59 protein-coding genes, 3 tRNA genes and 4 pseudogenes (3 of these 66 only partly in view) are annotated in these 52054 nt (G+C 66.8%); 31 read left to right on the forward strand and 35 right to left on the reverse strand.

What is annotated here, in order from left to right:
- On the reverse strand, positions 1-333 hold the start of the coding sequence (uvrB, locus tag QT17_RS09635; RefSeq protein WP_039459517.1) for an excinuclease ABC subunit UvrB. It extends 1668 nt beyond the left edge of the window; 333 of the gene's 2001 nt are visible here — the first part of the coding sequence; it begins with the start codon at positions 331-333; its stop codon lies off the left edge, out of view.
- Positions 334-397: 64 nt separating this feature from the next.
- Entirely contained in the window at positions 398-3256 is a 2859-nt protein-coding gene (locus tag QT17_RS09640; protein ID WP_039459521.1) for an S-layer homology domain-containing protein, read from the reverse strand.
- A 481-nt stretch (positions 3257-3737) separates the two neighbouring features.
- On the opposite strand from QT17_RS09640, the gene glmS reads away from it, so the two are divergent.
- A complete protein-coding gene (gene glmS / locus QT17_RS09645; protein WP_039459524.1) occupies positions 3738-5552 on the forward strand; it encodes a glutamine--fructose-6-phosphate transaminase (isomerizing) in 1815 nt (604 codons plus the stop codon).
- Position 5553: 1 nt separating this feature from the next.
- On the opposite strand, the pseudogene QT17_RS09650 reads toward glmS, so the two are convergent.
- Positions 5554-6534, reverse strand: a pseudogene (locus tag QT17_RS09650) (HD-GYP domain-containing protein); the annotation flags it as partial.
- 43 nt (positions 6535-6577) lie between these two features.
- Between QT17_RS09650 and QT17_RS14765 the strand changes: the two are divergent.
- Positions 6578-7132, forward strand: coding sequence for a transposase family protein (locus QT17_RS14765; protein ID WP_014629763.1), 555 nt, complete (start codon positions 6578-6580; stop codon positions 7130-7132).
- 20 nt (positions 7133-7152) lie between these two features.
- Complete coding sequence (locus QT17_RS14510; RefSeq protein WP_015716433.1) at positions 7153-7668, forward strand: hypothetical protein; 516 nt, start codon at positions 7153-7155, stop codon at positions 7666-7668.
- On the opposite strand, the gene QT17_RS09665 is transcribed toward QT17_RS14510, so the two are convergent.
- From QT17_RS09665 to QT17_RS09690, 6 genes are all read right to left on the reverse strand, one after another.
- Positions 7656-8288: a GAF domain-containing protein gene (locus QT17_RS09665; protein ID WP_369792387.1), complete on the reverse strand. Its 633-nt coding sequence runs from the start codon at positions 8286-8288 to the stop codon at positions 7656-7658. The two genes, QT17_RS14510 and QT17_RS09665, sit on opposite strands and share 13 nt — an antisense overlap.
- Positions 8285-9502, reverse strand: coding sequence for a DUF4127 family protein (locus QT17_RS09670; protein ID WP_039459527.1), 1218 nt, complete (start codon positions 9500-9502; stop codon positions 8285-8287). Before QT17_RS09670 ends, QT17_RS09665 begins: the two co-directional genes overlap by 4 nt.
- Positions 9503-9508: 6 nt before the next feature.
- The gene (trxB, locus tag QT17_RS09675; RefSeq protein ID WP_039459528.1) at positions 9509-10501 is read right to left on the reverse strand and encodes a thioredoxin-disulfide reductase; all 993 of its coding nucleotides are present in this window, start codon (positions 10499-10501) and stop codon (positions 9509-9511) included.
- A gap of 119 nt (positions 10502-10620) precedes the next feature.
- Positions 10621-10696, reverse strand: a tRNA-Glu gene (locus QT17_RS09680).
- A gap of 21 nt (positions 10697-10717) precedes the next feature.
- Positions 10718-10792: transfer RNA gene (locus tag QT17_RS09685), tRNA-Glu, on the reverse strand.
- 7 nt (positions 10793-10799) lie between these two features.
- Positions 10800-10873, reverse strand: a tRNA-Gln gene (locus tag QT17_RS09690).
- Positions 10874-10947: 74 nt separating this feature from the next.
- Between QT17_RS09690 and QT17_RS09695 the strand changes: the two genes are divergently transcribed.
- Positions 10948-11550, forward strand: coding sequence for a hypothetical protein (locus tag QT17_RS09695; RefSeq protein ID WP_039459530.1), 603 nt, complete (start codon positions 10948-10950; stop codon positions 11548-11550).
- Entirely contained in the window at positions 11547-12506 is a 960-nt protein-coding gene (locus QT17_RS14515; RefSeq protein WP_235283879.1) for a hypothetical protein, read from the forward strand. The genes QT17_RS09695 and QT17_RS14515 overlap by 4 nt, the downstream gene beginning before the upstream one ends.
- Before the next feature lie 236 nt (positions 12507-12742).
- On the opposite strand, the gene QT17_RS14520 is transcribed toward QT17_RS14515, so the two are convergent.
- Positions 12743-13045: a hypothetical protein gene (locus QT17_RS14520; RefSeq protein WP_235283881.1), complete on the reverse strand. Its 303-nt coding sequence runs from the start codon at positions 13043-13045 to the stop codon at positions 12743-12745.
- 40 nt (positions 13046-13085) lie between these two features.
- On the opposite strand from QT17_RS14520, the gene QT17_RS14525 reads away from it, so the two are divergent.
- Entirely contained in the window at positions 13086-13244 is a 159-nt protein-coding gene (locus tag QT17_RS14525; RefSeq protein ID WP_235283883.1) for a hypothetical protein, read from the forward strand.
- On the opposite strand, the gene fmt is transcribed toward QT17_RS14525, so the two are convergent.
- From fmt to zapE, 7 genes and pseudogenes are all read right to left on the reverse strand, one after another.
- Positions 13241-14155, reverse strand: a complete 915-nt coding sequence (fmt, locus tag QT17_RS09705) for a methionyl-tRNA formyltransferase (protein ID WP_039459533.1) — start codon at positions 14153-14155, stop codon at positions 13241-13243. The genes QT17_RS14525 and fmt overlap by 4 nt on opposite strands.
- The gene (gene def, locus QT17_RS09710; protein ID WP_039459535.1) at positions 14152-14727 is read right to left on the reverse strand and encodes a peptide deformylase; all 576 of its coding nucleotides are present in this window, start codon (positions 14725-14727) and stop codon (positions 14152-14154) included. The genes fmt and def overlap by 4 nt, the downstream gene beginning before the upstream one ends.
- A 5-nt stretch (positions 14728-14732) precedes the next feature.
- Positions 14733-15550: pseudogene (locus QT17_RS09715) on the reverse strand (YbbR-like domain-containing protein).
- Positions 15543-16255: pseudogene (gene cdaA / locus QT17_RS09720) on the reverse strand (diadenylate cyclase CdaA). The pseudogenes QT17_RS09715 and cdaA overlap by 8 nt, the downstream one beginning before the upstream one ends.
- 2 nt (positions 16256-16257) lie before the next feature.
- A complete protein-coding gene (locus QT17_RS09725) occupies positions 16258-17403 on the reverse strand; it encodes a phosphopentomutase (protein WP_039459536.1) in 1146 nt (381 codons plus the stop codon).
- The gene (locus QT17_RS09730) at positions 17403-17654 is read right to left on the reverse strand and encodes a hypothetical protein (RefSeq protein WP_039459538.1); all 252 of its coding nucleotides are present in this window, start codon (positions 17652-17654) and stop codon (positions 17403-17405) included. The genes QT17_RS09725 and QT17_RS09730 overlap by 1 nt, the downstream gene beginning before the upstream one ends.
- A 9-nt stretch (positions 17655-17663) precedes the next feature.
- Positions 17664-18635, reverse strand: coding sequence for a cell division protein ZapE (zapE, locus tag QT17_RS09735; protein WP_039459540.1), 972 nt, complete (start codon positions 18633-18635; stop codon positions 17664-17666).
- Between the two features lie 56 nt (positions 18636-18691).
- Between zapE and QT17_RS13400 the strand changes: the two genes are divergently transcribed.
- Entirely contained in the window at positions 18692-19009 is a 318-nt protein-coding gene (locus QT17_RS13400) for a glutaredoxin family protein (RefSeq protein WP_081995805.1), read from the forward strand.
- Here the strand turns inward: QT17_RS13400 and QT17_RS09745 are convergent.
- On the reverse strand, positions 18906-19433 hold the full coding sequence (locus tag QT17_RS09745; protein ID WP_039459542.1) for a DinB family protein: 528 nt from the start codon (positions 19431-19433) through the stop codon (positions 18906-18908). The two genes, QT17_RS13400 and QT17_RS09745, sit on opposite strands and share 104 nt — an antisense overlap.
- A gap of 29 nt (positions 19434-19462) precedes the next feature.
- Between QT17_RS09745 and QT17_RS09750 the strand changes: the two genes are divergently transcribed.
- The 3 genes from QT17_RS09750 to tgt are packed head-to-tail and all read left to right on the forward strand — an operon-like array spanning position 19463 to position 22657.
- Entirely contained in the window at positions 19463-20245 is a 783-nt protein-coding gene (locus QT17_RS09750) for an enoyl-ACP reductase (protein ID WP_039459545.1), read from the forward strand.
- A 34-nt stretch (positions 20246-20279) separates the two neighbouring features.
- The gene (ispG, locus tag QT17_RS09755; protein WP_039459547.1) at positions 20280-21503 is read left to right on the forward strand and encodes a flavodoxin-dependent (E)-4-hydroxy-3-methylbut-2-enyl-diphosphate synthase; all 1224 of its coding nucleotides are present in this window, start codon (positions 20280-20282) and stop codon (positions 21501-21503) included.
- The gene (gene tgt / locus QT17_RS09760) at positions 21500-22657 is read left to right on the forward strand and encodes a tRNA guanosine(34) transglycosylase Tgt (RefSeq protein ID WP_039459550.1); all 1158 of its coding nucleotides are present in this window, start codon (positions 21500-21502) and stop codon (positions 22655-22657) included. Before ispG ends, tgt begins: the two co-directional genes overlap by 4 nt.
- Positions 22658-22727: 70 nt before the next feature.
- Here the strand turns inward: tgt and QT17_RS09765 are convergent, their stop codons facing one another.
- The 3 genes from QT17_RS09765 to rpmB are packed head-to-tail and all read right to left on the reverse strand — an operon-like array spanning position 22728 to position 24878.
- On the reverse strand, positions 22728-23825 hold the full coding sequence (locus QT17_RS09765) for an AI-2E family transporter (RefSeq protein WP_039459553.1): 1098 nt from the start codon (positions 23823-23825) through the stop codon (positions 22728-22730).
- 4 nt (positions 23826-23829) lie between these two features.
- Entirely contained in the window at positions 23830-24525 is a 696-nt protein-coding gene (locus QT17_RS09770; protein WP_039459555.1) for a M23 family metallopeptidase, read from the reverse strand.
- 56 nt (positions 24526-24581) lie between these two features.
- Positions 24582-24878 (reverse strand): 50S ribosomal protein L28, encoded by a 297-nt coding sequence (rpmB, locus tag QT17_RS09775; RefSeq protein ID WP_039459558.1) that lies wholly within the window; start codon positions 24876-24878, stop codon positions 24582-24584.
- A 73-nt stretch (positions 24879-24951) separates the two neighbouring features.
- On the opposite strand from rpmB, the gene lspA reads away from it, so the two are divergent.
- Positions 24952-25404: a signal peptidase II gene (lspA, locus tag QT17_RS09780; RefSeq protein ID WP_039459562.1), complete on the forward strand. Its 453-nt coding sequence runs from the start codon at positions 24952-24954 to the stop codon at positions 25402-25404.
- Here lspA and aspC read toward each other — a convergent pair.
- Positions 25401-26558 (reverse strand): aspartate/prephenate aminotransferase, encoded by a 1158-nt coding sequence (aspC, locus tag QT17_RS09785; protein WP_039459564.1) that lies wholly within the window; start codon positions 26556-26558, stop codon positions 25401-25403. The genes lspA and aspC overlap by 4 nt on opposite strands.
- A 16-nt stretch (positions 26559-26574) precedes the next feature.
- On the opposite strand from aspC, the gene QT17_RS09790 reads away from it, so the two are divergent.
- Positions 26575-26778: a hypothetical protein gene (locus tag QT17_RS09790; RefSeq protein WP_235283888.1), complete on the forward strand. Its 204-nt coding sequence runs from the start codon at positions 26575-26577 to the stop codon at positions 26776-26778.
- Positions 26779-26876: 98 nt separating this feature from the next.
- Here the strand turns inward: QT17_RS09790 and QT17_RS09795 are convergent, their stop codons facing one another.
- The gene (locus QT17_RS09795; protein ID WP_039459566.1) at positions 26877-27797 is read right to left on the reverse strand and encodes a diacylglycerol kinase family protein; all 921 of its coding nucleotides are present in this window, start codon (positions 27795-27797) and stop codon (positions 26877-26879) included.
- A 33-nt stretch (positions 27798-27830) separates the two neighbouring features.
- On the opposite strand from QT17_RS09795, the gene QT17_RS09800 reads away from it, so the two are divergent.
- Entirely contained in the window at positions 27831-29108 is a 1278-nt protein-coding gene (locus tag QT17_RS09800) for a hypothetical protein (protein ID WP_152607373.1), read from the forward strand.
- 134 nt (positions 29109-29242) lie between these two features.
- Here QT17_RS09800 and QT17_RS09805 read toward each other — a convergent pair whose 3' ends face one another.
- A complete protein-coding gene (locus QT17_RS09805; RefSeq protein WP_039459569.1) occupies positions 29243-30463 on the reverse strand; it encodes an IS256-like element ISTth4 family transposase in 1221 nt (406 codons plus the stop codon).
- Positions 30464-31228: 765 nt separating this feature from the next.
- On the opposite strand from QT17_RS09805, the gene QT17_RS09810 reads away from it, so the two are divergent.
- The 7 genes from QT17_RS09810 to QT17_RS09845 all read left to right on the forward strand — a co-directional run bounded on the left by QT17_RS09810 (position 31229) and on the right by QT17_RS09845 (position 37371).
- On the forward strand, positions 31229-31453 hold the full coding sequence (locus QT17_RS09810) for a hypothetical protein (RefSeq protein ID WP_039459577.1): 225 nt from the start codon (positions 31229-31231) through the stop codon (positions 31451-31453).
- Between the two features lie 4 nt (positions 31454-31457).
- The gene (locus QT17_RS13680; RefSeq protein ID WP_152607374.1) at positions 31458-32927 is read left to right on the forward strand and encodes a hypothetical protein; all 1470 of its coding nucleotides are present in this window, start codon (positions 31458-31460) and stop codon (positions 32925-32927) included.
- 305 nt (positions 32928-33232) lie between these two features.
- Positions 33233-33661, forward strand: coding sequence for a hypothetical protein (locus QT17_RS09825; RefSeq protein ID WP_039459592.1), 429 nt, complete (start codon positions 33233-33235; stop codon positions 33659-33661).
- Positions 33658-34620: a zonular occludens toxin domain-containing protein gene (locus tag QT17_RS09830; RefSeq protein ID WP_081995807.1), complete on the forward strand. Its 963-nt coding sequence runs from the start codon at positions 33658-33660 to the stop codon at positions 34618-34620. Before QT17_RS09825 ends, QT17_RS09830 begins: the two co-directional genes overlap by 4 nt.
- Positions 34621-34907: 287 nt before the next feature.
- Complete coding sequence (locus QT17_RS09835) at positions 34908-35834, forward strand: IS110 family transposase (RefSeq protein WP_235283908.1); 927 nt, start codon at positions 34908-34910, stop codon at positions 35832-35834.
- 10 nt (positions 35835-35844) lie between these two features.
- Positions 35845-36483: a histidine phosphatase family protein gene (locus QT17_RS09840; RefSeq protein ID WP_039459594.1), complete on the forward strand. Its 639-nt coding sequence runs from the start codon at positions 35845-35847 to the stop codon at positions 36481-36483.
- Between the two features lie 33 nt (positions 36484-36516).
- Positions 36517-37371: a GNAT family N-acetyltransferase gene (locus QT17_RS09845; RefSeq protein ID WP_039459595.1), complete on the forward strand. Its 855-nt coding sequence runs from the start codon at positions 36517-36519 to the stop codon at positions 37369-37371.
- On the opposite strand, the gene QT17_RS09850 is transcribed toward QT17_RS09845, so the two are convergent.
- Positions 37341-38225 carry a histone deacetylase gene (locus QT17_RS09850; protein WP_039459714.1) on the reverse strand — a complete coding sequence of 295 codons (885 nt, stop codon included), beginning with the start codon at positions 38223-38225 and terminating at the stop codon, positions 37341-37343. The genes QT17_RS09845 and QT17_RS09850 overlap by 31 nt on opposite strands.
- A gap of 28 nt (positions 38226-38253) precedes the next feature.
- Here QT17_RS09850 and QT17_RS09855 point away from each other — a divergent pair, with 28 nt between their 5' ends.
- Positions 38254-38883 carry a metallophosphoesterase gene (locus QT17_RS09855; RefSeq protein ID WP_081995810.1) on the forward strand — a complete coding sequence of 210 codons (630 nt, stop codon included), beginning with the start codon at positions 38254-38256 and terminating at the stop codon, positions 38881-38883.
- On the opposite strand, the gene QT17_RS09860 is transcribed toward QT17_RS09855, so the two are convergent.
- Positions 38880-39389, reverse strand: coding sequence for a ubiquitin-like small modifier protein 1 (locus QT17_RS09860; RefSeq protein WP_039459599.1), 510 nt, complete (start codon positions 39387-39389; stop codon positions 38880-38882). The two genes, QT17_RS09855 and QT17_RS09860, sit on opposite strands and share 4 nt — an antisense overlap.
- A 55-nt stretch (positions 39390-39444) precedes the next feature.
- Positions 39445-41271 (reverse strand): aldehyde ferredoxin oxidoreductase family protein, encoded by a 1827-nt coding sequence (locus QT17_RS09865; RefSeq protein ID WP_039459601.1) that lies wholly within the window; start codon positions 41269-41271, stop codon positions 39445-39447.
- Between the two features lie 130 nt (positions 41272-41401).
- Between QT17_RS09865 and QT17_RS09870 the strand changes: the two genes are divergently transcribed.
- Positions 41402-42310, forward strand: coding sequence for a carbohydrate kinase (locus QT17_RS09870; protein ID WP_039459603.1), 909 nt, complete (start codon positions 41402-41404; stop codon positions 42308-42310).
- Here QT17_RS09870 and QT17_RS09875 read toward each other — a convergent pair.
- On the reverse strand, positions 42299-43258 hold the full coding sequence (locus QT17_RS09875) for a quinone oxidoreductase (RefSeq protein WP_039459604.1): 960 nt from the start codon (positions 43256-43258) through the stop codon (positions 42299-42301). The two genes, QT17_RS09870 and QT17_RS09875, sit on opposite strands and share 12 nt — an antisense overlap.
- A gap of 75 nt (positions 43259-43333) precedes the next feature.
- On the opposite strand from QT17_RS09875, the gene QT17_RS14890 reads away from it, so the two are divergent.
- The 3 genes from QT17_RS14890 to QT17_RS09890 are packed head-to-tail and all read left to right on the forward strand — an operon-like array spanning position 43334 to position 44579.
- A complete protein-coding gene (locus QT17_RS14890; protein WP_152607375.1) occupies positions 43334-43759 on the forward strand; it encodes a hypothetical protein in 426 nt (141 codons plus the stop codon).
- On the forward strand, positions 43756-44307 hold the full coding sequence (locus QT17_RS09885) for a hypothetical protein (RefSeq protein ID WP_039459607.1): 552 nt from the start codon (positions 43756-43758) through the stop codon (positions 44305-44307). The genes QT17_RS14890 and QT17_RS09885 overlap by 4 nt, the downstream gene beginning before the upstream one ends.
- Entirely contained in the window at positions 44289-44579 is a 291-nt protein-coding gene (locus QT17_RS09890) for a transcriptional regulator (RefSeq protein ID WP_152607376.1), read from the forward strand. The genes QT17_RS09885 and QT17_RS09890 overlap by 19 nt, the downstream gene beginning before the upstream one ends.
- Here QT17_RS09890 and QT17_RS09895 read toward each other — a convergent pair.
- Complete coding sequence (locus tag QT17_RS09895) at positions 44576-45625, reverse strand: NADH:flavin oxidoreductase/NADH oxidase (protein WP_039459609.1); 1050 nt, start codon at positions 45623-45625, stop codon at positions 44576-44578. The genes QT17_RS09890 and QT17_RS09895 overlap by 4 nt on opposite strands.
- Before the next feature lie 37 nt (positions 45626-45662).
- Here QT17_RS09895 and QT17_RS09900 point away from each other — a divergent pair, with 37 nt between their 5' ends.
- Positions 45663-46328 carry a hypothetical protein gene (locus tag QT17_RS09900; RefSeq protein WP_039459611.1) on the forward strand — a complete coding sequence of 222 codons (666 nt, stop codon included), beginning with the start codon at positions 45663-45665 and terminating at the stop codon, positions 46326-46328.
- Here QT17_RS09900 and QT17_RS09905 read toward each other — a convergent pair.
- Positions 46325-46792, reverse strand: coding sequence for an NUDIX hydrolase (locus QT17_RS09905; protein ID WP_039459614.1), 468 nt, complete (start codon positions 46790-46792; stop codon positions 46325-46327). The genes QT17_RS09900 and QT17_RS09905 overlap by 4 nt on opposite strands.
- On the reverse strand, positions 46792-47856 hold the full coding sequence (gene prfA / locus QT17_RS09910) for a peptide chain release factor 1 (RefSeq protein ID WP_039459617.1): 1065 nt from the start codon (positions 47854-47856) through the stop codon (positions 46792-46794). Before prfA ends, QT17_RS09905 begins: the two co-directional genes overlap by 1 nt.
- Positions 47857-47921: 65 nt before the next feature.
- On the opposite strand from prfA, the gene QT17_RS09915 reads away from it, so the two are divergent.
- Entirely contained in the window at positions 47922-48716 is a 795-nt protein-coding gene (locus QT17_RS09915; RefSeq protein WP_039459618.1) for a ZIP family metal transporter, read from the forward strand.
- Here the strand turns inward: QT17_RS09915 and QT17_RS09920 are convergent.
- Genes QT17_RS09920 through QT17_RS09930 form a run of 3 tightly spaced genes read right to left on the reverse strand, consistent with a single transcriptional unit; the run spans position 48713 to position 50043 of the window.
- Positions 48713-49039, reverse strand: coding sequence for a hypothetical protein (locus QT17_RS09920; protein WP_039459621.1), 327 nt, complete (start codon positions 49037-49039; stop codon positions 48713-48715). The two genes, QT17_RS09915 and QT17_RS09920, sit on opposite strands and share 4 nt — an antisense overlap.
- A gap of 9 nt (positions 49040-49048) precedes the next feature.
- Positions 49049-49627, reverse strand: coding sequence for an SCO family protein (locus QT17_RS09925; RefSeq protein WP_039459623.1), 579 nt, complete (start codon positions 49625-49627; stop codon positions 49049-49051).
- Positions 49624-50043, reverse strand: coding sequence for a copper chaperone PCu(A)C (locus QT17_RS09930; protein ID WP_039459719.1), 420 nt, complete (start codon positions 50041-50043; stop codon positions 49624-49626). The genes QT17_RS09925 and QT17_RS09930 overlap by 4 nt, the downstream gene beginning before the upstream one ends.
- 60 nt (positions 50044-50103) lie before the next feature.
- On the opposite strand from QT17_RS09930, the gene QT17_RS09935 reads away from it, so the two are divergent.
- The 4 genes and pseudogenes from QT17_RS09935 to QT17_RS09950 all read left to right on the forward strand — a co-directional run.
- Positions 50104-50550, forward strand: a complete 447-nt coding sequence (locus tag QT17_RS09935) for a hypothetical protein (protein WP_039459625.1) — start codon at positions 50104-50106, stop codon at positions 50548-50550.
- Positions 50525-51118, forward strand: coding sequence for a MazG family protein (locus QT17_RS09940; protein WP_039459626.1), 594 nt, complete (start codon positions 50525-50527; stop codon positions 51116-51118). The genes QT17_RS09935 and QT17_RS09940 overlap by 26 nt, the downstream gene beginning before the upstream one ends.
- Before the next feature lie 29 nt (positions 51119-51147).
- Positions 51148-51619: pseudogene (locus tag QT17_RS09945) on the forward strand (CoA pyrophosphatase).
- Positions 51582-52054, forward strand: partial view of a type 1 glutamine amidotransferase domain-containing protein gene (locus QT17_RS09950; protein WP_039459629.1) — the 5' portion only. The gene runs 25 nt beyond the window's last position; the window shows 473 of its 498 coding nt (coding positions 1-473); its start codon is at positions 51582-51584; its stop codon lies off the right edge, out of view. The pseudogene QT17_RS09945 and the gene QT17_RS09950 overlap by 38 nt, the downstream one beginning before the upstream one ends.
- A protein-coding gene (gene argB, locus QT17_RS09955) for an acetylglutamate kinase (RefSeq protein WP_039459632.1) crosses the window boundary here: on the reverse strand, positions 52048-52054 show its end. It continues 761 nt past the right edge of the window; only the last 7 of its 768 coding nucleotides appear in the window; its start codon lies off the right edge, out of view; the stop codon is at positions 52048-52050. The two genes, QT17_RS09950 and argB, sit on opposite strands and share 32 nt — an antisense overlap.

Here is a 52054-nt window from a genome sequence, read left to right on the forward strand (position 1 = left end):
GCTGGCGTCCTTCTCTATGTAGAGGTCCTTCCCCGGCACGTAGGCCTCGGGCTGGTAGTAGTCGTAGTAGCTGATGAAGTACTCCACGGCGTTCTCCGGGAAAAGCTCCCGGAACTCCGCGGCGAGCTGCGCCGCCAGGATCTTGTTGGGGGCGAGGACCAAGGCGGGGCGGCCCAGGGCCTCTATGACCTTGGCCATGGTCACCGTCTTCCCCGTGCCCGTGGCCCCGAGGAGGGTCAGGTAGCGCTCTCCATCTCTTAAAGCTGCCACCAGCTCCCCGATGGCCTTGGGCTGGTCCCCCTTGGGTTCGGGACCCCGGTAGCGGAAGGTCATCCCCTTAGTTTAGGGCAAAGGAAAACCCCCCGCCCAGGGGCGGGGGGAAGGGCCCAAGGAGCCCTTAGAACTTCACGGTGTAGCTCACACGGAAGGCCTTGGCCACGGTGTCCACCGTGCCCCCGAAGGGGGAGTTGGCCTGGCCCTGGCGGAGGCGGAAGTAACCGCCCGCCACAGAGAGGTCGTAGTACTTAAGCTCCCCGTAGAGGCCTTCCACAGAGCCCGAGTTGCTGCCGAAGGAAGCCGTGGGAGCACCCGTGCCACCCGGGCTGGCGAAGAGGCGGTCGCGGTCGTAGGAGAAGGCGTTCTCCCCAGCGCCCACGGTGATGAGACCCCCCGCACCCTGGGCCACGTTCCAAGCCCCGTAGATGGCCCCCGCCACGGTGAAGCTGAGGCCAGGAGCGAAGAGCTCATTCAGGGTGAGCCCAGCCCGGCCGTAGACCTCGCCCGCGCGGGCACCGCCGCCAAAGCGGGTGGAGCGGTAAGCAGCGTCGGCGCTCAAGCTTGGCTTGAAGGGCAGGGCCAAGGGGTCGGTGCTGAGCCGCACGCCCGCCTTAAGGGCGCTGTAGTCCAGGTTGCCGCCGCCAGTACCATCGTCAAAGTAGTGGAAGCGGACCCCAGGCTGAGCCTTGATGGGGCCAAGGGCCATGGGCTGGGCGAAGAAGGCGGCCACCTGGAAGTCGTTGTGGTTGCTCACGGTGAAGCGGGTGTACTGGGCCACCACGGAAAGCCCCTTGATCAGGGCATCCTCGGCGTCGGCCTTGTGCTCCAAGCGGGCGCCGAAGCTGGAGGAGTAGCGCTGGGTAGGGTTGTTGAGGAAGTAATCCGAGCCAGAATTCAAGAAGTCCCTCTGGGTACCGCCCGTGCAGCCGAAGGCGGTGGGGCTGGTGGCGTTGTCGCAAGCCCGGTTGAAGTAGCCCGTGAGGCTGAAGCCGCGGAAGAGGGAAACCTTGGCCGCAAGGCCGAAGGCGATGTCGTTGGTATTGGAGTTGGCAGCGTCGTTGTAGCCCCGGGCGCTGTCCAGGTAAGCCTCCACCCCCACCGGGCCCACGCTGGCCTTGGCCTCCACGCCGAAGCCCCGGGTGTCGTAGCCGTAGGGGACCGTGGAGATATTCTCGCCGTAGTAGTTGGCGTCCTCGTTCTCGGACATGCTGGCCTGGCCGTCGGCGTACTCGGTGTCCACGGCCCGGTAGTTGGCGGAGAGGTTCACGGAGCCCAGGTTCACCTCGGCCTCGCCGTAGTAGGCCCAGCTGGAGCGGTTCCTGTCAAAGTAGGCGGTGAAGGGTTCGCCGAGGCCCAGGGTCTTGGAGCTCACCCAGAGCCCGGAGAGCTTGGCAGGGCCAAGCTCCAGGCTGGCATCGGCCCCAATGGCGGAGCGGATACCCACGTTGAGGGCGTAGTTCAGGCCAAGGCTTGCGCCCTGGAGGGGCTTGAGCACCGTGCGAATGCCGAAGTAGTTGCCGTTGATGGCAGGCGCTGCGTCCGCCGGAGAGCCCGGCCCCGCCACACCCCCCACGAGGGTGACTTCAGGGCTAAAGGGCAGGTTGGTGCCCGAGAAGGTGGCCACCACGCCCTGGCGGTAGTGGGCAACACCGCCCTCGGCGTCGTTGGCGAAGAGGTAGTCGTTGAACTTGAACTTGCTCGCCACCCGGCTATAGGCCACGCTGAAGGGCTGGCCGTCCACCTCACCCTTCACGCTCACCGCATCCAGACGCACGGTAGGGGTAGGAACGAGGCTCGTGTCGTAGACCCGCACCCCAAAGGCGGCAGAAGCCTCGCTCACCGCCACACCGGTAGCGGCGGGAGTGTTGTTCTTCACCCCTAGGGTCAGCGTGGCATTCCCGCGGAAGAGGTTGTCAGCCCCTTCCTCCAAAGCAACCCTGCTAGAAGCGTAAGAGGCACTGCCGAACTGCCCCGTGGAGAAGACGCTCCCCGGGAAGAGACGGTCCCAGTCAAAGGCCGTGCTACCCTGGGTGAAGTACCGCAAGCCCGCCGTGGCGGTAAGGCTGCCGGAGATGGAGTACTGCACCTTGGAGAGTTCTTTGAGTTGCCCCTCGAGGCCGGAAACCCGCTCGGTGAGGGCCCCCACCTTCTCGGAAAGCCCCACCAGGTCAGAGCGGAGGGCGGCGGCGAACTCCTGGACAGCGGCCACGTCCTCCTTGGAGGCAAACTGTTCAACATCAGCCCCCTGGAGGTCGGCCAGGCCCTTCTCCAGGGCGGTGACCCGGTCCTGAAGGGCCAGCACGTCCTGGTTGAGGAGGACGGCGAGCTCGTTCAGGGCCTGGATGGCCTGGGCGTTGGCCTCCACCTGGGTTTGAAGGGCGGCCACGTCGCCCTTCACGCCCTCCACGTCCTTGGCCAAGGCGTCCAGTTGCTCGGCCAGCTGCTGGGCCTGGGCCAGGGCGGTGTCGGCGGCGATGGAGGCGGCCTCCACCCGGTCGGCCAGGTCCTGGAGGGCGGCCTGGTCCATGCCGGGCTCAGGGGCCGGCTGGGCCTTGAGCTCCTCAATCATGGCCTCGAGGCGGGCGATGTCCTCCTTGGTGGCGGCGCTGTCCTCGAGGGCGGAAACCCGCACGCCCAAGGCGGCGAGCTCAGCGGCGAGCTCCTGCACAGCGTTCTTCAGGGCCTCCAGGTCCTCGGAGGACATGGCCTCCATGGTGGGGGACTCGCCCTTGGTCTTCAGCTCCTCCTCAATCTGCTGCAGGAGGCGGTAGATGATGAGGGCGGCCTGGTAGCGGGTGAGCGTTTCGTTCCCCCGGTAGGTGCCGTCAGGGAAGCCCACGATGATGCCCTTGGCCGCTAGGCTCTCCACGGCCTCCTTGGCCCAGTGCCCAGCGGGCACGTCGGAGAACTGGGCCAGACCGAAGCCCATGGAGAGCACGGTCAAAAGCCCTGCCAGAAGTACCACTAGCCTTTTCTTCATATTCCCGTACACCCCCTTCAGGGTTTTCGGGGAAGGCGGGGCGGGCGAGTTTCCGCGTTTCCTCTCCGAACCGCCTTTCCCCTAGATGCAGGGCTTAAGCTCTAGAAGAGCCGGTTTTCCCCGCATCCGCAGGTATCATAAAAGCCTCACACAAACCCTGTCAAGCCCTGGCGCCTTTAGGTTTGCTATACTCCCGCGAAGGGAGGTGGGAGCCTGGCGTGAAATGGGTCTTGGGAAGGCGGGAAGCGCAGGGGGTTCGGAAGAACCTCACGAGGTGGCGGACCCCGCAAGGGGATTACCGGCAAGGGCCGGGAAAGATCGAGGGATCCGCGGATGCCGCCCGGGGTGTGCCCGCCCCGCCCGCCTGAGCAAAGCCTTCCGGGAAAGCCGCCCCCGTGAGGGGGGGACAACCGGGGGGCAGGGCGCAAGGAAGTCGCCTAGGGGGTAAACCAGCCCCTTTGCCCATAGGTTAAGGAGCCTCATGTGCGGCATCGTCGGCTACGTGGGTTTTAGAAACGCCACAGACATTCTGCTGGACGGCCTAAAGCGCCTGGAGTACCGGGGGTACGACTCCGCCGGGGTGGCGGTGAAGACGGAAGAAGGGCTTAAGGTGGCCAAGCGCTCGGGGAAGCTTTCCGCCCTCGAGGCCCTCCTGAAGGAGGAGCGCCTGGAAGGCCCCTTGGGCGTCGGCCACACCCGCTGGGCCACCCACGGGGCCCCCACCGACCCCAACGCCCACCCCCACACCACGGAGGACGGCAAAATCGCCGTGATCCATAACGGCATCATTGAGAACTACCTGGAGCTCAAGGAGGCCCTCCTGGCCCGGGGGCACCGCTTCGCCTCGGAAACGGATAGCGAGGTCCTGGCCCACCTCATTGAGGAGAAGTACCGGGGCGACCTCTTCCAGGCCCTGCGGGAAGCCTTGAAGGAGGTGCGGGGGGCCTACGCCGTGGTGGTGGCCCACAGCGACCACGAGGAGATCGTGGCCGCCCGCACGGTGAGCCCCCTGGTGGTGGGCCTGGGCGAAGGGGAGAACTTCCTGGCCTCGGACGTACCCGCCCTCCTCCCCTACACGCGCCGGGTCATCTTCCTCCACGACGGCGACCTGGTGCGCTTGACCCGGGAGGGGGTGGAGATCACCGACCTTTCCGGGAAAGCGGTGGCGCGGGAAGTGGTGGAGGTGGACTGGACCCTCGAGGCGGCGGAAAAGGGCGGCTTCCCCCACTACATGCTCAAGGAAATCTACGAGCAACCTTGGGTCCTGGAAAACACCCTGGGGGGGCGCCTTTGGGAGGAGGAAGGGGATGTGGAGCTCGGCCTCGCCCTGGACCCAAGGGAGGTGGAAAGGGTCCAGTTCCTCGCCTGCGGCACCGCCGCCTACGCTGGCTGGTACGGCAAGTACCTCATGGAAATCCTGGCCCGCCTCCCCGCCGAATGGGAGGTGGCGAGCGAGTACCGCTACCGCGACCCCGTGGTGGACGGGAAGACCCTGGCCATCGCCATCAGCCAGTCCGGGGAGACCATTGACACCCTGGAGGGCGTCCGCGAGGCCAAGGCCAAGGGGGCCCGCACCCTGGGGGTTATCAACGCCAAGGGCTCCAGCATCACCCGGGAGGTGGAGGAGGTGCTTTACATCCACGCTGGGCCCGAGATCGGCGTGGCCTCCACCAAGGCCTACACCGCTATGCTGGCGGCCATGGCCCTTTTGGCGGTGCGCTTTGGCCGGGGACGGGGCACCCTCTCCCGGGAGGCGGCCCAGGCCCTCATCCGGGAGATGCGCAAGCTCCCCCGCCTGGTGGAGGAGGCCCTGGAGAAGCGGCCCCTCGTGGCCCACATCGCCGAAAAGTACCACCAGGCCCAGGACTTCCTCTTCCTGGGCCGCCACGTGCAAGCCCCCACCGCCCACGAGGGGGCCTTAAAGCTCAAGGAGATCAGCTACATCCACGCCGAGGCCTACCCCGCCGGGGAGATGAAGCACGGCCCCATCGCCCTCATTGACGAGCACCTTCCCGTGGTGGTCCTGGCCACCCAGGGGCCCCTTTACGAGAAGACCCTCTCCAACATCCAAGAGGTACGGGCCCGGGGGGGCAGGGTGATCGCCGTGGCCACGGAAGGGGACGAGGAGATCAAGAAGCTCGTCCAGGACGTGATTTACGTACCCGAGGTCCACCCCCTCCTCGCCCCCATCGTGAGCGTGGTGCCCCTCCAGCTCCTCGCCTACGAGGTGGCGGTACTCCTGGGCCGGGACGTGGACCAGCCCCGGAACCTGGCCAAGAGCGTGACCGTGGAATAGTCTAGATTATCTCCACAAACTTCGCCACCACTTCCGGGTCCAGGCCCTTCCCCGCCTGGGCCCGAAGCTCTTCTAAAGCCTCCTCCTTGCTCCAGGCCCGCTTGTAGGGGCGTTCCGAGATAAGGGCATCGTAAACGTCCACCACGGCGAAGATGCGGGCCTCGAGGGGAATGGCCTCCCCCTTCAGGCCAAAGGGGTAACCCGAGCCGTCAAAGCGCTCGTGGTGGTAGAGGACCACGTTCAAAGCGGTCTGGGGCAAAAAGGGCAAGTTTCGCAAGATTTCCAAGCCCACCTCGGGGTGGGTTTTCACCACCTTCCACTCCCCCGTGGAAAGGGCGGTGGGCTTGCGCAGGATCTCGTCGGGCAAGGCCAGCTTGCCCAGGTCGTGGAAGTAGGCCCCCAGGCGGAGGCCCTCGAGGTCGGAAAACCCCAAAGCCTGGCCCAAGCGCAAGGAGAGCTCCGCCACCCGCTCCGTGTGCCCTTGGGTTTCCAGGTCCCGGTACTCCAGCACCCGGGAAAGGGCCCGCAGGGCCGCCTCACGGGTGCTCTTGAGGACCCGGAGGTGGAAAAGCCGCTCTAAAGCCTCCTCCAACCGCTTGGCCACCACCCGCAAAACCGCCTCGTCCTCCCGGCGGTGGGGCACCTTTTCCCCAAACGAGCCCAAGGCCAGCACCCCGTACCGCCGCCCTTCGGGTTTTAGGGGAACCAAGAGGGCTGAACGCAACCCCGCTTCTACATAGGGCCTCAGGGCCCCAGGAAAGGTGGCGTAATCCTCCACGTAAATGGGGCCTTCCCACAGCCGGGGGTGGCCCAGGAGCCCCTCGCCAAAGCGGATAGGATGCTCCACGTAAAGCCTGGAGAAACCCGAGGGGTAACGGCCCGCCATCACCGCCGGCCGCACCCGCCCCCCCTGGAAGAGGTAAAGGGCCCCCCCATGATATGGGGTTAGCCTTAGCAGGGTTTCCAGGGCCTCTTGCGCCATCCCAGACTTGACCTATATGCGGCTCCTGGAGTAAAGAGGGGGCATGACCCTGCGCGAAGCCCTGTCCCAGATCCCCGACCCCCGGGCCCGCAACCGGCAGTACCCCCTTTGGGGCCTCCTGGCCCTCATCCTGGTGGCTTTTCTTTCCCGCGTGGACTCCCTGAGGGGCGTGGAACGCTTCGCCCGCGCCAACCCCCACCTCTTGCCCCACCTGGGCCTGCGCAAGGCCCCAGGCCACACCGCCATCACCCTTCTCCTTCACCGCCTGGATCCTGAAAAGCTCCAAGCGGCCCTCCTCCAGGTCTTCCCCGAAGCCGACCTTGGGGAAGTCCTGGTGGTAGACGGGAAGCACCTGCGGGGAAGCGGCAAGGGGAAAAGCGCCCAGGTGAAGCTGGTGGAGGTCCTGGCCCTGCACCTCCATACCACCCTGGCCCAGGCCCGGGCGGAGGGGAGGGAGGACCAAGCCCTTTTGGAGCTCCTGGACCGCCTGGGGGCGGAGGGGCTCAAGGGGAAGGTGGTGGTGGGGGACGCGGGGTACCTGTACCCGGAGTTAGCGGGGAAGGTGGTGCAAAAAGGGGGGCGTACCTCTTTGTCCTGAAGGCTAACCAGGGGGAACTTTTGGAGTGGGCCTTGGAGGTGTTCAAGGGCATGGAGGAGAGGCGGCTTCCTGGCGAGACCGAGGCGGTGTGGAATCTGGTGCGGGATGGGGAGGTGTGGACCTACCGGGTTTGGGCTTCCCCCTACCTGCCGGAAGAGGTGCGGGCCTTCCCTGGGGCCAGGCAGGTGGTGCGGATGGAGCGGGAGGTGAGGCACAAGGGGACGGGGGAGGTGCGGCGGACGGTGAGCTACGCCCTCACCAGCTTGGGGCCGGAGGTGGCGGAGGCGAGGCGGCTTGGGGAGCTTCTCCTTTACCGGTGGGAGGTAGAGAACCGGTCCTTTTGGGTACGGGACGTTCTCCTCCACGAGGATGCCTGCCAGGTGCGGGGGGTGGGGGCACAGGTCTTGGCGGCCCTCCGGGCCTTTCTGGTCTCCATGCTTCACCGCCAAGGGGTCAGGGAGAAGAAGGCGGCCTTGGAGGCCTTCTCCTTCAACCCCCTCTCCGCCCTGCGCTTCCTGGGGCTCTATGCGGTATAGCGGTCAAGTCTGTGCGCCATCCCTAAAGGCTCGCGGGCGCTCTCCAGGGAAAGGGAAAGCTCCAAGAGCGCTCGGGTGCGCTCCGCCTCCTCCCGGGCTTTCTCCAAAGCCTCTATGCGGCCCAAGACCATCCCCGCCGCCTCCGCCAGGGCCTGAAGCCAGAACCGCTCCTCAGGGAGGATCTCCCCCACCCCCCCAGCGGTGTCCATGGAAAGCACTCCCAAGACCTTCCCCCGCGGATCCCGAAGGGGGACACCCAGGTAAACCCCAGGCTGCGGCTGGCCTGTTAGGAAAACCACCCGGGGATCTTGGGAAACATCAGGTACGAAAAGGGGCTCCCCGCTTTCCAACACCACCCAAGAAACCCCTTTACCACGGGGTAGGCGAAAGCCCACACGCTCCCGAGAAAGACCCTCCGCCGCCACCAGCTCCAAGGCGTCCTCCTCCGGGCGGTAGAGGAAAAGAAGGACCGAGACCGCCCGGGTTTGGGCCTTGGCCGCCTGCACCACCTGGCGGAAGACCTCCTCCCGCCGGTCTAAAGGTGCGAGGAGACGCCACGCGCGGACCAGGGCCTCCAGGCGTTTTAGCTCCAGCACCCCTGAGGCCATGACGCCCTTCACTCTACCAGGTGAACCGGGGAAGGCAGGGGGACGAGGCTTAACCGAGCCTCAGCCTCAAAGGAGCGGTGCCAGGGAAAAGCGAGGGCCTTAAGGTCTACCCGGTACCCTTCCCACGCCACGTAGGGCCAAAGGGAGGCCACCCCAAGCGCCTCCTCCCCCAAGGGCTCGGGAAAACGGCCCCGCACCCAAGGCCTCCCCACCTCCCCCCACCAGTAGGCGAAGTAGGCCTCGGCCAAGCGCTGAAGGCGCCCTTCCCGGTCCCTTAGAAAAAGCCCCCCTTGGGCCAGGGCGCTCCCCAGGTTGTTGGCCGGGGTGCCCCAAGCGGCGTAGGCGGCGAGCCGGCCGTAAAGCCCCAGGGCCTGGAGGTAGCCCATGAGCCCCGCATCCCCCCGGTTCACCCGGGAAAGGTCCGCCAAAGCCACGGGGTATTGGGCCATCAGGCGGAGGAGGTCTTGGGTGGCTCCTCTAGGGCTTTTGCCCCCGTAAACGTAAAGGACCAGGTCCGGAATATTCTCCAGGGCCACCTCCTCCGCCCCGGCGCTTCGCAAAAGCCTCCTTACCGTCTCCTCTAGGGGCAAGGCCTCATACGGGGTGGTGCGCTCCGCTAAGGCCGCTTCCTCGTGGACCACCGCCACCCTAAGCCCCGGGGAAAGGGCCCTAAGGAGGAGGACCTGCCCCGCCTCGTCCGCCCCCGGGCGGCTGGGGTAGGGCAGGGCCCGGGCCTCCTTGGGGGCGGGCGAACCCCTTAGGGCATCGTCCCATACCGCTTCCAGGTAAAGCCCCTTTAGCGCAGCCCACGGGGCAAGGGCGTGGAGCACCTTTAGGTTTCGCTCCCTCCGAGTGGCGTCCCAGCGGGGCACCACGCCGAAGAGGAAGACCTCCCCGCCATACCGCGCCTTCCAGGCCAAAAGGGGCCCAAGCCGGGCCAAAGCGTCCTCGGCGGGGAGGTCAAGGTGGCGGCTTTGCAGGAGCCCGCCATAGGCGAGGGCGTCCAGGCTGGCCACCAACCCCTTCCCCGGGGTGGAAAGAAGCCAGGCCCTAAGGAGGGGGAGGTCCGCCCCCTCCGGGCCTCGGTAAACCTCCCGGGGAGGACAGCGCACCCCCTCCCAGCCGCACGGGGCCCAGTTGGGCGGGCGGTCGTCCAGGGGGAGGTACAAAACCCCCGCCCCCAGGGCCAACCCCCAAAGGAGGGCGAGGAACCCAAGCCTAGCCACGCCTCCTTAAGGCTTGGCGGCTTCCTCGTGGGGTTTGGCTTCTTGTTCCGCCAGGTACTTCTCCGCGGTCATGGCCGCCCGGGTGCCCGCCCCCACGCTGGTGGTGAGCTGGCGGTAGATGGGGTCGGCCACGTCCCCGGCGGCGAAGATCCCCGGCACCGAGGTGTAGACCTCGTCCCGCACGGCCACGTAGCCATCGGGCCTGAGCTCCACCACCCCCTTAAGGAAGCCGGTGTTGGGCTCGTGGCCGATGAAGACGAAGACCCCGTCCGTGGGGTAGACGTACTCCTCTCCCGTCTTCAGGTTCTTGAGCCGCACCCCCGTCACCTGGTCCTCGCCCAGGATTTCCGTGACCACGTGGGAGAAGAGGAAGTGCATCTTGGGGTTTTGAAAGGCCCGGGCCTGGGCCAGCTTGTTGGCCCTAAGCTCATCCCGGCGGTGGACCAGGGTTACCTTGCGGGCGAACTTGGTGAGGAAAAGTCCCTCCTCCACGGCGGCGTCCCCGCCGCCCACCACCACCACCTCCTTGTCCCGGTAAAAGAAGCCGTCGCAGGTGGCGCAGGTGGAAACCCCCCGGCCGTAGAACTTGTCCTCGCCGGGAACGCCAAGCCGCCTGGGGTTAGCCCCGGTGGCCACGATCACCACCCGGGCGGGGTAGGTCCGCTCAAACCCCCGGACCAAGAAGCCGTCCTCCTGGGGCTCTATCCCCAGGACCTCGTCCATGACGATCCTGGCCCCGAACTTCTCCGCCTGCTGCACCATGCGGCTCGCCAGCTCGGGCCCGGAGATGCCCTCGGGGAAGCCCGGGTAGTTTTCCACCTCCTCCGTCTGGGCGATCTGCCCCCCGGGAAGGCCCTTTTCCACGATGATCGTCTTGAGGCCCGCCCGGCCCGCGTAGATGCCGGCGGTGAGGCCCGCCGGCCCCCCGCCCAGGATGACCACGTCGTAGCGCTCCTCCGTCGCCCCGCTCGCCGAGAGTCCTGCCAAGGAAAACTCCATCTTCCCCTCCTTCGTTTCCAGGCTACACCCCCACATACCTAGCGGGGGTATATGGCGAACCCAGTTTCGCGGAGCGTGCGCAAGGTGTCAAGGGATAAAAGGGCAATCCGAGCCGCTTCTGGTGACCCCAGGGGGATTCGAACCCCCGTCTCGGCCTTGAGAGGGCCGTGTCCTAGGCCTCTAGACGATGGGGCCATGCGCGGCTCGGACTGCTTCTGGTGACCCCAGGGGGATTCGAACCCCCGCCGCCGCCTTGAAAGGGCGGTGACCTAACCACTAGTCGATGGGGCCAAACGTTTGGCTGGGGTGCGTGGACTCGAACCACGACCGGCGGATCCAGAGTCCGCTGTCCTGCCGTTAGACGACACCCCAGCGGCGGGCGCCCGATCCCTCGGGCAGACGATATGGTACACTCTAAAGGGCGGATTGGCAAGCCCCTGATGCCTATGGAGGAAAGCCTTTTACAAATCCTGAGCCGCTATATCTCGCCCATGGCGGCGGAAAACCTCTTGCGCCGGGCCCTAGGCCCCAAAGCGCCCGCCACCCCCGGGGAGTGGGCGCGGTTCATAGAAGGGAGCCTTTGGCCCGAGCTTGGCCGCCTCCTTCCCTTTCGCGAGATGCCTCCCGAGCTGAAGGCGTTGGTGCGGGAGCTGAAGCAGCTTTCCCTCCAGGAGGCGGAAGGGGAAAGCGAGGAACCGGAGGAGGAAGAAGCCCTTCTGGAGGAGGCGGTGGACCTCGAGGACCCCGCCGCCCGGGAGCACCTGGCGAGGCGGCTCGCCCGCCTGGAGGGGGTTTTGGGGGTGGTGGTGGCCGGTAAGAGCGGCAAGGAGGAGCTTTTCGCCGGGGAGCCCATCCCTTTGGAGCTCGTCCACCGCCTCCTCACCCGTCAAGGCTACGGGGTTTTCTACGCCCTTCTCCAGGAAAACCTGGTGGCCCTTAGGCCCTTAGGCCTCGGGTACGTGGGCCTTCTGGCCCGCAAGGAAACCAACATCGGCCGCCTGCTCCACGCCCTGAGGCGGCTTGTACCCATCACGGAGGTAACTGGATGAAAGGATGGCTTCCCCTGGTTCTGGCCCTGGTCCTTCCGGCCCTAGCCGCGCCCTTGCCCCAGGCGTACGACCGCCTGGAGGAAGCCCTGGCCCAGGTGGGCCTCGCCAACCCCACCCAAGCCCTAGCGGCCCTAGACCGGGCGCAAAGCCTGTTGCGCCAGGAGGCGGAAGGCCTTCCCCCCGTGATCCGCGACGCCGTCTTGAACAACCTCGAGGGCCTGCGGCAGGCGGTGGTGCAGAGGAGCCGGGCGGACCTGGAAGCCCGCCTTCTCCTCGTTCGCCACCTCTTGGGCAAGGCGCTTTACGATGGGTTTTTCCAGGCGAACCCCTCGGAAAAGCCCGCCTACCTAAGCCGCCTGGCCCGGGCCACGGGCCTCCCCCCGTCCCTCGTCCAAGGGGTCCAGGGCTTAGGGGCCGAGGAAGCCAGGCGCCGCCTCGAGGCCTTTTTCCTCCAGGCCATGAGCGAGGACCTGGGTAAGGCCCTAGGGGCGGCCTCGAGGCCCGAGGCCTACCTGGCCTTGGCCCGGGCTTACGCCCGCTTTTTGGTGGTCCAGGATAGCCCGCAAAGCACCTTGAAGGCCCAGGACTTCATCCAGGCCTTGGCCAAGGTTTCCTCGGGGGAGGCCTTCCGCCCCGAGGTGGAACGGCTTCGGAACCAAGTGGCCGCCTGGCGCAAGGCCCTCCTGGCCCCGGCCCCCAAAGCCCAGGCCAGCCCCACGCCTGCCCCGGCCCCCGCCACATCCCCCACCGCCCCTGCGCCTTCCCCCACACCCACCGCACTCCCCAGTCCCTCCCAATCCGCCCCCACTCCCCCAGCGGACACAGCGCAGGCCAGCCCTCCTTCGGTGGAAACCTTCTACACCCCGCCCTGGATGGACCGGGCACGGCGGAGGCGGTGCGCCGCCAGGCCTACACTCTGGGCTACAACTACAACTTTGAACTGCTGGAAGCCCTAAACCAAGTGCAAGCGGAGGTGGGTCTCGCCATTGCCACTTTGGGGCGGGGAAACCTGGCGCAGGGAAGGTACCACCTGGACCGGGCGTTGTGGCAGTTCCGCGCCAACCTCGAGCCCGTCTTCGCCGTCATTGATCCCGCCCTTACGGACCAGGTTTCCCGCACCCTCGTGCACCTCTCAGGGGCCACGGGTATCCGGACCCTGGACGCCCTGGTGGTGTATGAGGCCCTTGAAGAGCTAAAACGAGCATTTGGGCAAGGACCCAGCCAAAACCCTTGGCTCTTCTTGAAGCTTTTCCTGGCCCAAACGGCGGGGGTTCCCCGGGCGGTCTTCTTCCTCTTGGCCGCCGCCTTGAGCCTTTTTCCCCTTTACCTCATCCGCCTCACCTTCGGCGGGCGGAACGTGTACTGGAACCTCCTGGGCCTCGCCTTTCTCCTCCTTTTTTTGCCCATTCTGGCCGAAGGGCTTTCCTACTTCGGCTCGGTCATGGCGGACTACGGCAAACCTTCCCTTCCTGGGTTTCCTTGCCAACCTTTCCATCGGTCAGGGCCTCATCCCCTACCTGGCCTGGGGGCTCACCGTGTTCCTGGTGGTGGCCTTCGCCGGGGCGGGGCTGAGGGGTATCGCCGCCCAGTTCGGCCTCCTGAAGGAGCGGGGGGAAGAGGTGGCGGCCACCACCGAGCGCCCCGCCACCACCTTGACCAGCGAAACCATCGTGGAGTGGGACGAGGAGTTTTAGCCGAGCCGGGTGCCCGGGGCCACCCCATAGCCCCGGGCCCAGTCGGCGGCGGGCATGGGGCGCCTGCCTTCCGGCTGGACCTGAAGGAGGCGGATAAGACCCTCCCCGGTGCCCACCAAAACCCCCTCCCGGTCCACGGCCCGGACCACCCCAGGCTCCCCCTCCCCGGGCTCGGGCCGCAGGGCGAGGACCTTGACCCGCTTGCCCCCGTGGAAGAAGTAGCTCCCCGGCCAGGGCTGCACCCCCCGGTGGCGGTTGTAGATGGCCTGGGCGCTTTCCTCAAAGCGGATCCGCCCTTCCTCCTTGGTGAGGAGGGGGGCGTAGGAGGGCTCCCCCTCCTGGGGCACAGGGGTGAGGTGGGGGAGGTTTTGGAGCACCTCTAGGAGGAGCTCCACCCCCTTATCCCGGAGGCGCCTGGCGAGGGCCTCGGCGTCCTCGTCAGGAGCGATTTCCGTGCGCCAAAGGGCGTAAAGGGGCCCGGTGTCCACCCCCTCCTCCGTCTTCATGATGGCCACCCCCGTTTCCTTCTCCCCCCGGATGAGGGCCCAGGGCACGGGGGCGGGCCCCCGGTACTTGGGAAGAAGGGAGGGGTGGAGGTTGAGGAAGCCGTGGGGCGGCACCTCGAGGACCTCCTTGGGCAGGATCTTCCCGTAGGCGGCGGTGACCGCCACCTCGGGGGCCGCCTCTCGGAAAACTTTTAGAAAAGCCTCGTTCCCCTTAAGCCGCTCGGGCTTTAAAAGGGGAAGCCCGTGGGCCTCGGCGTACTGGGCCACGGGGCTCGGCGTCGGCCTTAGGCCCCGCCCCTTGGGCTTGTCCGGCTGGGTCACCACCAAGACCACCTGGTGGTGGCGGTTTAAGGCGTCCAGGACGGGCACCGCCCACTCGGGGGTGCCGAAAAAGGCGACCCTCATCGCCCGGAAAGCTCCTTGAGGAGGGCTCTGGCCTCCTTTTGCAGGCGGGCCAGCTCCGCCCGGTTCGCCTCCAAAAAGGCCTCCCGCTTAGGCCCAGGCAGGCGCTCAAAGAAGAGGACCCCGTCCAGGTGGTCCATCTCGTGCTGGAAGACCCGGGCCATGTACCCCTCCAGCTCCAGGACCCGGGGGTTGCCCTCCTCGTCCTGGTAAGCCACGCGGATGCGCTCCGCCCGGGGCACCTCCTCGGAGTAGAGGCCGGGGAGGGAAAGGCACCCCTCCGTGCCCTCCACCTCTCCCTCCCGGTGGAGGAGGACGGGGTTGGCCACCACGTAGACCCGGCGCACCAGGTCGCGAAGGGGCTTTTCTTCCTCGTCGGGCTCGTCGGCGTACTCCACGGCCACGAAAAGGCGCTCGGAAAGCCCGATCTGGGGAGCGGCGAGGCCCACCCCCCGGGCCTCGAGCATGGTTTCCAGCATGTCCTCGGCGAGCTTTTTCACCCGGGCGAAGTCCCGCACGGGCTGGGCCCGCTTGCGCAAGACCGGGTCGCCGTAGAGGCGGATGGGGTAGATCATCCTAGCTATTGTAGCGCAACCCGCACCCTTCCCAAAACCTGGCCCACCGCCTGGACCCCAGGGGGGAGGTTGAGGAGGAGGGGCCCTTCCACCACCCCGGGGCGGAAGCCCCCTTGGGGCCTCGCCTCCACCTCCTTTAGGCCCTCCAGGGCCTCCTTGGGCCCCACCACCTGGACGGCCTTGGGGGCGTAGTCCTCCACCCTAAGCCCCTCCGGCGGGCGGAGAACGAGGGGCACCTCCTTGCGGAAAAGGGGCGCCTCCCGGGCCACCAGGCGCACCTTCTCGGGCGTGAGCTCCACCCCGGGCAAGGGCCCTTCCGGGCCGAAGGCGGTGAGGGCCACCTCCTCCCCCCCAAGGTCCACAACCCCAAGGCCGCCACCGCCCCCTCCACCTGGCTCCGTGGGCCCCTGGCCTCCACGAAGGCGGGGTCCGTGGCCACCCAGGCCCCCTGGGAAAGGACCTCCACGGGCAGGGTGCGGCGCAAGACCGCCTCCACCCGCCCCTCCACCCGGGCCGGGCGCACCTCCAGGACCTCCACCCCCTGGGGCACCGCCACCCGCACCTCCCGGGCGAAGGTCCCCTCCACCTCGGAGAGGTCCAGGTAGGCGGAAACGGGGGGCGTGCCCTCCACCAAGGGGGCGGGCCCCCTAAGGCGCAGGAGGACCTCCTTGGGCACGCCCTCCGCCACCTTCTCCCCTTCCAAGCCCAAAACCCGCAAGGGCACGCTCACCGCCCGCTCCACCACCGGGGCCCTTTCCCTTAAGGAGTACCAGAGGGCAAAGGCCACGAGCAGCGCCAGGAGAAAGCCACCCCACTCACGCACGGACCGCCTCCTTTAAGCGTTCCCGCAGGGCCTCGAGGGCCAAGGGGGGCGAAAGCCTTCCCCCCTCGGCCAGCCGGATGGCCCCCGTCTCCTCGCTCACCACCAGGACCAAGGCGTCGGAAACCTCGGAAAGCCCCAAGGCGGCCCGGTGCCGGGTGCCCAGGCCAAGCCGGGCCTCGGAAAGGGGGAAGACGCACCCCGCGGCGAAGACCCGGTCCCCCCGGAGGATGGCCCCCCCGTCGTGCAGGGGGGTGCCGGGGTAGAAGAGGGTTTCCAGAAGCCTAGCGCTAAGCCGCGCCTCCAGCACCTCCCCCGTGGCGGCGTACTCCCCCAAGGGGGTGCGCCGCTCTAGGGCGATCAGGGCCCCGTAGCGCCGCTCGGAAAGGCGGGAAAGGCCGAGGAGAAGCTCCTCCAAGGCCAAGGAGGGGGCCCGGGGGCCTTGCGCCCGGCCGAGCCGCTCCAAAAGCCCCTCAGCTCCGGTTGGAAGACCACGATGAGGGCGAAGGCCCCCAAGGTGGCGGCGTTGCCCAAAAGCCAGGACAGGGTGGAAAGCCCAAGGAGGCTGGCCACGAACCAGACCAAGAGGTAGACCAGGACCCCCCGCACCAGGTTTAGGGCCCGGGTTCCGGCGATGAGCCGCCAGAGGTAGTAGAAGAGGACGGCCACCAGGAGGATGTCCAGGAGGTCGCGCCAGGTGAAGGGCATGGCTAGCGGATGGGCGTCCCCGGGCCCTCCCAGGGAAGGCCAAAGAGCCTCGCCCAGGTGGCCCCGAGGTCGGCGAAGGTGTCCCGGGTGCCCAGGTCCCCCTCCACCCCCGGCCCCACCCAAAGGAGCATCCCGTACTCCCGGGTGTGGTCGGTGCCGAAGAAGGTGGGGTCGTTCCCGTGGTCGGAAACCAGGAAGAGGTGGTCCTCCGGGCCCAAGGCCGCCAGGAGCTGGGGAAGGAAGTCATCCACCTGGACCAAGGCTTCGCCGTAACCCAAAGGGTTGCGGCGGTGGCCGTACTTGCTGTCAAAGTCCACCAGGTTGACGAGGAGGAGCCCGGAAAAGGGCTCCCGCAGGAGGGCAAGGGTCTTCTGCAGGCCGTCGGCGTTGTCCTTGGTCTTCACCTCCCGGGTGAAGCCCCGGTGGGCGTAGATGTCCGGGATCTTCCCCACCCCCACCACCTCGAGGCCCCCCTCCTTCAGCACGTCCAGCACGTTTCTAGGGGGCTCCAGGGCGAAGTCCTTGCGGTGCTCCTCCAGGCGGTAAAAGTTCCCCGGGCTTCCGGCGAAAGGCCGGGCGATGACCCGGGCCACCTGGTACTCGCCCACGAGCATCTCCCGCGCCACCTGGCAGAAGCGGTAAAGCTCCTCCAGGGGAACCACGTCCACATGGGCCGCCACCTGGAAGACGGAGTCCGCCGAGGTGTAGACGATGGGGTAGCCCGTCTTCAGGTGGGCCTCGCCGTAGTGGCGGATGGCCTCGGTGCCGGAGTAGGGCTTGTTCAAAAGCCAGCCCCGGACCCCAATCCGCTCCGCCCAAGCCCGCAGGAACTCCTCGGGGAAGCCCTCGGGGAAGGTGCGGAAGGGTTTTTCCAGGTGGACGCCCACGAACTCCCAGTGCCCCGTGGTGGTGTCCTTGCCCGGGTTCACCTCCCGCATGCGGCCAAACCCTCCCTTGGGGGAGGAAGGCCGCTCCAGGGTGTGCACCCCCGGCACCCAGCCCAGGCCCAGGGCGGCGAGGTTGGGAAGGGCGATCCCCGCCTTCAAGACCGTGTGGTCCAGGGTGTCCGCCCCCTCGTCGCCGAAGCTCGGGGCGTCCGGCAGGTAGCCTAACCCCACGGAATCCAGGACGATGGCCGTGACCTTCATCAGGAACGAAGCCCCTCTTCGTCCTCCTCCTCCGCCAGGGCCATGAGCTCCTCCGGGGTCATCTCGGAGAGGGCCCGCACCGCCTGGAACTCTTCCAGTAGGCCCTGGATCTCCTCCATGGCCTCCTTGAGGGAAAGCTCCCCGTCCTTGTACTCGTCCACCACCTCTTCTATGGCCTCGAGGATCCCCACCGCCGCGCTCGCCTGGGAAAGGGCCTGGGCCAGCTCGGAAAGCCTTTCCGCTAGGTCCATGCCCCCATGCTACCCCAAAAGCTCCGCAAGCCGGGACAGGGCCCGCCCGTACTTCTTGGCGAAGGGCCCGTGGCGGTAGCTCTCCGGGAAGATCTCCTTGAGGGGCGCCCCGGAGGCCCGCAGGGCGAGACCCAAGTTATAGAGCTGGTCCACGAAGTGCACGAAGCGGAGGGCGTCGTTCTGGTCGGGGATGGGGGCGAGGCCCTGGAGGTACACCACCTCCAAACCCTCAAAGAGGTAGCGGTAGCGGATGGGGTGCAGGGCGCGCAGGTGGGCGAGGAGCTCGGGGAAGGCGTCCAGGCTTTTGGGCCTCGGGTCTTCCCGGTGGAGGGCGAGGAGGGCCCCATCGGAAAGGGGCTCGGGCAGGCGCTCGGGGTCGCGGTGGCGGAAGTCTTCCCCTTCTATGCGCTCCACGGCGAAGCGCTTGGCCAGGCTTTGGATCTGGTGCCGGAACTGCTCGGCGTTGAAGCGGCCCTCCCCCAGGGCCCCCGGGGGGGTGTTGGAGGTGGTGGCCACCCTGAGGCCCCGGTCCATGGTGAGGGCCAGGAAGTGGGTGGCCATCTGGGCGTTCCCCGGGTCGTCCAGCTCAAACTCGTCCAGGAAGAGGTAGCGAAGGGCGGCGAACCGCCTCGCCCCCTCCCTCAAGCCCAGGAGGCCCAGGGTGTAGGTGAGCTCCTCAAAGGTGAGGAAGGCCTTGGGCGGGGGGGCCTCGAGGTAGGCCGCCACCAGGAGGTGGGTCTTCCCCACCCCAAACCCCCCGTCCAGATAAATCCCCTGGGGCCCCGGCATCCGGGGCCGCAAAAGGCCCCTGGGCCGGTCATGCACCCATCTTCGCAGCCTTTCCTTGGCCAGGGCCTGGGAGGGGTAGCGGGGGTCGGGGCGGTAGGCGGCGAAGGTGGCCTGCTGGAAGCGGGGCGGGGGGACAAAGCTCGCCAAGAGCCTTTCCAGGTCCACCTCGGGGTAGCGGTCCACCAAGCGCATATAGGCATTCTACGGGGGGTGGTCCCAGGGCGCTCCCTTTGCTACCCTATAGGGGTATGGTGCGGCTTTACGGCGTCCCGGGGTGCGGCCCCTGCGAGATCGTGAAGATGTTCCTGGCGCAAAAGGGCGTGCCCTTCACCTTCGTGAACGCCCGGGAGGATCCAGCGGCGGCGAAAAAGGTGGCGGAGCTCGCCGGAAGCCCCACCGCCGGGGTGGTCCTGGAGTGGGACGGCAAGACCGAGGTCATCCGCGGGGTATCCCCCGCCGCCCTCAACGCCTGGTACGCCCGCTACCGGGAAGGGAAGGCCTCTGAAGCGCCTTCAGGTGATGGGCCTCGTGGTAGGCGGCGGCCCGCACCCAGCCCAAGGCGGTGAGGTCCCCGAAGAAGGGGTGGGGGAAGGTGGCGGGGTGGGTGGGGTCGGCCTTCTGGGCCTCCTCCAGGAGTAAGGCCCGGGCCCTCGCCAAAAGGCCAAGCACCTCCTCCCGGGAAAGCCCCCCTTGGGGCCTTACCCCCTCGGGGGCCTGGGGCTTGCCGTCCTTGTACTCCCCGGGCTTCACGGGGACAGGCGGAAGCTCCTCCCCCGCCGCCAGGCGCCTCAGCCGCCTTAGAACCCGGGCGGTGGACTCCTCCACGAGGGCGATGTGCTCCGCCACCATCAAGGGCGTCCAGGCCCCTTCCCGCAAGGGGCGGGTAAGCCAGGCGGGCTCCGCCCCTTGCAAAAGGGCAAGGAGCGCTTTCCGGCTTTCCCCAAGCCGGGCAAGGGCTTCCTCCCAAGTGCCGTAGGCTTCCAGCGCCATACCCCAGGATACCCCGGTATAATCCCCCCATGCTCACCCTGGACCTTTCCGGCAAGAAGGCCCTGGTCATGGGGGTCACCAACCAGCGGAGCCTGGGCTACGCCATCGCCGAAAAGCTAAGGCAAGCGGGGGCCGAGGTGGCCTTAAGCTACCAAGGGGAAAGGATCCGCCCCGAGGCGGAAAAGCTCGCCGAGGCCCTGGGGGGCGCCCTCCTCTTCCAGGCGGACGTGACCCAAGACGCCGAGCTAGACGCCCTCTTCGCCGGCCTGAAGGAGGCCTGGGGAAGCCTGGACTACCTGGTCCACGCCATCGCCTTCGCCCCCCGGGAGGCCATGGAGGGGAGGTACATAGACACGAGGCGGCAGGACTGGCTTCTGGCCCTCGAGGTTTCCGCCTACTCCCTGGTGGCGGTGGCGAAGCGGGCGGAACCCCTCCTTAGGGAAGGCGGGAGCATCGTCACCCTCACCTACTACGCCAGCGAGAAGGTGGTGCCCAAGTACAACGTCATGGCCATCGCCAAGGCCGCCCTCGAGGCCAGCGTCCGCTACCTGGCCTACGAGCTTGGGCCCAAAGGGGTCAGGGTGAACGCCATCTCCGCCGGCCCCGTGCGCACCGTGGCCGCACGGAGCATCCCCGGCTTCACCAAGATGTACGACCGCGTGGCCCAGACCGCCCCCCTCAAGCGCAACGTCACCCAGGAGGAGGTGGGCAACCTGGGCCTCTTCCTCCTCTCCCCCTTGGCAAGCGGCATCACCGGGGAGGTGATCTACGTGGACGCCGGGTACCACATCATGGGGATGGAGCTGGAGTAAGGCTCACCCCTTTTTCCCCCACGCTTCCGCTAGCATGGAGGGGATGAGACGGCCCACGCCCACGGTCTGGGTGGGGCGGGTGCCCGTGGGAGGCGCCCACCCCATCGCCGTGCAGTCCATGACCAACACCCCCACCGCCCAGGTGGAGGCCACCTTCCGCCAGGTGGCGGAGCTTTACCGGGCGGGAAGCGAGATCGTGCGCCTCACGGTGAACGACGAGGCCGCCGCCCGGGCGGTGCCCGAGATCAAGGAAAGGCTCCTGGGCGAAGGGATAGACGTGCCCTTGGTGGGGGACTTCCACTTTAACGGCCACCTCCTCCTTAGGAAGTACCCCAAGATGGCCCAGGCCCTGGACAAGTTCCGCATCAACCCGGGCACCCTGGGCCGGGGCCGCCACAAGGACCTCCACTTCGCCGAGATGGTGCAAATCGCCCTGGACCTGGGCAAGCCCATCCGCATCGGGGCCAACTGGGGCAGCCTGGACCCCGCCCTCCTCACCGAGCTCATGGACCGAAACGCCAAGCGCCCCGAGCCCAAAAGCGCCCACGAGGTGGTCCTCGAGGCCCTGGTGGAAAGCGCCGTCCGCTCCTACGAGGCAGCCCGGGAGCTGGGCCTGGGGGAGGACAAGATCGTCCTTTCCGCCAAGGTGTCCAAGGCCCCCGACCTGGTCTGGGTCTACCGGGAGCTGGCCCGGCGCACCCCGGCCCCCCTCCACCTGGGCCTCACCGAGGCGGGGATGGGGGTGAAGGGGATCGTGGCCTCCGCCGCCGCCTTGGCCCCCCTGCTTTTGGAGGGGATTGGGGACACCATCCGCGTCTCCCTCACCCCAAGCCCCACGGAGCCCCGCACCAAGGAGGTGGAGGTGGCCCAGGAGATCCTCCAGGCCCTGGGCCTCCGCACCTTCGCCCCCGAGGTGGCGAGCTGCCCCGGGTGCGGCCGCACCACCAGCACCTTTTTCCAGGAGCTGGCGGAGGAAGTTTCCCGCCACCTCAAGGAAAAACTCCCCGAGTGGCGCCGGCGCTACCCCGGGGTGGAGGGGCTCAAGGTGGCGGTGATGGGGTGCGTGGTGAACGGCCCCGGGGAGAGCAAGCACGCCCATATCGGCATCTCCCTCCCCGGGGCAGGCGAGGAGCCCAAAGCCCCCGTCTACGCCGACGGCAAGCTCCTCACCATCCTCAAGGGGGAGAACCTGGCGGAGGAGTTCCTGAAACTCCTGGAGGCCTACGTGGAGGAGCGCTTCGCCCCCCAGGCCGGATGAAGCCCTTCGCCTTCCACATAGAAGCCCGAAGCGGCCGGGCCCGGGTGGGTCGCCTCCACACCCCCCACGGGGTGGTGGAAACGCCCCTTTTCATGCCCGTGGGCACCCAGGGTTCGGTGAAGGGCCTCCTGCCCAAAGACCTTAAGGAAATCGGAAGCCAGATCCTCCTGGCCAACACCTACCACCTCCTCCTGCGCCCGGGGCCGGAGCGGGTGAGGGCCTTAGGGGGGCTTCACGGCTTCGCCGGGTGGCGGGGGCCCTGGCTCACGGACTCCGGGGGCTTCCAGGTGATGAGCCTGGGGCACCTAAGGCGCATAGACGAGGAAGGGGTGGTCTTCCAAAACCACCTGGACGGGAGCCTCCTCCGGCTCACCCCGGAAAGGAGCATCGCCGTGCAGGAGGCCCTGGGAGCGGACATCGCCATGGCCTTTGACGAGTGCCCCCCCTACCCCGCAAGCCGGGCCTACCTTAAGGAGTCCCTGGAGCGCACCCTGCGCTGGCTGGAGCGCTCCCTCAAGGCCAAGACCCGCCAGGACCAAGCCCTTTTCGGCATCGCCCAGGGGGGGACGGACCCCGAGCTCAGGCGGCTTTCCACGGAGGAAACCCTCCGCTTTGACCTTCCCGGCTACGCCATCGGGGGGCTGGCGGTGGGAGAGCCCAAGGAGGCCATGTTCCGCATGGTGGAGCTCTCCACCCGCCTTCTCCCCGAGGGCCGCCCCCGCTACCTCATGGGGGTGGGCCACCCCGAGGACCTGGTGGCGGCCATGGGGCTTGGGGTGGACCTCTTTGACTGCGTCTACCCCACGCGCACGGGCCGCTTCGGGAGCGCCCTGGTGCCCGAGGGCCGCCTCAACCTGAAAAACGCCCGCTTCCTGGAGGAAAAGGGGCCCTTGGAGGAAGGGTGCGACTGCTACGCCTGCCAGACCTTCAGCCGGGGCTACATCGCCCACCTGGTGCGCTCCGGGGAGATGCTTGGGGGAATTCTCCTTTCCCTGCACAACCTGCGCCACCTCCACCGCCTCACCGAGGGGGCGCGGGAGGCCATCCGGCAAGGGGCCTACGGGGCCTTCGCCCGCGCCTTCGCCGAGCGGCGCTTCGGCCGGGAGGTGCCCCTTTGGTTCCGGGAGGCCCTGGCGGCGGGGGGGCATTGGTAGTCCGGCGGGAGGGCCGCGCTGAAGGCCATGGCGCCTCCGGCCTAAAGTGGCCCCCCCAAGGGCGGCACCCCTAGCCTTCCCGGTAAAAGCGGCTTTTCTTGTAGTAGTCCTCCAGGAGGACCTTGAAGAAGGCGGCGGCGGGCACCCCCAAAAGGGCGCCCCAGAGGCCAAAGAGGCTCGCCCCGGTGAGGATGGCGGCGATGGCCGTCACCGGGTGGAGCCTCGTGGCCCGGCCCACGATGAGGGGGCCGAAGAGGTTGCCCTCCAGCTGGTTGGCGAGCCAGAGGACCAGGAGGGCGAGGAGGACCTTGAGCCAGCCCCCGGTGGCGGCGAGGAGCAAGGCGGGCACCCCGGAGACGATCACCCCCACGAAGGGGATGAGGTTGAAGACCCCGGCCAGAAAACCCAGGCTCGCCGCCAAAGGCACCCCCACAAGCCATAGCCCCACCCCCACCATGAGGCCCACCAAGAAGGCCACGAGGAGCTGCCCCCGCACGTAGCCCCCCACGCTCCGGTCCAGCTTGGCGGCGAGCTCCGCCACCAGGGGCTGGTAGGGCTCGGGGAAGGCCAGGAGGGCGGCTCGGCCCAGGCGGGGCAGGTCGTAGAGGAAGTAGAGGGAGAGAGCAAGGGCGGTGAGGAGCTGGAAGACCCCGCCCAGAAGCCCGGTGAAAAAGCCCAGGAGATCGCCTCCTTGGGCGAGGAGGCCCTGGAGCCAGCGGACCAGGGTTTCCAAAAACCCTTGCAAAAGCCCCTGGAGGTTGCGGCTGGCCTCGGCCAGGATCGGGTTTAGCGCCTCGGGCACGGGCACGGACCGGACCCTATCGGGCAGGGAGAGGAGCCAGGTGAAAAGGGGCTCCAGGAGCCTGGGGAGTTCCTGGGCGAGGCGGGAAAGCTCCAAGACCGTCTGGGCGGTGAGGAAGGAGGCGAAGCCCAAGAAAAGACCCAAAAGGAGGTAGACCAGGGCCACCCCCGCCGCCCGGGGAAGCCTAAGCCCCTCAAAAAAGCGCACCAAGGGGTGGGCCAGGTAGGCGAAGGCGAAGGCGAAGAGGAGGACGGAAAGGGCAGGCCAGGCCCGGGCCAGGAGGCGGTAGAGGAGGTAGAGGAGGAGGAGGTAGACCAGGACCCGCACGTAGGGGTTTTCCCACACCTTGGCGAAGGCCTCGCGCATGGGGCTATTCTAGGCCGAAAAAGGCCTTGGCCTGGCGCAAAAGCTCCTCTCCCGCAAGGCCCTGGAAGAGGAAGTGCCCCCGGTCGGGCTCGCCTTCCCAGACCTCAAAGAGGAGCCTGGGGGCCCCGCCCTGGAGGCCGGTGTTGCCCACGTAGCCCAAGGGGTCGCCCCGGTGGAGGCGGCTTCCCACCTTTAGCCCCGGGTACGGGGCCTGCAGGTGGCCGTAGACGGAAGTGCGGCCATCGGGGTGGCGGAGCCAGACCTCGAGGCCCCGCAAAACGTCCATCTCCTCGGGCCCCGCCCCCTCCTTCACCCGCTCCAGGAGGGCGCGGAAGGCTTCGGGGGAAGGCTCTTGGTAGTTCAGGTCCACCTTCACCACCTCGCCGCTCGCCGCCGCCACCACCCCCATGCCCCGCACCACGGGCACGCAGGCGTCCCCCGCCTGGAAGACAAAGCCGGCGTTCACCCCCTTGCGGTAAGGGCGGGGGGCGCCCGGGAGGTTTTCCGGGCGCCGGGGCAGGCAGGCCCCGGGCAGGGGCAGGCGGTAGCCCTCGGGGGCCCAGAGGACTTGGGCCTTGTAAAGGGCCACCTCCTGGCCCAGGGCGGCAAGCTGCCGCCCACGGGAGAAAAACCCCAGGGTCACCACCAGGGCGTAGAGGGAAAGGAAAAGAAGAAGGTAGTGCCCCGGCTTCCACGCCACAGGGACATGCTACAGGAAAAGGCCCCCCCACGGGGGGCCCTGGGGAGGCAGGAAGGCTAAAGGAGCTGAAGGAGCCGCTCTTTGATCTCCTTGGCGGAAAGGCCCTCCAGCTTTAGGCCCTTCGCCCGTTCCAAAAGCTCGTAGACCTTAGGGATGTGGCTCGTGGCTACACGGAAGGTGATCTCCTGGCCCGCCACCTTCACCCGCACCTTCTGGAGGTTGGGGTACTGGCGCCGCTTGGAGATGCCGGTGGTCTTCTTACCCACGCCCCCTTCCCGCTTGGCCTTACCCCGCCGCTGGATGCTGTTGGCCACGATGGGCCGCTTTCCGCTGATCTCACACACCTTAGCCATGGCACCCTCCCGTGCCCGAAGGCAAACCCTATGGAGTATAGCACAAAGGGCGGAGTCCGGTAGACTCTGGGGGATGCCCACGGTGCTCGTGCCCTTACTCCTGACCTTTGACCAGATCCTAAAGCTATGGGCCCTGGAAACCCTCTCCCCCGTGCCGAAGCCCCTTTTGGGCGACCTCCTCTACCTCACCCTGGTGAAAAACACCGGGGCGGGCTTTGGCCTTTTGCAGGGAAAGGCCTCCCTCCTGGGGTGGCTGAGCCTTTTGGTGGGGGCGGCCCTCCTTTACCTCTTAGCCCAAAGGCGCTACGCTCCCCTCTTCACCCTGGCCCTTTCCCTCATCGCCGCAGGGGCCCTGGGGAACGGGATAGACCGCCTGGGCCGGGGGTGGGTGGTGGACTACCTGGACCTCGGCACCCCCATCCCCCTCCTCGCCAACTTTCCCGTCTTCAACCTGGCGGATGTTTATGTGACCCTGGGGGCCCTTCTCCTCCTCTTCGCCCCCAGGCGGCGGAAAAGGGCGTTCTAAACCTTTTGCAGCACCCGGGCGAAGCGCTCCAGGGCCTTCCTCAGGTTTTCCTCGCTGGTAGCGTAGGAAAGCCGCACGTGGCCGAAGGCGGCGAAGTCCGTGCCCGGGACCACGGCCACCCCCGCCTCCAGGAGCTTTTCCGCCGCCTTCACCTCGTCCTCGGCGATGGCCGCCGTGTCCATCAGGACGTAGAAGGCCCCTTGCGGACGCACCGCCTTCAGGCCGACCCGGGCTAAACCCTCCAGGAGGAGGTCCCGCCGCCTGCGGTACGCCTCGCGGGCCGTCTCCACGAAGGCGCGGGAGGCTTCCTGGTTGGTGAGGGCCTCGAGGGCCGCCCACTGGGCGATGGTGTCGGGGCTGGTGGTGGACTGGCTGGACACGTCCGCCATGGCCTTGATGACCTCCTTGGGCCCGCAGGCGTAGCCGATGCGCCAGCCCGTCATGGCGAAGGCCTTGGCCGCCCCGTTCACGGTGATGGTGTGCTCCGGGGCCACCCTACCTGGGGAGAAATGGGTCCCCTCGTAGATGAGGTGCTCGTAGATCTCGTCGGAGATGAGGTAGAAATCGTGGGCCTGGGCGAGCTCCGCCAGGGCCCTTAAGACCTCCTCCGGGTAGACGGCCCCCGTGGGGTTGTTGGGGGAGTTCACCACCAGGGCCTTGGTGCGGGGGGTGATGGCCCGCTTCACCCGCTCGGGGTCCGGCACGAAGCCCTCCTCGGGGCGGGTTTCCACCTCCACCGGCACCCCCCCGGCGAAGCGCACCATCTCCGGGTAGCTCACCCAGTAGGGGGCCAGGACGATGACCTCGTCCCCCGGGTCCAGGATGGCCTGGAAAAGGTTGAAAAGGGCCTGCTTCCCCCCCACGGTGACGATGGTTTCCTCGGGGCGCACAATGAGGCCGTTTTCCCGCCGGAACTTCTCCGCCACCGCCTCCCTAAGCTCGGGGATGCCCGCCGGGGGAGCGTACTTGGTCTTGCCCTGGGCCAGGGCCCGCCGCGCCGCCTCCTTCACGTGCTCCGGGGTGTCAAAGTCGGGCTCGCCGGCGGTGAGGGCCACCAGGTCCACCCCTTGGCGCTTTAGCTCCAGGGCGCGGGCGTTCACCGCCACCGTGGCCGAGGGCTTCATGGCCTTGACCCTTTGCGAAAGGCCGCGCATGGCATAAGTATAGAGGATGAGCGGTAGGATTAAGGACGTGGACCCTGCCCTGGCCCTGCTCGCCGAACCTCCCTTGGACCTGGCCACCCCAGCCCGGCTGCGGGAAGCCCTGGAGGAACTCCCCGTGCTCCAGACCTTTGACCTGGTGGAGCTTTCCTGGGCTCCTGGACTGAAGGAAGTGGTAGAAAAGGAGGGGGTCCTCCTTGCCCGGGGAGAATAAGCTTGCGGCCCAGATTGCCCTTTTCGCCCGGCCGGTTTCGCGCCTGGAAAGCGCCCTGGCCGCTTTCGCTACCTTCTAGAACGTCTTCAAGAACCTCTCTAAGAAGCCCCCGCGGGCTGAAGGAGGGGTTCTTTCCCCTTGGCCCCAGCCCGCCTGCCCACCACCCGGAGGCCCAAAGGCTCCACCGCAGCCCGGTAGGTGGCGGTCTCGGGCAGAAGCTCCCCGTCGGCGTGGGCTGGAACAGGGTGGGGAAAGGCCACCTCCACCTCCCGCGCGGCGAAGGCCGCCACCTGGGGATGGGATAGGTGCTTGCCCAGGAGGAGCCGGGGAAGGATGAGGACCACCCCGGGTCGGGAAAAGCGCCGGGCCAAGACCACGGAGAGGAGCCCATCCCGGGGGTCGGCCATGGGGGCGATGGGAATGCCCCCGCCGTAGGCGGGGCCATTCATGGCGGCGAGGAGCAAAAGGGGGCCTTGGTAAACCTCCTCCCCGTCCAAAAGGACCCGGCCCTCGGGCAGGCGGAGATCCTTGAGCACGGCGAAGAGGGCGTAGAGGTAGCGGGGCATGCCGCGGAGGAAGGAGGGGGCGGAAAGGGCCCTCTTGGCCACCAGGGCGTCAAACCCCACCCCCAAGGAGGCCCCGAAGGGCTCCCCGTTCACCCGGCAGAGGTCCACCGCCTCCTCGGGGGCAAGGAGGGCGTGCTCCAGGGCCTCAGGCCAAGGAAGCCCTCTTAGGCCCAGCATGCGGGCGAAGTCGTTCCCGCTCCCGATGGGCACCACCCCCAGGGCCTTTTCCGTGCCGGCGAGGCCCCTGAGCACCTCGTGCACGGTGCCGTCCCCCCCCACCGCCACCACCCGGGCCCCGGGGGGAGCCTCCCGGGCGAGGAGGGTGGCGTGGCCCGGCCCCTCGGTGAGGAAGGCCTTGGCCCCCCGCCTGCGGGCCGCCTCGAGGATGGCCCCCGAAAGCCTCCCCACCTTGCCCCGGCCCGCGGCGGGGTTCACGATGACCCAGCGTTCCACCCCCGTATTCTTATAAACCTTTACATGAACTCCATGAGGCTCCTCGGGTACGGGATAGATACCCTGGTGGTCAATCTCTACTGGGACACCGGTGCCTACAACCTGCCTGAGGGGTTGGAGTCCACCCTGGACAACCTGAAGGAGTTAGGCCGAGAAGACCCGGATGCGGGTGTGTTCTGGGGTGTTGACGCCTATCTGCCCCTGCCTAACCCGTTGCGTGGGTGGTCCAGTTGTTCTGAGATTGAGCCTGAGTTGTTCCAGTCCGCCAGTGTGCATTCGGTTCGGCATTACCGGTGGCTGTTGGACTTTGCCGGCCTTGTGTTCTGGCGGTTGTCATCGGTCAAGGAGACTACTCGGCGGGCTAGCTTCCCCGCTATGCGGGTGGAGTTTACTGGCCGGTACCTGATGTATGCCCGTAGGCGGGCGGATGAGGTAGTGCGGTGGGCTGTGGAGGCCGCTACTAACCTCGTAGGGGTCCGTCCGTCTAGGGTGCAGGTGTCCCGGGCGGACCTGTTTTGTGATGTGGAGGTGCCCCCGGGGTATTTCAGTCTGGAAAGCCTAAACCGCTTTACTTCGAGGAGCCGTGCCCGTGGGCTCTACGCCGTGGAGCCGGCGGCCCTGGGCGAAGCCCAGGCCCCGGCTACTGGCGGGGGGCCCATGAGTATCACGCCCCCCGCTACGTCAGGGCTGAGGGTGCCCGAGTCCTGGGCTGAGGGGCCGGGTCATTTGTCGGCCCATCTGCGGGGTCGGGACTGGTCGGGCTTTACGTTCGGTCGGGGTCCTCTCCACGCTAGGGTTTACTCCAAGACGATTGAAGCTAAGAGCAAGCCTGGTGCTAGGGCCTTGCTGGAGGTGTATGCCCAGGAGTACGGCCCCATTCAAGGGGAAGTGGTACGGGTGGAGTTCCAACTGACCACGGAGGCTCTGGCCGAAATGGTGGTTCCCGGTGATGGCTCGGATGTGCGGGACTGGGACACGTTCTTGTGGGTGGTCCCGGCTATCTGGCGCTATCTGACTGGTGAGTGGCTTCAGTACCGTGCGGATGGTGGGCATAAGCATATGCGGCATAACGAGGTGGATGAGGTCTGGAGACTCGTCCAGTCCGCTTTTCAGTCGGGGGAGGTGGGAAGTGGCGGGATAGTTCGGCACGCATGGAAGGCTGTGGTGGACCCGGTGATGCTTGCGAGCAGGCTCTCGGTGCTTACCTATCGGCGTTGGTGGCCGTGGGGAAGGTCGTTGACCGGGTTCGAGGTGTGTGGGTTCGCCTCTTCCGTGAGCTTGGCTTGGATGAGGAAGGGGAAAAGGCCCTAGCGAAGATGGGGTATTGGGCGGTTAAGAAGGCAGAAAGGATCAAGTTGGCTAAGTTCGGCATGATGCCGGAGTTTGGAGGTGTCTGATGGCTCAAGTGATGGTTCTGGCGGTCAATGTCTACCAGAAGGGTCGTGTCAAGAGTTATGTGTAAGAGTCTGTGTACGGGGGGCATACCGCTCCTGAAGCATCTTCTCCAGCACCTCCTTCACCTCCGAGAACCCCTTTAGTTTCCGTTCTGCCCACCTCCCTTCCTGCCTCTCCGACTCCAGGTAAAGAAGCTTGTACACCGCCTCTTCCTTAGGAAACTTGTGGTCCCGCACCTTCGTCCCCCGCCGTAGCTCCCGGATAAACCGCTCCATCAGGTTGGTGCTCCGCAGGTACGGCCAAAGCACCTTGGGGTACCCGTAGAACCGCAGGAAGGCCCCCGAATCCTGTACCCAAAGCCCCACCACCCCCGGGTACCGCGAACCCCAGGCGGCCTTCACCTCCTCCAAGGCCCCAAGAGCTTCTTCCCGGCTCTCCGCCCCGTACACCCGCCTCAGGTCCTCCGCCAGCAGGGCCCGGTCCCGGGAGCGCACCTGGGACAGGCTCCACCGCACCCCGTGCACCACGCACCGCTGCCACTCCGCCTGAGGGTAGACCCTGCGGATCGCTTCAGGAAGCCCGGGCAGCCCGTCGGTGATGAAGAGCAATACCCGCCGCAGGCCCCGCTGCCAAAGCTCCCCCAGGACCCCCTCCCATCCCAGGGCGCTCTCCGTGGGCAACAGCCAGAACCCCAGGACCCGCCTCTCCCCATTAGGGGCGATGCCCAGGGCCACATACACGCTTTCCCGTACGATCCCTTCTCCTTCCCTGAAGACCTTTAGGGAAAGCCCGTCCAGGTAGACGAAGGCCATCTCCTCGGGCAAAGGCCGGGTGCGGAAGGCTCCTGCCGCCTCCAGGACTTGGTCGGTCAGAGCGCTCAGGGTCTCGTGGGAGTAGCGGTGGCCTAAGAGCAGGCTCAGTATCTCGGCCGCCTTGCGCTGACTGACCCCGGCGGCGTAAAGGGCTACCGCCACTTCCCCCACGTCCACCAGGCGGCGGACGTAGGGCTTAAGGAAAGCCGGGTAATACCGAGATTCCCGATCCCTAGGGACCTTCAGGTCCACCTGGCCGAAGGTGGTCTCCAGCTTGCGGGGGTAGTAGCCGTTCCTGCGGCCTCCGTGCACCTGCAAGAAGGCCGTCCGGTCCAGCTCCAGAACCGTCTGCAGAACCTCGGCTACTGTCTCCCGCACCGCTTCCCTCAGCAAGATCCGCAAGGTATCCTGGTCCACGGGGCACCTCCTCGTGCTAAGGTGTGCCCCCCTATTAAACACGGACCCTTACACATAAATCCTTACACGACCACCAGAAGAAAGACGGGACGTCTGGGGCTCGTGTGGTGGTGGCGTCTACGCCCCGCAATCCTAACTTTCGTGGTCTTTTGCCGGTGGAGTTTGAAGCTCTCCCCGAGGTGGCGGATACCATGAAGGTCTCCCGGGGGTCTATGACGTGGACGTGGACCTGCCCGTGGCCTCGGGGTTTGGGAAGGCTAACGAGGTGCGGCCTCTGGTAGTGGGTGCCCGCTTCGTGGCGGCTGTTGTGCCGGATAAGAAGCATGCTCAGTCCTGAGGAGCTTCAGGAAGTCTTGAAGGCCCTCATGTTTGCCTTGGGCGTGATTGCGGGGGCGCTGGTTGGAGGTGAGTGGTGAACCCGGTGGTGTGGTTCGGGATCGTGTTGGCCTGGGTAGTTATGCCGTACACCCTTCTGGCCGCCTATCGCTACACGGGGAGGCTCTATGGAGGCTTGTAAGGCTCGCATAGTGGATTGCCCCGAGTGTTGGGGGCAGGGGTTTACTCTGTTTGAGCAGCCCTGTGAGGTGTGTGATGGGTTAGGCTCCGTCCTTGCTGTGGTGATTGATGAGCTCAGCGTGGATGGTGAAGTGTTGCGGGGGGTTATATGGACCTCACTCAAGTATTTGCGGCGTTCTGGTGGGGCTTCGGGGCCGGGTTGGTTTCTGCATTTCTCCGCAATATCCTCAAGCGGCTCTAGGGACAATCGGGAGGACACTCCCGTGATGGTCCAGAAAGGAGGTGAGTAGGGTGAAGCAGAAGGTCAAGCTCCTGGTTGGTGCCGGCCTTGCCGCATTGCCTGCCGTTCTCCCGGCGTTTGCTCAGGCTCAAGATGTGGAGTTTAACGCCGGGACTATCGCTAGTAAGGTTGCGACCTATATCGGTGGGATTGCGCTTGCGGGCGTCGGCATCCTTGGGCTGACTGTCGGTCTGACTGCCGCCTGGCGCTACGCTCGGCGCTTCCTGCGGGGTTAAGCGTATGAGGAAGGCCCTCCTGCTGGCGGCTCTCCTGCTGGTAGGGGGGCCTTCACTCGCTCGAACCCAGTTCAAGGACGCAATAAAGGGAGCAGTTCAGGGTGCGACCCTGGACGAGATTATTCGGTGGCCTAACGCTCAGTTCCGCCGCCAGGCCACCGTAGGCCGCTACGTGCGCTGGGGCGGTTCCATAGTCCTCGGGGCGGCACTAGTGGCGGCGGGTTTAGACTATTACTATAACTACCTGCGGCGTGAGACAGGAACTTCCCTTGACGAGTGGTATCACTGGCAGGGTGGTCCGTGGGTGTACTATATCAGGGAAGGTGGTTGCGATACGTATTTTGGGAGGTATAGCTGGATCTATTTCTATGCGGGTGCGGGTAGGGAGTGGGACTGGCTGAGTCCTGACTCGTGTGCCGTGCCTAACCCTCAGTCTGCCATGGACTACGTTGTTGGGCGTTTCGGTGCTAGGGAGGGGTATCGGTGGTATGGTCCTGTTGTTGTCGATGGGCGCAAGTACTGGTACTATCGGCAGGCTGACCGGCCTCCGCTATCAGACTGGTTGGTCAATCATCCTGATGCGGCTAATGGAGTGAAGACTGCGGTTGGAACCTATCTGGATAGTGTTCCTATCGGCTCACCTTCTGCCCCGTACCCGGGAGTCCAGTTTGAACCGGTTCCTAACCCTAACCAGTGGACGGACAACCCCTTCACCCGTCCGGATATAGATACCGATGGAGACGGCTGGCCTGACCCGGTGGAGTGGAGGGAAGCGAATAGGAAGGGCGTGCCGTGGCCCGATGTTATCAACGACCCTAACGTCTACCCTGACCCTAACGGAGACCCTGACGGGGACAGCTGGCCTACCCTCAAGGAAGTTGAGCTGGGTACTGACCCGTATGACGCTACGTCTAAACCCAGTACTGGCACTAACCCTGCCACGCGTTCACCGGATACAGACGGAGACGGCTGGCCTGATGACGTAGAGATAAGCCAGGGCACTAATCCCCAGGACCCGGCCAGTCATCCTGAGGGGGAACCCCCAACACAGCAGAACCCGGGTGAACCCCAGTGGCCGGGTGGTCCGGCTCCGGTTAAGCCTGGTGATGTGCAGTTGCCCGGTATCCCCCAGGAGGAGCGGCAGAAACTGCCCCGGGTAAGCGAGTTGCAGGAGCTGTGGCAACCTTTTGAGCAACAAGTACTGGACCGGTGGCGTGAGGAGTTGGGGAGACTGCGTCAACAGGCGGCGAACAAGTTCCCGTTCGCCATCTTGACCGCCTGGAACTTCCGGGTACAAACAGGGTCTTCGCAGTGCGCTTTCACGGTGCCCATAGCGGAGTGGCAAGCCCAGGTGGACATTTGCAACACCCCATTCTGGCAAACGGCCGCCACCTTCCGGCCTATCCTCGCGATGATGGTCTGGGTTGGGGCCGCTTTCCTCCTAATCCGGCGTGCGCTGGACATTCAGGGGTGAGATTATGAAACCGCCCACCAAGCCATTTTTCCCCAAGCCCCTTCCCCAAGCTTTTTGGGGTGTGGGGGGGCCGGGGTCCCCGTCAAGGGCCTCTGGCCCCGAGCCCGCACGTAGACCTCTGCGTTCCCCGGAGGGCACGAGGACGGGTGGAGCGTCGCCGGGCGGGCGAGGGGTGCGTAGCACCCTTGACGGGGTGGCCCCCCCGCTACGCTGGTCTGCGGGAAGGGGCTTGGGGGGCCTTTTGAGCTGGTTAGGTATCCTCTTTTGTTTTGGGGGTTCTCTTCACTGGGAATAGGGGGTGAAGCATGGGCGCAATCATCAGTGGCCTGCTGGACCTGTTGCAGTGGCTGGCTAGCACTATAGGGGGCTTCTTTTCCTGGCTCGTTGCCACTATCCAGGCGGTGGCCACTTGGTTTCTGGGTCTTTTGCAGTGGGTCTTTGTCCACGCTTGGAACCTCCTCATTGAGTTTATCCAGTGGGTTTTGACTGTGGTTTTCTGGTTCCTGGGCAACATACTGGTTTTGCCCCTTAAGCTTGCTGGGCTTGTGGTTGCGTTGCTACCCAATATGCCTAAAGAGTGGTCCTTTATGTGGAACGTGGTTATTCCCGCTTTCAACGTGGCTAACCAAATACTGCCCATATCCGAGGCCTTAGCGGTGGGTAGCTTGTGGCTGACGTTCTATGGATTGATGGCCGCATGGCGGGTCATTACCTTCATCCGAGGTGGCCGGTGATAGAAGCCTTTGTGGGTATACCCGGGTCGGGCAAAAGCTACGCCCTGGTTCTGAAGGGTCTTGAGGCTTTGGCGGCAGATAGGCCTAGGCCGGTCTATGCTAACTTCGGCTTCATTCGGGAGAATGTCTATCACTACCTGCGTAAGCGGAAGCGTCTTTCTCACCGGGAAGCCGTATTGCGCACTGACCTAATCCACGAGATACGGGACTATGCCGAGCTTCTCAACGTGCATGACGGGGTCCTGCTGTTTGATGAAGCCCACATGTGGCTCCCGTCGCGCCAGTTTGACCTAATCCCAGTTGAGGTCATTGCGTTTTGGTCCCAGCACCGTAAGGTGGGCGTGGACGTGTACCTGGCTACTCAACGCTATGGTTCGGTGGACGCTATAGTCCGTGAGTTGGTGGCTTTCGTCTACTGGGCTAGGCCGGCTCCCTTTGCTCTCAGGCTCCTGCTCCTCCCGTGGTCCCGGGGCCGCAAGGTTCTCCGGTACACGTCCATCATGGACGAGTCCCTTGGCATGATGCAGAAGCAAACTCGGAGCATCTACGAGGGGATTGCCCGAAACTCCATCGTCATTCTGGACCCCCTAGCGGCGGCCTGCTACGATACGTACGCCATCTTTGAGCCGCCTATCGTCCGCCTTCAGCGTGAGCTGGACCCTAAGAAGCGGGCTATCTTTGAGCGCATGGGTTTGTCCTGGGACTCTTCCAAAGTACGGGGCCGTAGGGATAAGCCCCGTGCGGTAGATGGTATGCCGTACCTGACTATGGAGGAGCTGGCGGCGGCGTACCGGGAAGGTCGTCCCGCATGGCAGGTGCTACGTGAGCGTTGGGATGCCTGGGTAAACTCTTTGCATGACCCTGCTCCTATTGGCGGTTCTTCTCCTGGGCACGTACCTGCTCCTGAAGAGGACGCGGGGCCGGGCTTTGACTGGTCCCGGTTTGCGTGGGGTGGCTAGGTGCCCGGTATGCGGTATGCCCCATTCCTTGGCTATGCAAGTTAACCGGTATAAGCGGCATTGCCCCTATGTGGCCTTTGGTCGGTGCCCTTATGACCCTCGGCGTGGTATCTACCGCATGAGGCGGTAGAATGGTTCTGGGCAGTAGGCCGCCCCGTATTCTGGCCTGCGTGGTCGTGCCCTAGACTGGCCTAGGGTCCCCGGCGTTGGTTAGGTTGGCCCGTTGTGGCCGGTTATAAGAGTGCCGGGGGCCTGCCCTTTTGGGGGGTGGTGTGGTCTTTGTTGGCGTGGACGTATCCGCTAGGTGGTTGGATGTAGCTTATGGGTCTGAGGTCCGGCGTTTTGCTAACCCGGGCGGTATCCCTGACTTAGTTGCGTGGTTGCCGCCGGGTTCGGTGGTTGGTGTGGAGGCTACGGGTAGCTACCATAAGCCGGTGGCGTATGCCTTGCGTCAGGCGGGTCATTCGGTCTACGTCGTCAACCCTTTGGCGGTCAAGTCGTATGCCCGTTCTCTGCTCCGACGGGCTAAAACGGACCGGGTGGATGCCTGTCTGATAGCCCGCTACGTGTCTGAGCGCTACCATGAGCTTCCGCCTTATGAGCCTATCCCCGAGGCGCTTATGTTGCTCTCGTTGCTGGTGCGCTTGGCGGGTGGCATACGTTCTGACCGGGGCGGGGTGCTGAACCGCCTGCATGCCTGGCAGTACGTTGCGCCTGGTCTGGCTGGTCTATTGGGCTTTGTTGGCTCTGAGCTTGAGGCGTTGCGGCGAGAAGTGGAGGCTCGGGCTCGGTTGGTTGTTGAGTCTGACCCTCTTCTGACCAGGTGGTACGTGGCCCTCCAGTCGTTGCCGGGTATCGGTCCCACCTTGGCCCTTCGTGTTCTGGCCTATTCTGGGGATATGAGGCGCTTCCGGTCTGCTCGGGCGTACGCTGCTTTCACGGGTCTGACGCCTTGGGTCTATCAGTCGGGCACTCTCCCCGAGGTGGGGCGCATCTCGAGGTTCGGCCCTCCTGCTCTGCGGGCCGCCTTCTGGTGGGCGGCGCTCCAGGCCTCGAGGTTTGACCCCGAGCGTCGGGCGTGGGTGGAGGCTCTCGTGGCTCGTGGGAAGCCGAAGAAGGTAGCTATAACTGCTCTAGCAAATCACCTGGCACGTGCGGCATGGGCCGTGTGCGTCGGTGTTGATGGAGGGGGGCTTGACAAAAGGGGTGGTTAGGTCTAGGGCCATGGGCCTCCTCGCCCACTTCCTGCAAGGCCCCCACCCCAAGACCACCCTGCTCCTCACCCGCGCCGGGCCGGTGGAAAACCCCCACCACCTCCTCTACAGCCACCCAGGCCTCCCCCTCTCGGGGGAAGGCAGGTGGGCCCTTCACGCCCTCCTCCCCCTCCTCAGGCGCTACCCCGTGGCCCACGTCTACGCCGCCGACAGCCTGGCGGAAAGCGAAGCCGCCTCCCTCCTGGCCCAGGCCCTGGGGGTGGGCCACACCCTCCTCCCCGAGCTTCGGGAGCGGAGCTGGGGAGCTTGGGAGGGGAAAAGCTTCGCCGAGGTGGAAACCCTCTATCCCGAGGCGGTAAGGGCCTGGATGGCGGACGAGGCGGGCTTCGCCCCGCCCTTGGGGGAAAGCGTGCGGGAAGCGTGGGCGAGGGGCCGGGAGGCGGTGCGGACCCTTCTGGCGCGGCACCGGGGCCAGGCCCTCCTGGTGGTGGGCAACTGCACGCTAAACCGCGCCGCCTTAAGCCTGGCCCTGCCCCTTCCCCCGGAGGAAGGCCTGAGGCTGGAGCAGGACTACGCCCGGCTCACCGTGGTGGACTTTTACGGGGAGGAAGGGGTGGTGAAGGCCCTCAACCTGGACCCTTGTCCCTAGCGGCCCGATGGGCCTTAGGGGTAGACTTAGGGCATGATCCGGCCCGTGGCCCGCAAGGACCTCCCGGGGCTTCTCAAGCTCCTTCGCTTCATGGACGAAAGCCCCCAAAGGGGGGTCCTGGCCCCGGAGGCGCGGGACCTCGAGGGCCTGGCCGAGGAGCTGGAGGACGGCCTCGTCCTCCTCCGGGAGGGGGAGGTGGCGGGGTACGTGGGGCTTTACCCCTTCTGGGATGGGGCCGCCCTGGAAGGGCCCTTGGCCTACCGGGAAGAGGACCTCGCCCCCCTTCTGGAAGCGGCGGAAAAGCGGGCCAGGGAGCTTGGGGTGGAAAGGCTTTACGCCTTTCCCCGGGAGGAGAACCAAGGGGTGCGCCGGGCCTTGGAGGCGGCGGGCTACGGCCTCCTCCACGTCACCTACTTCTTCATGAAAAACCCGGAGGGCCTGGACTTCCCTCCCCCCGAGGGGGTGCGGATCCGGGAGGGCTTCCCCGGGCCCGGGGTCTACCGGGAGCTCTACCGGGAAAGCGAGGAAGGCTGGGCCTTGCGCCTCAAGTGGACGGACGAGGAGCTCCTGGAGCACTTCGCCGACCCCGCCATCCACCTCCTGGTGGCCTACCAAGGGGAAACGCCGGTGGGCATGGCCGAGGTGGAGCTGGAGGACCAGGAGGCCAGCGTGGCCTACATCGGCGTGGTGCCCGCGGCCCGGGGAAAGGGCATCGGCCGCACCCTCTTGGCGGAGGCGGCCAGGCTTGCCCGGAAGAAGGGGGTGAGGCTTCTCAGGGTGCGGGCCCACGACCACGAAAAAGGGGCCCTGGAGCTTTACCGGAGCCTGGGCTTTAGCCTGGAAGAGGCGGTGGCCACCTACGCCAAGGAGCTTAGGGCCAGGCGGTAGGTCAGGGCGTGGGCGGCCACGGTGAGGGCGGGGTCCCGGTTGTACCCCCCGCCCATGACCACCACCAGGGGCACACCAAGCCGCCGGACGAAGCGAAAGACCAAAAGGTCCCGCCGCCCCACCCCTTCCGGGCTCAAGGCCAGGCGGCCAAAGCGGTCCCCCTTTAGGACGTCCACCCCGGCGTTGTAAAAGACCAGGTCCGGGCGAAAGGCGAAAGCCCTCTCCAAAGCCTCTTCCAGGGCCCGGAGGTAGCCTTCGTCCCCTGTGCCGTCGGGAAGGCCCACGTCCAGGTCGCCCTTCTCCTTTTTCAAGGGGTAGTTCCGCTCCCCGTGGAGGGAGAGGGTGAAGACCGTGGGGTCGTTTTGGAAAAAGAAGGCGGTGCCGTTGCCCTGGTGGGCGTCCAGGTCCACCACCAGGACCCGTCCCCCAAAGCCTCGCTTGGCCCGCAGCCAATGGATGGCCACGGCCACGTCGTTGAAGAGGCTATACCCCTCCGCCCGTCCCGGAAAGGCATGGTGGGTGCCGCCTGCAAGGTTAAGGCCAAGCCCCAGCTCCAAAGCGTCCTCCGCCGCCCGCAGGGTTCCCCCGGCGGCGTGGAGGGCCCGTTTTAGGAGCCCCTGACTGAAAGGAAGGCCCAGGCGCAAGGACTCCTCCCGGGTAAGCCCTTCCGTAAAGAGCCTATCCAGATAGGCCCGCTCGTGGGCCAGGTAGAGCGCCTCCTTGGGCGCCTCTGGAGCAGGCAAGATGGGAAGGAGGCCCTTTAGGGCCTCCGCCACCCCCGGGTACTTGTAGAGGGGGAAGGGGTGCCCCTCGGGCAGGGCGAAGGAAAGGTGCGCCGTGGTGTAAGCCCGCACGCTCCTATCCTTGCGCCTTTTTGCCAAAATGAAAAGAAGCGTGCGCCTCCTTCTCCTCTCCGACCAGGTCCACCCCCACATCCACTCCCCCCGCTTCCCCCATAACCTTCCCCCCTTTGACCTGGTGCTGGCGGCGGGGGACCTGCCGGGGGAGTACCTGGAGTACGTGGCCAGCCAGGTGGCGGTGCCCGTGCTCTTTGTGCCCGGCAACCACGGGGAGGAGTGGGTGTGGGAAGAGGGACGGAAGAAGCGCCCCGGGGGGGTGGTGAACCTCCACGGGAGGCTTTTCCGCCACGGGGGCCTCCTCTTCTACGGCATCGGCGGGGTGCCCCGCTACCGGGAAGGGGAAGGGCAGCTTGCGGAAACGGAGCTTTACCGCCTGGCCCTCAAGCCCCTTTTCCTCCTACCCAGGCGGCTTCTTAGAGGGCGCGCGGTGGACGTCCTCCTCACCCACGCCCCACCCCCAGGACCCACGGCGGGGAAGGATTTCCCCCACCGGGGGGCGGGGGCGTTCCTCCTCTTCCACCGCCTTTTCCGCCCCCGGCTCCACGTCCACGGCCACACCCCCCTCCTGGGGGCGAACCCCTTAAGGGGCTACCGCACCCCCTTGGGGGTGGAGGTGGTCCACGCCCAAGGCTACGCCTTCTTTAGCCTCTAGCCGCCCCCGCGGCTTGCGGCGAAGACGATGCGGTTAAACCAGGCCTCCGCCTCCTCCCCTTCCACCTCCACCCAAAGCTGGGGGACGCTGAGGCTTCCCACCTTTAGGGGCTCCGCCTCGGCGAAGCGCACCTTGGCCCCAGGCAGGGCGTAAAGGCCTTCTTCCGGCCTCTTTCCTCCCCAGGAGGCGAGGTACTCCTCCAAAAGCCAGGCCGGGAAGGCGCCAAAGTTCCGGGTCAACGCCCCGCCCGCCACCGGGGGGAAGAGGTCCAAGGTGGCCTCCGGGGCCAAGGGGGTGGAAAGGCCCTCGAGGTACCGCACGTCCCGCCCATCCAAGAAGACCGAAACCCGCTCCGCCAAAGCCTCCCCTTCAAAGAGCTCCTCCTTGAGCTTGGGGTAGGCCTGGACCAGATTGGCCAGCACCTCCCCCACGGTCCGGCCCTCCACCTCCAGGTGGCTCGTTCCCGTGAGGTCGCGGAAGGTGGCGTAAAGGTTCACCTTGGGCATAACGGGAGTTTAAAGGAAACCCCGGCCCCTAGGGCCGGGGTCCTGACCGGAGGGCCTAATCGCCCGCCGCCTGGGAAAGGATGCCCAGCTCCGCCAGCTTGGCCGGGGGCACCACCCCCCGTTCCCAGCCCCGCTCCCGGTAGTACTCCTCCAGCATGAGGTCCAGCTCCGTGCGCTGCCCCTTGGAACCGGCGCAGTCGGAGGGCTCCTCCAGGAAGCGCTTGGGCAGGTAGTCCGAGCCCTCAGCCCAGCCCGCCAGGTTGTTGTAGTAGCGCTCCAGGTTGTAGATGCGCTCCCCGATCTTCAGGATCTCCTCCGGGGTCACCGGGCGGCCCCAGTAGGCGGCGAGCTGCTTGGCGTACTCTTCGGGCCCCTCGGCGAACTGGCTGAACTTGCAGAGGTCCAGGGAGTCGGTGAAGGCGGAAAGGTCCTGGAAGAGCTTGGTGAGCTTGCCCTTGCCCTCCCAGGCCAGGGGGTCGGTCTTGTAGGGCACGCCCAGGATCTCCGAGGCGGGGGTGTAGGCCCGGAGGTGGCAGGCCCCGCGGTTGGAGGTGGCGTAGGCGATGCCCATGCCCTTGAGACCCCGGGGATCGTAGGCGGGGATGGACTGGCCCTTCACCTCCAAGGAGATCTCCGGGTGGCCGATGGCCTTGGCGAAGCGGGCCGGGCCTTCCGCCAGCATGTCCCCCACCCCCTTGCGGTGGGCGATGGCCTCCAGGATGCGGATCTCCCCCTCCTTGTCCCCGAAGCGAATCCCGTCCTCGCCCTGGTAGTAGCCCTTCTCCGTGGCCTCCATGAGCACGGCGATGGCGTTGCCCGCCTCAATGGTGTCCATGCCGTAGGCGTTGCAGAGGTAGATGGCGTAGCCCGTCCAGTCAGTATCCGTGTGGCCCGAGTGCGCCCCCAAAGCCCAGGCGGACTCGTACTCGTAGGACTCAAAGCGGATGGTCTTGCCGTTTACGTGGACCTCCACCATCTTCTTGCAGGCCACGGGGCAGGCGTGGCAGGTGTTGTCCTTGACGAGGCGGTGCTCCCGGATGTACTCCCCGGAGATGGTCTGGACCCCGTCTATGCAGGTGTGCTGGGCGTTAAAGGTGGGCAGGGCCCCCATGACGTTGGTGATGTTCATGAGGACGTTGGTGCCGTAGAGGGAAAGCCCGCCCTTCTTGGGCGCGGTGACGTTCTTGGGGTCGTTGATGGTGGCGGAGGCCAGCCGGTCCGCCTCCCGCCAAAGCTCGGGGTCCTTGGGCTGGGGCATGTGGTCCTGCTTCCCCACCACCACGATGGCCTTGAGCCGCTTGCTCCCCGCCACCGCCCCTGTGCCCCCGCGGCCCGCCGCCCGCTCGTCGTTATTGATCCAGTTGGCGAAGCGCACCCGGTTCTCCCCGGCGGGCCCGATGGCCATCACGTCCGCCTCCTCCCCGTGCCGCTCGCGGAGGATGCGGTGCACCTCGTGGGTGGTCTTGCCCCAGAGGTCGGAAGCGTCGCGGATGGAAACCTCCCCGTCCTTCACCAAGAGGTAAACGGGCTTTTCCGCGGCCCCCTTGATGAGGAGGCCGTCAAACCCCGCCCACTTCAGCTTGGCGGCGGTCCAGCCTCCCATGTGGCTATCGGTCACCGTGCCGGTGAGGGGGCTTTTGGTCACCACGGCGAGCCGCCCCGACATCTTGGCCCGGGTGCCGGAAAGGGGCCCGTTCATGATGGCGAGGAGGTTTTCTGGGCTGAAGGGGTCCACCTGGGGGCCGTTTTCAAACACGTACTTCACCCCAAGGCCCCGCCCCCCCACGTACATCTCCAGGTCCTTGGGGTCGGGGGCAAAGTACTCCACCTTGCCGCTGGTGAGGTCTATACGGGCGATCCTGTGGGCATATCCTCCAAGCATCCTGCACCTCCTATGGGCGGGATAAAAGCGAAGGGCGCCATGAAGACCGCGCGGGGTTGCCCTGGTTGCGGGAAGGATTATACCACCTTTCCCCCAAAGAATGTGAAGCCAGCCGGGGCATAATGGACCCATGCTGGCCCTGTGCGGCGAGGTCCTGGTGGACCTCATCCTGGAAGGGGAAAACCCCTTGCGCTTCACCGGGGTCCTGGGGGGCTCGGTGCTGAACACCGCCACCACCCTGGCCCGCCTTGGCTTTCCCGTGCGCTTCCTCTCGGAGGTGGGGGAGGACTGGCTTTCCGCCTGGAGCGAAGAGGAGATGGGGCGGCGGGGCCTGGAGGGCTGGCTCAAACGCCACCCCACCCCCATGCCCCTGGCCTTGGTGCGCTTGGACCAAGGAGGGAACGCCCTTTACAGCTTCCATCGTCCCTTCCAAGAACCCTTCCGTTTGGAAGGTGGGGCCCTGAAGGGGGCCCAGGCCTTCCACTTCGGCTCCCTCTTCGCCCTGGAGGCGCGGGCGGCGGAAGGGCTTTGGGCCCTCCTGGAGGAGGCGGAGCGGGAAGGGGCCCTCCTCTCCTATGACCCCAACCTGCGCCACCCCCTCACGGGGGAGGAAAGGGGGTGGATAGAGGCTTACCTAGCGCGGGTGGACCTCCTGAAGCTCTCCCTGGAGGACGCCGCCCTCCTCTTCCCGGAAGACCCCGTGGAGGCGGTGCGCAGGCTCCCCCCACCCCTCAAGGTCCTCACCCTGGGGAAGGAAGGGGCCCTGGGCTTCCTGGGGGAGGGGGCGGTGCGGGTGGAGGCGGTGGCGGTGCCGGTGGCGGACACGGTAGGAGCGGGGGATAGCTTCACGGCAGGCCTCCTCGCCCTCCTCCTGCGGAAGGGCTACACCAAGGAAAGCCTCCCTCGCCTTTCTCGGGAGGACCTGGAGGAAAGCCTAAAGGGGGCGGCGGCCCTGGCCGCCTTGGCCTGCACCGTGCGGGGGGCTTACCTCCCGGAGGAGGGCCTAAAGGCCTGGAAGGCCCGCTATCTAGGGGATTAGGAGGACCTTGCCCGTGGTCTTTCGCCCCTCCAGGGCCTCGTGGGCCTCCTTGGCCCTTTCCAGGGGAAACTCGGCCCCGAGGAGGACCTTAAGCCACCCCTCCCGCACCGCCTGGAAGACCTCCCCCGCCCGCCAAAGGAGCTCCTTGCGGCTCGCCGTGTAGTGGTGGAGGGTGGGGCGGGTGAGGAAGAGGCTTCCCTTGCGGTTTAGGATCTGGGGGTCCTGGGGCGGCACGGGGCCCGAGGACTGGCCGAAGAGGACCAGGTAGCCCCGGGGCCTCAGGGCCTCGAGGCTCCCCAAAAAGGTGTCCTTCCCCACCCCGTCGTAGACCACGTCCACCCCGCCCCCAGAAAGGGCCTTCACCGCCTCGGCGAAGCCCTCGTAGGGAAGGGCGTAGTCCGCCCCCAAAGAGCGGGCCAAGGCCCGCTTCTCCTCGGTGCTGGCCGTGGCGTAAACCGTGGCCCCAAGCCGCTTGGCCCACTGGACGAGGAGGGTGCCCACGCCCCCCGCGGCGGCGTGCACCAGGACCTGGGTCCCGGGGCCCACGGGGTAGGTGCTCTTCAGGAGGTAGTGCACCGTCATGCCCTGGAGGAGGACCGCCGCCGCCAGCTTGGGGCTAAGCCCCTCGGGAATGGGCACCAGGCGCTCGGCGGGGACGAGCTGGTACTGGGCGTAGGACCCTTGCACGTTGGCGAAGGCCACCCGGTCCCCAGGGCGCACCCCCAAGACCCCGTCCCCCACCTGCTCCACCACCCCCGCCCCCTCCTCCCCCAGGGTGAAGGGAAGGGGCATGGGGTAGAGGCCCTTCCGCTTGTAGGTGTCAATGTAGTTGACCCCAATGGCCTCCAAACGGACGAGGACCTCCCCCGGCCCTGGCTCGGGCGTGGGAAGCTCCTCCAGCCGAAGCACCTCGGGCCCGCCCACCTCGTGTACCCGGATCGCCCGCATGGGGCCAGTTTACCTCCCCGCGCCCCTTGACATCCTCTTAACTTTGCATTACAAAGTAGTTTGTAGGAGGTGAGCATGCGGCGGATGGCGCGAGCGCTGGCGGTCCTGACCCTCGCCACCCCCGCCCTGGCGGGCTCCCTGGGCTACGGCTTCCTGGGCTACCAAGGGGGGTTCCAAGGCGGGGGTGGGGGTTTTGGCACCTTCCACGGCCTGGCCCTGGGCGGGGAGGCCTGGGGCGGGCCCTGGGGTAGGGGCGGCGCCTTGATGGTGGGGCCTTGGCTTTCCCTGGGGAAGGGCTTCTACCTCCTGCCCGGCCTGGGCCTGGGGGGTGGGGAGGTGGGCCAACAGGGGGGGTTCCTCCTGGACCTGGGGGTGCGGGCCTTTCGCTTCCTGGGCCCGAAAGGGGGCTGGGCGGTGGGGCTCGGGGCGGGGTACACCTACTCCCCCGCCTTCCCCGGCGGGTTCTACCTGAGGCTTCTCCTGGGGGGAGGGCGGCCATGAGGCGGGAGGAGGCGCGCCACCTTCTGGAGGCCGCCCAGGCCAGCCAACGGGAGGTACGGCTTAGGGTGGCCCTCCTCGGGGGGTGGTACCTGGTCCTCTGGGGCGGGGTCTGGGCCCTGGGCTACCTTCTCCTGGCCCTGCGCCCCGCCTGGGCGGGGCCCTTCTTCGCCCTCACCGCTCCCCTCGCCACCCTCCTCACCTTCTACCTGGGGTTCAGGCAGGGGGAGGCGGTGCGAAGCGAAGGGGGCCTCCTCACCTTCGCCCTGTGGGGGCTCCTCACCCTCTTCTACCTCCTGCACTGGGCGTTTCTCCTCCCTCCCCGGGGCCTCGAGGGGCAGAGCTTCCTGGTGAGCCTCGTGGCCTTCGGCCTCGCCCTCACCGGGGCTCTCTGGAAGGCACGCGAGCTTTTCTTGGGCGGCCTGGGCCTCTTCCTCCTCGCCCTCCTGCTCTACCGCCTCTTCCCCGAAGGGTGGCCCTGGGGCATGGCCTTGGTGGGCCTCTTCGCCCTCCTCCTAGGGGCGCGGCTCGTATGGCGCTGGACCCCTTGATCCACCAGGAGACCCGCCTCCGCCTCATGGCCCTCCTGGCCGCCTTGGGGGAGGAGGCTGAGGTGGAGTTCTCCTGGCTCAAAAACGCCCTAGGGCTCACCGAGGGGAACCTGGCAAGCCACCTGCAGAAGCTGGAGGAGGCGGGGTACGTGGCGGTGCGGAAGGGCTTTGTGGGCCGCAGGCCCAAGACCTGGGTGAGGCTCACCCCCAAGGGGCGGGCCGCCTACCTGGCCCACCGGGAAGCCCTCCTGGCCATCCTCCAGGGGGGCTAGAAGGCCCGGTCGTACTGGGGCGGCACCTCCGCCTTGACCCCCAGGGCCTGGGCCGCCCGCAAGGGGAAGTAGGGGTCGCGGAGGAGCACCCGCCCCAGGAGGACGAGGTCGGCGCTTCCCGCCTGCAGAAGGGTCTCCGCCTGCTCCGGGGTGGTGATGAGGCCCACCGCCCCGGTGCGAAGCCCCACCCGCTTGCGCACCGCATCGGCGAAGGGCACCTGGAAGCCCGGGGCCACGGGGATCCTCACCCCCGGCACCACCCCCCCGCTGGAGAGGTCCAAAAGGTCCACCCCCAGGGCCTTAAGCCGCTCGGCGAAGGCCAGGGTGTCCTCCAGGCCCCACCCCCCTTCCCCCCAGTCCGTGGCGGAAACCCGCACGAAAAGGGGAACCTCGGGGGGAAGGGCCTCCCGCACCGCCCTCGCCACCTCCAGGGGAAAGCGCATGCGGTTTTCCAGGCTTCCCCCATAGGCGTCCTCCCGCCGGTTGCTCAAAGGGGAGAGGAAGGAGGAGAGGAGGTAGCCGTGGGCCATGTGGAGCTCCACCACCCGGAAGCCCGCCCGCAGGGCCCGCTTGGCCCCCGCCACAAAGGCCTCGAGGACCCGCGCCATCCCCCCCTCGTCCAAGGGCTCGGGCACGGGGTAGCCTTCAGCGAAGGGGATGGGGCTTGGCCCCACCACCCGCCAGCCCAAGGGCTTCCCCCCTTCCCAGGGCCGTGCCACCCCCGCCTTGCGCCCGGCGTGGGCCAGCTGGATGCCGGGCACCGCCCCCGCCTCCTGGATGCGCCGGGCGAGCTCCTTTAGCCCCGGCAGGTGGTCCTCGGACCAGATGCCCAGGTCAAAGGGACTGATGCGCCCCTCGGGGAGGACGGCGGTGGCCTCGAGGAGGACGAGCCCCACGCCCCCCAGGGCCCGGGTGGGGTAGTGGAGGAGGTGCCAGTCCGTGACCTCCCCGTCCTCCGTGGCCGAGTACTGGCACATGGGGGACATGGAGAGGCGGTTCTTGAGCCGCACGCCGCGGAGCTCTAAGGGCGTGAAGAGAAGGGCCATGAGTCCATTATGGCCCCCTTTAGGGTAAAATCCTGCCATGGATCCCGGCCTCGAGGCCGCCTTCCGCTACGTGGAGCGCCTCCTCTTCGGGGACATGGAGCGCCCCGGCCTCACCATCTACGACCTGGAGCGCCTGGTGGGCTACCCGGCCCGGGGAGAAGGGCCTTTGAGCTACACCCTTCCCCGCAACAAAAGCCTTTCCGGCGTCCAGGCGGTGCGCCTTTTTTACTATCCCAAAGACCCGAACCTCCAGCTCATCGTGGAAATAGAGGACCTGGAGGGGAAAAAGCACCTCCGCCACTTCCGCTGGAACGGCTTCACCTGGGAGGTGCCCGAGGGCAAGCGGGGCGACTTGAAGGTCACGGAGGAAACCCTGGGCCTGGTCCAGCTGGGGGAGGACTACTTCCTGGGCTTCCCCCGGGAAGAGGCTCGGGAGCTGGCCGAGGCGGTGCGCAAAGGGGAGGCCTTGGGGGCCAAGTACCTCCTTTGCCCCCGGTGCGGGGCCCGGGTCTTCTACGCCCCCTCGGTGCGCCCGGCGGAGGTGTCCTGCCCCCGGTGCGGCAACGCCACCTTGCTTTTCAAGACCTTCGCGGGAAGCGAGGCGCCCAAAGACCCCCTGGAAGCCCTGGCCGAGGAGCAACGGGCCTTGCGGCGCACCTTAGAGGAGCTTTTAAGCTACTTGAAGCGGAAGCTCGGCCCCTAAACCCGCACCCCCGGCTGGCCCCAGCCCGCGTAGGCGTAAAAGCGGCCCCGCTCCCCGGAAAGGTAGTCCAAAAGGGGCTCCCGCAAGGGGCCTTTCTCGGCGAGCCGAGCCGCCACCTCCTCCGGGGTGAAGAAGCGGGCTTCCACGATGTGCCCGTCGGGGTCCTTGGGGTTCAAAAGCCCCTCGTAGGTGGCCTTGAAGGCCAGGGCCAAGGTGCGCTCGTTCTTGCGGCGGTCCTCCACCTGGATCACATAGGCCAGGTGCTCCACCGCCTTGACGCTAAGCCCCGTTTCCTCCCGCACCTCCCGCGCCAGGGCTTCCAACACCGTTTCCCCCGGCTCCACCGTGCCCCCGGGGAGGGTGTAGCGCACCTGGCCCCGGCGGCCCCAGTCGTTCCCCACCAAGAGGACCCGCCCCTGGCGGTCCAGAAGGATGGCCGCCACCACCAGGATCTCGCGGCGCATCACGCTTCCGTCATGGCCTCCAGCTGGCGCTCCTGGTCGGCCCGCTTGAGGGCCTCCAAGAGGGGCTGGAGGTGGCCCGAGAGGACGCCCTCGAGGTCGTGGGTGGTGAAGCCGATGCGGTGGTCCGTGACCCGGGACTGGGGAAAGTTGTAGGTGCGGATCTTCTCCGAGCGCTCCCCGGTGCCGATCTGGGCCAGGCGGGTCTGGCGGAGCTTTTCCGCCTCCTCCGCCCGCTTCATCTCCAGGAGGCGGCTACGGAGGATCATGAGGGCCTTCTCCCGGTTCTTGATCTGGCTGCGGGAGTCTTGGCAGGTGACCATGATCCCCGTGGGCAGGTGGACCACCCGCACCGCGGAGTCCGTGGTGTTCACCCCCTGCCCGCCCGGCCCCGAGGCCCGCATCACGTCAATGCGGACCTCGTCCATGTTGAGCTGGAAGTCCGCCTCCTCCGCCTTGGGCAAGACCGCCACGGTGGCGGTGGAGGTGTGGATCCGCCCCTGGGTTTCCGTGGCCGGGACCCGCTGCACCCGGTGAACCCCGCTTTCGTACTTGAAGGTGCCGTAGGCCCCGGGCCCCCGCACCTCAAAGACCACCTTGGAAAAGCCGCCAAGGTCTGTGGGGTTGGAGTCCAGGATCTCCGTTTCAAAGCCCATCTCCTCGGCGAAGCGGAGGTACATCTCCAGGAGGTCGCGGGCGAAGAGGGCCGCCTCCTCGCCCCCGGTGCCGGCACGAATCTCCACGATGGCGTCCCGCTCGTCCATGGGGTCTTTGGGCAGGAGGTGGCGCTCAAGCTCCTTTTCTAGCGCTTCCTTCCGGGTGAGAAGCCGCTCCTTTTCCGCCTTGGCTTCCTCCTTGAGTTCGGGGTCTTCCAGAAGGGTTTCCAGGCCCTCGAGGTCCTCCAGCACCTTTCGGTACTCCCGAATGAGGGCGATGATCTCCCCCATCTCCGCATACCGCCGGGAAAGGTTCTGGTAGCGCTTGGGGTCCTTTAAGACCCCGGGGTCGGCGAGGAGCACTTCCAGCTCCCGGTACTCTTCTTCTAAGCGCGCAAGCTTATCCAGCATACCTTACCTCAGGATACCCCAAAGCGGGCTTGCCCCGGGATTTAGGTTCCCCTAAAATCGGGGGCATGGACACCCCGGTTCTCCACGCCCTTCTTGGGGGCCTCTTCACCTGGGGCCTCACCGCAGTGGGGGCGGCCAGCGTCTTCCTGGCCCGGGAGCCGAGCCGCAAGCTCCTGGACGGCATGCTGGGCTTCGCCGCCGGGGTGATGCTGGCGGCCAGCGTCTTCTCCCTCCTCCTGCCCGGGATGGAGATGGCGGAGGCCCAAGGGCAAAACCCCCTGGTTCCGGCGGTGGTGGGCTTCCTCCTGGGCGGGGGGTTTCTCCGCTTGTTGGACCGCTTACTGCCCCACGTGCACCTTTTCCCCGGGGCCCAGGCGGAAGGCCTCCCCACCCACTGGCGGCGCACCACCCTCCTCATCCTGGCCATCACCCTGCACAACTTCCCCGAAGGGCTCGCCGTGGGGGTGGCCTTCGGGGCCGCCGGCCTGGACCCCACGGGGGCGGCGAGCCTGGGGGGAGCCATCGCCTTGGCCGTGGGCATCGGGCTTCAGAACCTGCCCGAGGGCCTGGCGGTGGCCTGGCCCCTGCGGCGGGCGGGGGTGGGCGCGGGGCTCGCCTTTTTTTACGGCCAGCTTTCCGCCCTCGTGGAACCCCTGGGAGCGGTCTTGGGGGCGCTCTTGGTAGGGCAGATGATGGCCCTCCTCCCCTACCTCATGGCCCTGGCGGCGGGGGCCATGATCTTCGTCATCGTGGAGGAGGTGATCCCGGAAAGCCAGGCGGAGGGCAACGGGGACGTGTCCACCTTCGGGGTCATGGTGGGCTTCGCCACCATGATGGCCCTGGACGTGGCCTTGGGCTAGCCCCGGCCCAGGCGCTCCCGGAGGAGGCGGGCGGCCTCCTCCGCCTTGGCCCTGGCGGTTTCCGCCGCCTTTTTGGCGGCCTCGGCCAGGCCCCTCAGGCGGTCGGGGACCCCGTCTTGGTCTTGGTCCAGCTCCTTGAGCCGGGCCTTGGCCTCCTCCAAAGCCTTTTTGGCCTCCTCCAGGGCCCGCTCCACCACGTCGGGCCGGCCGTCCTTGTCCTGGTCCAGCTTCTCCTTGAGCTCCAAAAGGCGCTTTTCCGCCTCCCCCGCCGCTTCCCTAACCGCTTCCCGCGCCTTGTCCAGGAGTTCTTTTAGATCCGCCATTCGGTCATTCTACAACAAAGCCCTGAGGTCCGCCACCACCTTGTCCGTGGCCTCCACCTTCTCGGGGCTGAAGAGGAGGACGAGCCTCCCCCCCCGCACCACGAAGGTGGTGGCGGTGTGGTCCACCAGGTACTCCCCCGGCCCCCGGTACTGGGTCTTCTGGTAGTAGACGCCAAAGCGTTGGGCCACCTCCTGGATGGCCTCAGGGCTTCCGGAAAGGCCCAGGAAGCTGGGGTGGAAGTTCTTGGCGTAGCGGTCCGCCACCTCGGGGGAATCCCGCTCCGGGTCCACGCTGACGAAGACCACCCGCACCCGCGCCTGCTCCGCGGGGGAAAGCCCCTCATAGGCCCGCTTCAGGGCCAGGAGGGTGGTGGGGCAGACATCGGGGCAGTGGACGTAGCCGAAGAAGAGGAGGACCACCTCGCCCAAATCCGCCAGGCGCACCGGGCCCTTCGGGCCTTCCAAGGTGAAGTCCACGGGCTTGGGGTTCATGAGCCGGGTGCCGTGGAAGCTATGCCCCTTGGGCAGGAAAAGGTAGGCCACCCCCAAGAGGGCCAAAAGGGCAAGGGGAAGCCATAGCCGCCTCATCGTTCCTCCACGGGTAGGCGTACCTTAAGCTGGGTACCGTTTTGGAACTTGAGGACAAGCTCCACCCTCTCCCCCAGCTTGAGGGGCCGCCTGAGGTTGAAGAGCATGAGGTGGTATCCCCCGGGCTTGAGGACAAGCCTGCCCTTAGGCGGGACCTCGGCGAAGTCCACGGGCCGCATCCCCATGACCATCTTGCCGTCTTTTTCCTGGTGGAAGGTACCGTGGAGCTCCACCCGCTCCGCCCACGCCGCCTCCGCCCCCACCAGGCGCAAGGGGGCGTCCCCCAGGTTTTCCAGGGTCAGGTAGGCGGCGGTGACGGCCAGGGTGGCCGGATACCGGACCCAGCCCTCCACCACCCGCACCTCTTGCGCCAGGGCAAAACCGAGGAGAAGAAAAAGGACCATCCCGCGCCGCATGGCCTCAGGATAGGGGCTTTGGGGGGAACAAATGTACTTCACCGGGGTAAGATGCCCTCCATGCTCCGCTTGGCCGGGATCCTCCTTACCCTCCCCTTCTTCCTCCAGCTCCTCGGCCTGGGGGATACCCCCTTGGGCGGGGGGCTTTGCGGGGAGGTCTTCCGCCTGAAAGACCCCGCCTTGGCCTTAGCGACCCCGGGTTTCTGGTACGGGCTCCTCTTCATGGTCCTTTTGGCCTTGGAGCTCGGCTTTGGGCTTTCCCTCCTCCTTCTCCCCCTTCTAGAGGTGCGCCTTGGACCCAGTTGGCTTCGGGCGGGGCGCCTTTTGGTGGGGGGGCTTTTCCTCCTCTTCCTCCTCACCCGCACCACCGGGCTCCCCGTGCCCACCCCGGCGGGGGTGGTCCTGGAGCCTGCCCCCATGGACCCCTTAAGCCTCCTTTTGGTGGGGCTATCCCTTTTGGGCGGGCTCCTTTTGCGGGAGAATGGGGGGCATGGAACGCCTGCTTGAGGTGATGCGCCGCCTCAGGGGCCCCGGGGGGTGCCCTTGGGACCGGGCCCAGACCCACGAGAGCCTGGTGCCCTACCTTTTGGAGGAGGCTTCCGAAGCGGCGGACGCCCTCCTTAAAGGCAACCCCAAGGAGATGGCGGAGGAGCTGGGGGACGTCCTCTTGCAGGTGGCCTTCCACAGCGTCATCGCCGAGGAGGAGGGGCGGTTTTCCTACGCCGATGTGGAAGGGGCCATCGTGGAGAAGCTCATCCGCCGCCACCCCCACGTCTTCGGGGAGGCCAAGGCCAACACCCCGGAGGAGGTGAAGGCCCGCTGGGAAGACCTAAAGGCCCAAGAGGGGAAGCGGGAAGACCCCTGCGGCCTGCCCCAGCACCTCCCCACCCTCCTCCGGGCCTACGAGCTCCAGAAGAAGGGGGTAGACCCGGGAAGCGAGGAAGGGCTTAAGCGAGCCCTGGAGGAAGGGGACCTCGAGGAGGCGCTTTGGAACCTGGTGGGGCTTTTCGCCAAAAAGGGCCTGGACCCCGAGACCGCCTTAAGAAGGCGCTCCCTCAAAGCCTGCCAGCGGTAGCCCCGCCCGTGGGCTTCCGCTTGGCGGCGGTGGCGGTTCCCCTCTTGGGGGGGCCACCTCCTCTTCACCCGGCGTAGCCCCCACCTCCCCACCCACGCCGGCCAGGTGAGTTTCCCCGGGGGGGTGGTGGAGCCGGGGGAAGGGGTGGTGGAAGCAGCCCTGCGGGAGGCGGCGGAGGAGGTGGGGCTAAAGGGGGTGGAGCCTTTAGGCTTCCTCTCCCCTACCCTTTCCCCCCAGGGGTTTTGGGTGCAGCCCGTGGTGGTCTTCCGGGAGGACCTCCCCGCCCTAGAGCCTAACCCGGAGGAGGTGGCGGAGGTCCTCCTGGCCCCCTTGGAGGAGCTCTTAAGCCTTTCCCCCTGGAGCGAGGTGCGCTTGGGCCGCACCGTCTGGCACTTCCCCTGGCGGGGGGTGGACATCTGGGGGGTGACGGGGAATATCCTGAAGGAGTTCCTGGAGGTGTGGCGTGAAGCGCATCGGGATCCTGCTGGCGGACCTCTTTGACGAGCGGGAGTTCCTCTACCCCTACTACCGGGTACTGGAGGCGGGCTACCTGCCGGTGGTCCTGGGGCCGGAGGCCCGGGAGTACCGGGCCAAGTCGGGCTTTGCCTGGAAGGCGGAGCTGGGGGCGGCGGAGGCCCCGGAGCTCGCCGGGCTTCTCATTCCCGGGGGCTTCGCCCCCGACTACCTGCGCCGAAGCCCGGCCGTCTTGGACCTGGTGCGGAGGGTGGCGGAAGCGGGCAAACCCTTAGGGGCCATCTGCCATGCGGGCTGGGTCCTCATCAGCGCCGGGCTGGTGCGGGGCAAAAGGGTCACGGGCTTCGCCTCCATCCGGGACGACCTGGTGAACGCCGGGGGGCTTTACCAGGAGGAAGGGGTGGTGGTGGACGGCACCCTGGTGACCGCCCAGGGCCCGAAGGACCTCCCCGAGTTTATGCG

The sequence above is a fragment of the Thermus sp. 2.9 genome, assembly GCF_000794385.1.
Lineage (GTDB): Bacteria > Deinococcota > Deinococci > Deinococcales > Thermaceae > Thermus > Thermus thalpophilus.

Excerpts from the sequence above, each read along its gene's own strand:
- QT17_RS09640 (WP_039459521.1), bottom strand. The coding sequence starts at position 3,256 with ATGAAGAAAAGGCTAGTGGTACTTCTGGCAGGGCTTTTGACCGTGCTC.
- glmS (WP_039459524.1), top strand. The coding sequence starts at position 3,738 with ATGTGCGGCATCGTCGGCTACGTGGGTTTTAGAAACGCCACAGACATT.
- QT17_RS14765 (WP_014629763.1), top strand. The coding sequence starts at position 6,578 with ATGACCCTGCGCGAAGCCCTGTCCCAGATCCCCGACCCCCGGGCCCGC.
- trxB (WP_039459528.1), bottom strand. The coding sequence starts at position 10,501 with ATGGAGTTTTCCTTGGCAGGACTCTCGGCGAGCGGGGCGACGGAGGAG.
- QT17_RS09695 (WP_039459530.1), top strand. The coding sequence starts at position 10,948 with ATGGAGGAAAGCCTTTTACAAATCCTGAGCCGCTATATCTCGCCCATG.
- QT17_RS14515 (WP_235283879.1), top strand. The coding sequence starts at position 11,547 with ATGAAAGGATGGCTTCCCCTGGTTCTGGCCCTGGTCCTTCCGGCCCTA.
- QT17_RS14520 (WP_235283881.1), bottom strand. The coding sequence starts at position 13,045 with ATGGAAAGGTTGGCAAGGAAACCCAGGAAGGGAAGGTTTGCCGTAGTC.
- fmt (WP_039459533.1), bottom strand. The coding sequence starts at position 14,155 with ATGAGGGTCGCCTTTTTCGGCACCCCCGAGTGGGCGGTGCCCGTCCTG.
- def (WP_039459535.1), bottom strand. The coding sequence starts at position 14,727 with ATGATCTACCCCATCCGCCTCTACGGCGACCCGGTCTTGCGCAAGCGG.
- QT17_RS09725 (WP_039459536.1), bottom strand. The coding sequence starts at position 17,403 with ATGAAGGTCACGGCCATCGTCCTGGATTCCGTGGGGTTAGGCTACCTG.
- QT17_RS09730 (WP_039459538.1), bottom strand. The coding sequence starts at position 17,654 with ATGGACCTAGCGGAAAGGCTTTCCGAGCTGGCCCAGGCCCTTTCCCAG.
- zapE (WP_039459540.1), bottom strand. The coding sequence starts at position 18,635 with ATGCGCTTGGTGGACCGCTACCCCGAGGTGGACCTGGAAAGGCTCTTG.
- QT17_RS13400 (WP_081995805.1), top strand. The coding sequence starts at position 18,692 with ATGGTGCGGCTTTACGGCGTCCCGGGGTGCGGCCCCTGCGAGATCGTG.
- QT17_RS09745 (WP_039459542.1), bottom strand. The coding sequence starts at position 19,433 with ATGGCGCTGGAAGCCTACGGCACTTGGGAGGAAGCCCTTGCCCGGCTT.
- QT17_RS09750 (WP_039459545.1), top strand. The coding sequence starts at position 19,463 with ATGCTCACCCTGGACCTTTCCGGCAAGAAGGCCCTGGTCATGGGGGTC.
- ispG (WP_039459547.1), top strand. The coding sequence starts at position 20,280 with ATGGAGGGGATGAGACGGCCCACGCCCACGGTCTGGGTGGGGCGGGTG.
- tgt (WP_039459550.1), top strand. The coding sequence starts at position 21,500 with ATGAAGCCCTTCGCCTTCCACATAGAAGCCCGAAGCGGCCGGGCCCGG.
- QT17_RS09765 (WP_039459553.1), bottom strand. The coding sequence starts at position 23,825 with ATGCGCGAGGCCTTCGCCAAGGTGTGGGAAAACCCCTACGTGCGGGTC.
- rpmB (WP_039459558.1), bottom strand. The coding sequence starts at position 24,878 with ATGGCTAAGGTGTGTGAGATCAGCGGAAAGCGGCCCATCGTGGCCAAC.
- lspA (WP_039459562.1), top strand. The coding sequence starts at position 24,952 with ATGCCCACGGTGCTCGTGCCCTTACTCCTGACCTTTGACCAGATCCTA.
- aspC (WP_039459564.1), bottom strand. The coding sequence starts at position 26,558 with ATGCGCGGCCTTTCGCAAAGGGTCAAGGCCATGAAGCCCTCGGCCACG.
- QT17_RS09790 (WP_235283888.1), top strand. The coding sequence starts at position 26,575 with ATGAGCGGTAGGATTAAGGACGTGGACCCTGCCCTGGCCCTGCTCGCC.
- QT17_RS09800 (WP_152607373.1), top strand. The coding sequence starts at position 27,831 with ATGAGGCTCCTCGGGTACGGGATAGATACCCTGGTGGTCAATCTCTAC.
- QT17_RS13680 (WP_152607374.1), top strand. The coding sequence starts at position 31,458 with ATGAGGAAGGCCCTCCTGCTGGCGGCTCTCCTGCTGGTAGGGGGGCCT.
- QT17_RS09825 (WP_039459592.1), top strand. The coding sequence starts at position 33,233 with ATGGGCGCAATCATCAGTGGCCTGCTGGACCTGTTGCAGTGGCTGGCT.
- QT17_RS09840 (WP_039459594.1), top strand. The coding sequence starts at position 35,845 with ATGGGCCTCCTCGCCCACTTCCTGCAAGGCCCCCACCCCAAGACCACC.
- QT17_RS09845 (WP_039459595.1), top strand. The coding sequence starts at position 36,517 with ATGATCCGGCCCGTGGCCCGCAAGGACCTCCCGGGGCTTCTCAAGCTC.
- QT17_RS09855 (WP_081995810.1), top strand. The coding sequence starts at position 38,254 with ATGAAAAGAAGCGTGCGCCTCCTTCTCCTCTCCGACCAGGTCCACCCC.
- QT17_RS09860 (WP_039459599.1), bottom strand. The coding sequence starts at position 39,389 with ATGCCCAAGGTGAACCTTTACGCCACCTTCCGCGACCTCACGGGAACG.
- QT17_RS09865 (WP_039459601.1), bottom strand. The coding sequence starts at position 41,271 with ATGCTTGGAGGATATGCCCACAGGATCGCCCGTATAGACCTCACCAGC.
- QT17_RS09870 (WP_039459603.1), top strand. The coding sequence starts at position 41,402 with ATGCTGGCCCTGTGCGGCGAGGTCCTGGTGGACCTCATCCTGGAAGGG.
- QT17_RS09875 (WP_039459604.1), bottom strand. The coding sequence starts at position 43,258 with ATGCGGGCGATCCGGGTACACGAGGTGGGCGGGCCCGAGGTGCTTCGG.
- QT17_RS14890 (WP_152607375.1), top strand. The coding sequence starts at position 43,334 with ATGCGGCGGATGGCGCGAGCGCTGGCGGTCCTGACCCTCGCCACCCCC.
- QT17_RS09885 (WP_039459607.1), top strand. The coding sequence starts at position 43,756 with ATGAGGCGGGAGGAGGCGCGCCACCTTCTGGAGGCCGCCCAGGCCAGC.
- QT17_RS09890 (WP_152607376.1), top strand. The coding sequence starts at position 44,289 with ATGGCGCTGGACCCCTTGATCCACCAGGAGACCCGCCTCCGCCTCATG.
- QT17_RS09895 (WP_039459609.1), bottom strand. The coding sequence starts at position 45,625 with ATGGCCCTTCTCTTCACGCCCTTAGAGCTCCGCGGCGTGCGGCTCAAG.
- QT17_RS09900 (WP_039459611.1), top strand. The coding sequence starts at position 45,663 with ATGGATCCCGGCCTCGAGGCCGCCTTCCGCTACGTGGAGCGCCTCCTC.
- QT17_RS09905 (WP_039459614.1), bottom strand. The coding sequence starts at position 46,792 with ATGCGCCGCGAGATCCTGGTGGTGGCGGCCATCCTTCTGGACCGCCAG.
- prfA (WP_039459617.1), bottom strand. The coding sequence starts at position 47,856 with ATGCTGGATAAGCTTGCGCGCTTAGAAGAAGAGTACCGGGAGCTGGAA.
- QT17_RS09915 (WP_039459618.1), top strand. The coding sequence starts at position 47,922 with ATGGACACCCCGGTTCTCCACGCCCTTCTTGGGGGCCTCTTCACCTGG.
- QT17_RS09920 (WP_039459621.1), bottom strand. The coding sequence starts at position 49,039 with ATGGCGGATCTAAAAGAACTCCTGGACAAGGCGCGGGAAGCGGTTAGG.
- QT17_RS09925 (WP_039459623.1), bottom strand. The coding sequence starts at position 49,627 with ATGAGGCGGCTATGGCTTCCCCTTGCCCTTTTGGCCCTCTTGGGGGTG.
- QT17_RS09930 (WP_039459719.1), bottom strand. The coding sequence starts at position 50,043 with ATGCGGCGCGGGATGGTCCTTTTTCTTCTCCTCGGTTTTGCCCTGGCG.
- QT17_RS09935 (WP_039459625.1), top strand. The coding sequence starts at position 50,104 with ATGCTCCGCTTGGCCGGGATCCTCCTTACCCTCCCCTTCTTCCTCCAG.
- QT17_RS09940 (WP_039459626.1), top strand. The coding sequence starts at position 50,525 with ATGGGGGGCATGGAACGCCTGCTTGAGGTGATGCGCCGCCTCAGGGGC.